We start from the raw sequence: 57,671 nt of genomic DNA, 5'->3' as shown, positions 1-57,671 counted from the left end.
TGTTCACTAATAATTTGATCTGCGGAACATATGAATCAAGCGCAATATCTGCTGCGTGTTTAATAAATACGGAGGCAGAAGCTGGAGTTGGACGCTCTCCTGGACGCAGATCTTGATCTTCCAAAACAACATGAACACGTGCCACCAGCACACCATCAATCTGAGATAAGGTTGAGGAGAGCTCTTGAGATTTCGCGTACACCAAACGTGCTCGCTCTGCTAATGGTGACGAGATCAAATCGTCTTTGGGAAACACCTCTTTCAGTGTGGAAAACTGCTCTCTTGGATAACCTTTTCGCTTTAGCGCGTCTACCGCGAAGGCGATTTGAGAACTGTCTACCATTAACTTGACGGTGTTGTCTTTGTCAGGTTCTTTTGTTGCAACGACACCTTCGGATAGTAAGATCGACAACATCTCATTACCCTCTTTCTGAGTAACGTTGGTGTATAACTCGGTCTGACAACCTACCAGAAACAACGTGAGCATGATGAAAACTGCTCTCATTTTATTCATCATCACTATTGTGCCTTCAATAAGGTTTCTACGTTTTGTGTGGTTTTACCCACGGTTTTCGCGATCAGCTCTTCTTGAAAAGTAATGCGTGTCAGCGCCCACTGCATTTGCAGTAATTGCGCCGGATCATCACCCACCATCTTCATGTTGTCTTGCAAGTTACTTTTCGCGTTATCGATATTGTTTTTCAACTCGCTGATGTTTTCTAGCAAACCTCCCTCCAGGCCATTACTTGCCTCGGGAACCGACATGGCTTGCTCAAAACGTTCGCTTAAACCGTCTTCGACTTGCGCATCCTGTAACTTATCAATGTTGGTTTGCATCACCTCGGTGTACTGCGTGTTTATCATATGTACTCCTAAGATAAATCTAACTTGTGACTGTGAGTCATAATGTTTTTCACCATCGCATTTTTTTGGATCATGAAGCTAAGTTCATCACGAACCATGTCCAGTGTTGATGCCATACCAGGTAACGACTTCAACTCTGCCCAGCAATGCCATAAGGCTTGTTCTTTCTGGGCACCCAGTGGAAAATGCTGCGCTAGCATTGCTTTTAGTGCTGTTTTATCAGCAGGTGGTTCGGCAATAAGCTGTCCCGAAAAATTCCCTAGTAACTCCTGCTTCAACACCTTTAACAAATCAGATTGTGGCTGTTCGTTGCCTTTTGCACTCTTCGCCTCATGAAAGGCGTACCACATTGCCTCTCGTTTAACTTGAGGGTCGGAGAACGCTTCATTTAACGATGATAAGACACTTTGTTTACTGACAACCTCTGCGTCTTTTAATGATTCGTACCACGCTTTAATCTCCGCCAGTTTGGCTTCTGTTTTCTCTAGCGTCTCTTTTGGAGAAACATGTGAAACTTTCTCTTGCTTGTCACTTCGCTCCATGAGTGCTTTCATCTTGTCTTCATCGCTCCGCTCATAATGGCGCGACTCCGACTGACGCAAAGATTGGTGTTGAAGACTTAGGTTGCTTGAATCAATGATCATCCAAGATTCCTAATGTCCTGAGAAAAGCTCGCAGCAAATGCTTGGCTTTCTTCGCTTCCTTGTGACGCAAGTTCTACCCAGCTTTCCGCTTTGCTCAGTAAACCGGCTTTGGCAGAAGCAAGAGCCGCTAAGCTGATCAGATCTGGATAGGCATTACAAAGTGGTTCGAGTAATTGATGAGCCTCTTCATACAAGCCTTTATTCATGAGGCTCATTGCACGAATCATCGCAACGGTCTCTTCAGAACCTGAGCTTGCTTCAAGGCCATCTGCAATCGTGTTGGCTTCTTGATGACGATGCATACCTGTTGCCATCAGCGCGATTTCAGCCAGCAGTTGGCGCGTTTCTCGTTCCATGCTTTACACCTTCTGGAGAATCGACTGCATCACATCTTTAATCGCACGAGTGGTGGTCGCATTGATATTGTAAACAACAGACCATTTGTTGATCGCGTGCTGAAGCTCGGCAAGCTTTGATGGATCATCGGCATTGGTTTCTAGATTCTTGATGGCTGCCGTCACTTCTGTGTTGGCATCTTTCGCTTGTTGTTCTAACTTAGCTTTAACATCATCAAGGTTTACACTGTTACTAGCATCGTAAAATGACATAAGACTTCCTCGTATTTTTTAGTTAGCTTCGTATGATTCAACGACCGCATAGGCGGCTGTGTAAGCTTCATACTGTTTGAGTAGCAATTGGTACTGCTGTGGTGAGCACCCTAAATCCAACTGACGTTTCACCACCGCTTGTGCTTCTAAGAGCTTGCTCTTAATCTTGTGCACTTCCGCACCGTTTGTGTCGTTATTTAAAATTTGTTCAAGATTTGTCATTGTTCGTCTCGCCTTCATATCCGAGTTCTATTGTTATCACCCGCCCGCCTTTAACCAACTCAATACCAGCAGGTGTAACACTGGATATTCGGTAGCCCTGAGGCGTTCTTGCACCGACCATATAGCGAACGTTATCGGTCAGAATCACATATGGAACCTGGCCAAAGTTAACGCTACGAAACGGGAAATCGATATTGGTGCCTTTACTCACCTTAGGTATGGATTTCAAAACTAAGTACGGTTTCTCACCATATTGTTCCCGGAAGTCTCGGGTCACACCGTAAAATCGAGTCGTTTCGATATCATCAAGCTCACCACGAACTTCGATGCGATCACCGCTGGTGACCAACTGGACTTTTTTCAGTAACTCCGCATCCGTCAATAACGCTTTTAGCGTATCCATGTAGGCACCCGCTCGCTGCAGTTCAACCTTCCACGCAATAAGACCCGGCACGTCTCGCTCCAAGATTTGTTCAACTTGGTTCCAGCGGCTTGCATCATCGATATAGCCCGTCAGCAGCAGTGTTCCGGTCTCATCGCCATTTTCGACTTTCACTTGGTGATAGCCGAGGTTGCGCAAAATAAATCGAACCCCGCGACGGATTTCTTCCATCGTTCTTAAGTCACTTTTGTAATTGATGCCCAATACATCAATTCGACCAAGCAGATCGAGTTTCTGTGTTCGGTCTTCAACATAGCCCTCTAAGACTGCTTGGCGTGCGGCGGCATTCCATTCCACACGAACGTCGCTAAGTTTGAGCTCGCCTAAGATGTTACGTACCAAAACAATGGGTTCTGCTTCTGTAACAATTTCATTGTTGTTTCCGTTAGCTTGGCTGTACCACATACCGGCAAAAATGACACTCGGGACAAAACTACAGAGCAAAGCGATGAGCGTTGTTTTTTTCCAGCTAGAGCGTTGCACAGCAACCACAGGTGTATTCTGTTGGCTAGATTCGTCGCTGACGTTACTCACAATTAACGCATCTTCCGCGTATCCCAGAGCGAACTTCACAACGCCGACCGAGACAACAGCATGGCGTGACAACTCGATACCATCACCTGCAACAGCGATGTCTTCACTGTTAATATTTGCCTCTTCGCAGCCTCGTAAAATGACCGAGTCTTGATGGCAAACGAGGGTGAAATGATTCGCTTCGACCCCAGCATCAGACAGTACAAGATCAGCAATAAAGTCGTCACTGCCAAGCACGAGAACACCTTCAGGTAAGGTGACTTCTACTCCGGTATGCACGCCTGATAAAATACGAATTTTCCATTGCTGCATCGCGGTTAAGACTCCTCTGAAGGGCGCACACACTCACTTTGTGAGTCATCACATTCCAATACTTTCACCCGCCAACCCTTTTGCCCTGTTGGTAATTGGCACTGCGTTAATTGAGACGACTTTTTCTGTGACAATAAGTCTTGTTGATAGCGCTCGGCCTGAACCCTCGATGTGCAGCTATATACTTCCACTACCGATTTAAATTCAGCGCTATTGTTGGAGATGTTGTTAAGCCTGCCTATACTTGGTCGCAAGTCATATTCGTTGCCAATCAACACACTATCGCCAATACCATCCACAACAATTCGAGGTTCTAAAATAAACATTCGTACTGTGCGGCGCTTAGTATTGGTATTACTTCTAAACAGCGCGCCTAAATATGGGATGTCTCCTAGCAATGGCACTTTACGTAACTGATGGCTCACTTCATCTCGGTACACACCACCGATAAGTAAGCTTTGCCCTTGTTTAACCGTCGCTAAGGTGCTGATTTCAGTTTTACGAACGGAAGGAAGATCATCGACACCACCATCAGCGATCTTTGCACCGTCTTCGAGATGAAGGCTCAGGTTAATTTCAGGTCGTGCAGCAAATCTATCACCAACGATACGTGGGACAATTCTCAGTAACGTGCCATACGTGACCTCTTCCAGCGCTGCGGTTTCTTTACCAACCAGCTTGACGTAAAACGTGCTGCTGTTGTTCAGTACCGCTTCGACATTTTCCTGAGTTAACAATGTTGGCCTTGAAACCACTTGAGCACTGCCTTTGGATTCCAATAAACGAATTTGAGCCAGCAAGTAATTTAGGTTGGTTGAATCAAGCAAGGACTTAAAGTTCTGTCCACTGCCGAGCGTCACATCCCCCGAATTCACATCACCTGTTGTTTTGATATCGACAATGCGGTTGTTTCCGACAGACACTCCCGCTCGCCAATCCACTCCTAACTGACTTAAATCGTTGGCACTGATATCGACAATCGATAGCGCGACTTCAATTCTTGATTGCGGCTGGTCTAATTGCGCGACCAGTTTACGATAGAGCGGTAATCGTGCTTGAGTATCACGAACGATAATCGCATTAAGGCCCGGCTCTGCTTCAACTGTTGCGCCACCATGAACTGAGGCGGTTTTATTACTTTTTACAGGCTTATCTGGACTGGTAACTTCTTTGCTAGACGCACTCGCCACTTGCGTTTGAACACCAGACACGACCCGTTTTAACACCGATGCGATGCCCGGGACCGTAATTGTCTGATCTCGATATGCAATTTCTCTATCCGTTGCAGAAGCGTACTTCAAAGGAATTATCTCAACGAATAATTCGTCGGTTGAATTCGATTTCTGCAGCAAGCGCGTTTCCAATGCCTCCGCCGTTTGTACCACTAAGTCGACATAACGTGGAGGACCAGCAAGATAGACTAACCCTTTGCTCTCAGCCGCTCTCCAACCATAACGAGAATCCCAAACGCCGGTGGAAATTAACGTACTGCGTAGCTCTCTAGCCGTAAGTAATTCCAATTGAAGTAAACGTGAGCGAGTTTCTGTCGCCTTATAGACATGTAAGACGGCTCCATCGAAATACCACATCAAGTTGTACACTTGCGATAAGTAATCGAGGAATTCCGCCGGATCTTCAGGGGTAAAACGCCCATTCACTCGATCGTTGACTTTGTCACTAACAGAAACCGAGACACGATAATTTGCACCGAAGTTATTCAACAACTCTTTTAATGAGTCATTATCTGCATAGTAGCGGAACGGTTGTTCGGGCCAGTGTAAGTCTGTTGCTTGCGCGTATCCCAAAGGAACAACACTCACTGCGCATAACAATGCCTTTGTTGCAGCACGCCTAATGTTGGGAAAGATTTTTAGCATCATGGTAACCACACTGTATGGTTGATTGTGTGGTTCACGCGTTCTTGTTCCAATAATGCAATGTAACGCTCACATAGATTGACGTGCTTAGAAAGCAAAGCAGAGAACCGTTCCACCGAACAGTCCTCAACCCGTACTTTACTTTGCAAAATCAATTGCTGATCATCATTGGTTGTCAGTACGCCGCCATCCTCACGAATGGTTTTTAATGAGAGCTGCATGCAACGTTGTAACGCTTGTTCTTGTTGATAATCTAGATGCTCTTTAAACTGGAAGGGTAACGTCGCTTCCCATAAAATCCATGACGCACGTTGCTTGATGGTCAGTGATAACTGGTCAACCTCGATGTTGTAAGAACCATTTTCTGAGGCAATAAAATCCCCTACCTTTAGCGCTTCCGCTAAAGATTTCATCATCTTATCTAACATTTAACGCCCTATTTAGATCTGGCTGAGGTGATTGCAAGCCTGGCCGCACAGACCACTTTGAGTATCAAAATAGTAGTGATCGATATCACCAACAGTTTGCATGTTCTTGAACCATTGCCATACTTTCGCAACCGCATTTTGGTCGTTGTAAACCACATCGCATGCATCCCAAACTTCGTTCAGCTCAGGGGCTTCAAGTCGCACTTCCGAACACCAATTTTTCCACTCAGAAATAAATTGTTCGGTTGTAGAGGTGTACTCCGCGAACCCTTTCAGCTCGTCTAAAGACGGTTGCCACTTCTCAATTAACAAACGATGACATTCAATCACTTGCAACTGTTGTTCGCTTAACGTCCCAAGTTGCTTTTTAAGTTGATGCTGCTGGCTCTTAATAAGATCGAGTTGCTGTTGAACAAAGACGGCACTGGTGTCTTCCCCTGATAGCTTCGACCAATATTCCTTCTGAATATCGAGTTGATTGATAAGTTGTTCAACTTTAATCGAAGCATGAAGAGCACTTTGATCGACTTGTCGGTTAATCCACTCGTTGAGTGATAAATGGAAACAAAGCATCAACGTTTTTGGGACAGCCAAATTAAAGCGAAAGCCCAGACGAGAGTTGATGTAGTCCAGCCTTTGTTCGAACGTTGTGATTGTGCTGCTATCACTGAGCTGCGATCCAATTTCCAAAAATAAACGCATGGCAAACCGGTCTATCGAAGCACCAAGTTTTTGATACGTTTTAACTAACTGGCTAGCGCATAGGCTATCGACGACATTTCTATCCAACAAGCGTTGAAGTAAAGATAACTGCTCATAATTTATGACGCCTTCACTCAACAATTGTCGGTGATTGACGTGCACAACATTGAGATCCTGCGTAGGTTTCGAGGCGCTTTCATAACGAGCTCCTCTTTGTAAAACAGTCACTTTCCGCTGTGTCACTATGCTGTCTGGAAAAAGCGAACGGCGTCGCCAATGCTGCTTTTTCATTTATGTTCGTCTCCGCACCCCTTTCGAACAATCCAGAAAGAAAGAGATGTAATAATTTTTAATCGTTCGTTGTTACACGATACATAATAGAATTTACACTGGTGAGTGACTTTCAAAATTAGTCAGAAAATTTTAGTCCCAAGTCATTTCATTTCGCGATAGCCACTTGATCGTCTCCCGAACGTACGCGGCTTGGGGTCGTTCCAAAACGACGACGGTAACTCTGCGTAAAGTAAGACTGGCTGGAAAACCCTGCCTCCATCGCCACATCTACGATGCTCATCTTGCTCGTCAACAGCAGTTTATGAGCATGCAGTAGTCGACGCTCACTGATCCAGGCTCTTGGAGAAATGCCATAGTGCTCATTAAAAAGCTCTTTAAAAGTGGTTAAGCTGGCACCAAACTCCTGCGCGTAGTCTGTCAACTTCCATTCTTTTAAGTAATGCTGTTCCATAAATCGACGTAACCGTTCCGACGTACGGTTTGTTTGTTGTGACAGCAACGCATACAGTGATTCTCCTCCTTTGCTGTGTAGCAAGAGAATGAGTAGTTCTTCGTATTTTAGGCACATAATGGCATCAGGGTACGCTTGTTGCTCAAGCGTCTGCATGCTAGAAAGCACTTGTTCAACGAGTATGTTCAAACCAAAAGTAAACAAACCAGAACAAACTTTGTCTACCTTAGGCAGCATCATCAAGAGATCACTGTGTTTTTGCAGCAACTGACTAACGAGTTCATTGTCGTAGGCAATAATCGACGCTTTGTATGCCCCATCTAGCGGAGAGTACTCTAACAAGTAATCTCCTTGGGATAGAAATACCCCATTTTCTGCAGCAACATCGATTGTGCAATCACCTGTTTGAACTCGAAGCTGACCATTGTGAACGACAACAATGTGAGACTGGTCTGAGTGAAATACTTCGTCAGATTTTTCATAGCAGGAAAAACTACGAATTTTTCGTGAACTCGAGTCGACCCTTTCTGAGTTTAGTTGGCCTGACACATCCATTTTCTACCCTTCATTATTTTGAGTTTCTCAGTGCAAATGTTGAGAAACTTTCAAAGCACTACTTTGATTGTTGTTATTTCTAAGTACTGCTGTATGAATTAAAGAAGCAAAGAAAAGAGCATAGAAGTTCTATCACTTACCATACCCCCCGAATAATTAGCGAATAACCCAAGCATTACCTTTACCTAAAGGTAAAAGTTTGACTTAGTAAATTTCTGCTGTCCGTCTTTATTATTTTTATCAGATAGCGTTTATCATTAGCCAAAACTTAAATATCATTTCGTTATTTAAGTTTGGTTGTTTTGTTATACATTAGAATACAATTAAATAGATTTCGGCATCGTTTCTAGAACAAAATTAAATTTCCAAAATCATAAAAATGTATGTTTTATAGCCTAAAACGCCAAGCCAACGTGTTCAAGGAGCGAGATATAATCATAAAAAATACTGTTTTTGCAACAAGTATGAGTCTAAAAAACAACTGACCCGATGACTTCAAAGTCATGTAATTAATGTTTATAAAAGACAACAAATCTTTCACAACAGGAAAGATATAGTCTTTATTTTTATAAATTAGAAAATTCTAATAAAAATGTAGTACTTAAAATTTTATCTGTTTATTTTTGGAACAAGAATCAAGTTTTCTTGTTTATTTCCCTCAAAAAATAAATAGTTCTTTTCTTTTTCCGCAACGAGATCACCGTTTGAATAAAGCTTTCCAATAATCTTCATTTTTCCTTCACCAGCTTGAATTGGTGCAATTAAAAACGAATACTGCACAGGCAACTGAACACCTTGGTAGCTCTGAGATGCCGATTTAAAGCATTGATTATCAATAATTTTACATATTTCCACTTCAAGAGAAGTAATCGAAGGTGGAAAGTAGCCGTCGACAGAAACCCAACCATAGACTGATGCCTGACTCTGTGTATCAAAGCCATCCACCCCATTAACGGACACAGTCTGACTGCACCCACTCAGTATGAATAACCCAATAAAACCAGCCCATATAGAATTGTTCATTATGGCCCCATAAACTTATTTTATATAATCTAGCTCATTTGAAATTCACACAATTCTTTATGTAAAAATATAAAAGATCAACTTATATTTATACTACAAGCGGACAATAAATCGCATTTTTCAACAACACGTAGTTAACATGGACTGTAATTTCAAAAGCAGTTTCTGCTCACTTTCATTCCTTCCTTAATTGAAGTTTATTAGAGAAAAATGATATTCATATATCTCACTGCCATCGAGATATGCATCTGAACACATTTAATTTTGCCTTTCTATTTCTCTCAACACATTTAAAAGCCAAAATATAATAACAACCGACTAATATTGATAAACATGAAGAGATACATCTAATATTTTCCTTGATAAAATTTCAAAAGGGACTATTCCTATGTCAGCACGCCAAACTATCGATGAGATTTTGCTAAAGTTTGCTCATCAAATAGGCTTGCCTGCACTGCATCTAACGGAAAATGAAGTAAGCTTAGCCTTTGATGATAATCTAAGGGTGCATATCATCTTTCATCCTGAATCGACAACTCTGCAGCTCGAAGCTGAGATTGTTGGCCTTCAAATTGTAAATTCCGATCTCTATCGCTCTTTCTTGGCCTTTAATTATCACTGGCCTGAGCACCAGTTATTTTTTAGTTTGGATAACCACCGACATGTCCTATGTTTAAACCGACTCATTAACATTAGGCGACTGGATTACGAATATTTTGAAACAGCTTTAGCAGAATTGCTGACGCACAGCGAGTCGTGGGAAGCGTTATTGTCTTCTCATGTAACCATTGATGAGGCACCACCGATGCCACAAACTTTAGACTTGAGAGTTTAGGTGTCTTTATGTCCAATGACATCCAATCCACATACACCAATTCATCGGTTCATGACGTTCAACAAGCGCAGCAAAGTGATGCAGTGCCGCAAGGAACGTTTCATGGCCGTAAAGTCACCCTACTCTCCTCATCAGAAAGCAGTATGACGCGAACAAGCTCTAAAAGAGAGCTTGGTGAATGTTTAAATCAATTTGCCAGTCTCGAATCTTGCAATCGCGTTTTGGACTTTGATCCGCAACTCAATATTGACAAGCAAAACGCCGCCGTAGAAAAGCTTATGGAACGAAAAGTGGCGATAATTCAACGTTCCTGATATCACAATATAAGTAGGTTAAACATCTAAGTTAACCTTCAGCCGACAAGCTCACGCTAATAAAAAACCCCGAAGATTCGGGGTTTTGATTCATACTGCTTTTTCTTTATTAATTACTTAGTTTCACTAGAAGAAGCCTAACGGGTCGATGCTGTAGCTAATCAGCAAGTTCTTAGTATTCTGGTAGTGATCCAGCATCATCTTGTGCGTTTCGCGCCCGATACCCGATTTTTTGTAACCACCGAACGCTGCGTGTGCAGGGTAAGCGTGGTAACAGTTAATCCAGATCCGGCCAGCTTCAATATTACGGCCCATACGATATGCAACGTTCGCATCACGTGTCCAAACACCTGCGCCTAAGCCATATTCAGTGTCGTTTGCGATTTCCAACGCTTCAGCCTCATCTTTGAATTTGGTGATAGCGATCACTGGGCCAAAGATTTCTTCTTGGAAGATTCGCATCTTGTTGTGGCCTTCCAACATGGTTGGCTGAATGTAGTACCCCTGGTTGATAGACTCTGGCTGTTCTGACACTCCACCACCAAAGACCACTTTTGCGCCTTCTTCACGGCCGATTTCCAGGTAACTTAAAATCTTATCAAACTGTTCTTGAGAAGCCTGAGCACCAACTTGAGTATCGGTATCGAGCGGATTACCTTGTTTAATCAGCTGTGCACGTTCCGTCAGTTTCTCTACAAACTTGTCATAAATCGCTTCATGAACCAGTACGCGAGATGGACAAGTACAAACTTCACCTTGGTTGAAGAAACCAAGTAACGTACCTTCGATACACTTATCAAGATACTCATCTTCGTAATCGAAGATATCTGAGAAGTAGATGTTTGGAGATTTACCACCTAACTCAACTGTCGATGGGATCAAGTTGTCTGCTGCACATTTCAGAATGTGGTTGCCAACTTGCGTAGACCCGGTAAAAGCGAGTTTCGCAATGCGGTTGCTGGTTGCTAATGCTTGACCCGCTTCAGAACCATATCCGTTTACAACGTTGATGACACCAGGAGGAAGAAGGTCACCGATTTTTTCCATCAGAACCAGAATGGATGTTGGGGTTTGCTCTGCTGGCTTCAATACCACACAGCAACCCGCCGCTAGTGCCGGTGCTAGTTTCCAAGCCGCCATCAACATTGGGAAGTTCCACGGAATAATTTGACCAACCACACCAATCGGTTCTGGGAAGTGGTAGCTTGCGGTGTGCTCATCCAGTTCTGCCGCACTGCCTTCTTGTGCGCGAATACAGCCAGCGAAGTAACGGAAGTGATCCACTACTAAAGGTAAATCTGCCGCCAAGGTTTCGCGAACTGGTTTGCCGTTTTCCCAAGTTTCTGCAACTGCAAGCTCTTCTAGATGCTGCTCAATACGGTCAGCAATTTTCAGCAAGATGTTCGAACGTTCTGTCACGCTGGTTTTGGCCCATTTTGCTCTGATGTTGTGCGCGGCATCCAGTGCTAAATTAATATCTTCCTCGCCAGAGCGAGCAACTTTACAATACGCTTGTCCGTTGATTGGTGAGATATTGTCAAAGTACTCACCACCCGTTGGTTTTACCCATTCCCCACCGATAAAGTTATCGTAATGCGATTTAAAGTTAACAATGGCATTTTCACTACCTGGCTGTGCATAGATCATAACTCTTCCTTTTGTTTCTCGTTCAATGTGTTATTGCAGTGTCGTATCGCACTGTTCACAAAGAGCATTACGCAAGTCACACGCCAACTACGCCACACTTGTTGTTAATTAAATGTAAAACTATGATTACCAAGCGATAACAAACCAAGTGAGCGATGTTTGAGCGGATGTATGGTGTGAACACCAATGTTCAAGTGTTCCAAAATGGCACACCCTCACTGTGACAAAATGGTACAGTCATGGAACTTCAACACATTAGCGATAACAATTGGCTTTCAACTTCATGGGTCAGAAGTGAACAAGCGGGTTTAAAACAGCGTCGACGCCCTGAAGATATTCGAGTAACGCCAGCAACGCTCCAAGATAGGCGTCACCAACTCAACTTTTTGCTAGAGGCAGTCACTCAATTTGCGCTCCCTTTGTTTAATCAGCTATTTGCTCATAGCGACAGTCGCTTAATTTTGACGGACTCAGATGGTGTCATCATCGGCAGTTGGGGACAGCCTAGATTTCGTGAAAAGTTGACGGAAATCTCGCTAAGCTCTGGAGCATGCTGGCAAGAAAAGGTCAAAGGCACCAACGCGATTGGTACAGCTTTGGTTGAAGCAAAGCCCGTTTCTGTTATTGGTGATCAGCACTTTATCCAACACCATCGTTTTATTAGCTGTTCGGCTAATCCTGTTTTCGATCATCTTGGTAACCTCATTGGCGTATTAGATATTACAAGCGAGCAAAAGAGACATGACTTCTCAACGCAAGTACTAGTACAAAACATGGTCCAGCAAGTGGAGAATCAACTACTTAACTTGATTCCACAAGGGCATATTCGTGTGGATTTAGCGTGCGAAAAAGGTTTACTGAATAGTGGTTGGCAAGGAATTATCATTGCAAATGAAGACGGACAAGTTTTGGCTCACAATCAAGTAGCCTCTCAACTTTTTGCGCAAAAAAGTATCATTGGGCAATCCTTAGACGACATTCTATCCACTCGGGGAAATGAGCACCCTTTCGTTTTCAAAACAAAACCGCTTACCGATAAAGATAGCAAGGTCAAGTCTCGTGCTGTAGCGGCGTCCAATGATCTTCATTATGGCGACTCCGCTGTTGAGCACTGTTGGCAGCAAGCCAAGCGCGTCATCGATAAAGACATCAGTTTGTTGATTCTCGGAGAGACTGGTGTTGGCAAAAACGAGTTTGTAAAAGCACTCCATAAAAACAGCCAGAGAAAAACGGGACCGTTGGTTTCCGTTAACTGCGGAGCGTTACCAAAAGACTTGGTTGAATCTGAATTGTTTGGCTATGTCGCCGGTGCCTTTACTGGCGCAAACAGCAAAGGCTATCAGGGAAAAATTCGCCAAGCACACAAAGGGATTTTGTTTCTAGATGAAATCGCAGATTTACCTTTGGAAGCTCAAAGCCGATTGCTCCATGTATTGCAAGATAAAACCGTGCTTCCCGTGGGTTCCAACCAAAGTATTCAAGTCGATACGCAAATCATTGCAGCCACGCATAAAGATCTGGAACATTTGGTCAGCGAAGGATTGTTCCGCCAAGATTTGTATTATCGCCTTAATGGCTTGATCATTGAGCTACCTCGCTTTGAGGAACGTGATGACAAACGACAACTGATTGAGAACATTCATCGGCGTCACGCCGAATCTGAACAACAGCTTTGCCCTCACCTCCTTTCTCTGATGCTGTCTTACTCATGGCCAGGAAATTTGCGTGAACTCGATAGTTTAATCAAAGTATCCGCCTTAATGGCGCAAGGTGAAGAAATATTGGAACTCACACACGTCCCAGCCCACCTAAGTAAGAAACTCAGCCAAGCTCAAGAAGGGGCAGCATCCGCTGAACCAACTTCAGAACTGCGTGCAACCGTCGAAGATAAGTTGCTCAAAACATATCAAGCCAACCAGGGGAACATTAGCAAAACGTCTCGTATGCTTGGTGTGAGCCGAAATACCATTTACAGAAAGTTGAAAAGCCTTGGCATATTAAGTTAATTCTACGACCTCAGATACAAAAAGAGCACCGTTGCGGTGCTCTTTCTCTTTGAAACCTAGCTTACAGGCCGCCTTGTTGTTGTGCCTGTTTTACTAATGCCTGACGTTGAGTTTCCTTCTCAGAGATCACTTGATTGTCCTTGTGCATTTCCTGTTCCAATTCTGCTGGAATGAAAACAAAGTACTTGTTAAGAGTCATCTTAGAACCTCAATTTGCTGTGTTAATTACCTTCTTGGTCGACGTAAACAAAACCAGAAAAACATGTTTTACTGGATCCTTGTTGCTAGTTTCAAAAAATAAAGGATGTTCATATAATAAACATCCTCCATGTGGGCGATAATTATAGGCGTAGTTTAAAGGCTTACCTAGCACTCTTTTTCACCTTTTGTGCAATCTGAGTTTCGATCGAAAAACGGGTTTAATTGCCCGTAGTTACTAAGGTATTGTTAAAAAGAGAAAAAAGCTTTTACTGTAACTGACGACAGGGATGAGCTTACGAGTGTAGGTTCACTTGCAATTGTGTATCGTAGAGTTCGAATACGATAATAATAACGCTACATGCCCTTAATCTGCGTAGTTAAAAACTTTGAAGTGATAGACAACCGAAGTCATATCTGTGCAACTCAGTTTAACGATTTGTCTACCAGTTCAATATTTCACCTTTTTTGAGAAATCTTTAGCCACTTTTTTGTGTGAAACGCCCCAAAAGAGCAGACAATTAAAAGTGTGGCATATGACCACAATTGTCTATCCCCACTTAGCTTCGGGAGGCGTTTATGAAAAGTAACAAACTTGGCCATGTGATGTCTTTCAGCAGGATGTTTTCCTTCATCGCATTCTTGACGGCCACATTCGCATGGATTCTCAGCATGTACGCCCTATTTACTGTTTCTTTAGTGGCTCTTGTGGTCAGTGCAATTCTCTACCTAAAAGACAGGTTTTATCAAAACAAGAAAACGACCACTGAAAAGAGCGCCTAGGCGCTCTCGAAGTTCCGTAAAAGCAAACACAAAAAAGGATGCCACTTGGGCATCCCTTTATATCTTTATATTTAGTCGGTTTACTTAAAACGATTACACGTCGTAAGTTGTAGACGCTGTGTCTCCGCCTGTACCAGTCCAGTTAGTGTGGAAGAATTCACCACGTGGACGGTCAATACGCTCATAAGTGTGAGCACCGAAGTAGTCACGTTGAGCTTGAAGCAGGTTCGCTGGTAGACGAGCTGTTGTGTAACCGTCTAGGAAAGATAGCGCAGAAATCGTACATGGCATTGGGATACCAGACTCTAGAGACTTCGCTGCTACTTTACGCCATGCTGCTAGGCTGCCTTGTAGGATGTTTTTGAAGTACTCATCAGAACCTAGGAATGCGATGTCTGGGTTCGCTTCGTACGCATCACGGATGTTGCCTAGGAACGCAGAGCGGATGATACAACCACCACGCCACATTAGGGCTACGTTACCGTAGTTTAGGTCCCAACCGTTCTCGTTCGATGCTTCGCGCATTAGCATGAAGCCTTGAGCGTAAGAGATGATCTTAGAAGCTAGTAGCGCTTGACGTAGTGCATCAACCCACTCTTGCTTGTCGCCTTCAACTGGAGTGATTGTCTTACCGAATAGAGATTCAGCTTCAACACGTTGGTCTTTCAGTGCAGATAGACAACGAGAGAATACAGACTCAGAGATAAGTGTTAGTGGAATACCTAGGTCTAGTGCGTTAATACCAGTCCATTTACCAGTACCTTTTTGGCCTGCTGTGTCTAGGATCTTCTCAACGAGAGGCTCACCGTCTTCATCTTTGTAGCCAAGGATGTCAGCCGTGATTTCAACAAGGTAGCTGTCTAGTTCAGTCTTGTTCCAATCAGCGAATACTGCTTGCATCTCGTCAGCAGACATACCAAGACCGTCTTTCATGAACTGGTAAGCTTCTGTGATAAGCTGCATGTCACCGTATTCGATACCGTTGTGTACCATCTTAACGAAGTGACCAGCACCGTCGTTACCAACCCAGTCACAACATGGCTCACCAGCGTCAGTTTTCGCAGCGATACCTTGGAAGATAGGCTTAACCGCTTCCCATGCTTCAGCAGCACCGCCAGGCATGATAGATGGACCGAAGCGCGCACCTTCTTCACCACCAGATACACCAGTACCGATGAAGTGGATACCTTTTTCACGTAGTGCAGCAACACGACGGTTTGTATCTGGGTAGTTAGTGTTACCACCGTCAATAATGATGTCGCCTTTGTCTAGCAGAGGTACTAGCGCTTCGATGAACTTGTCTACAACGTCACCAGCGCGAACCATCAACATTACTTTACGCGGCGTTTCTAGCTTCTCTACTAGTTCTTCTAGAGAGTATGCACCGATGATGTTCGTGCCTTTTGCTGGACCTTCCAGGAACTCGTCTACTTTAGCAGCAGTACGGTTGTGAGCAACCACTTTAAAGCCGTGATCGTTCATATTTAGGATAAGGTTTTGACCCATTACTGCTAGGCCAATTACACCGATATCACCTTTCATTGTTTCTCTCCAATTTTATTTCATCGACGAGCAGCGTCTTAAGCAATTTTTGCTGCCGCGTCTAAATCTAAATACCATTCCGTTAGGCCCGATTTCGCTTGAATCTTAGCCGCTGGGTATGGCAGTGCGTGTGCTGGTGAACTGTTAATTTCTTCAACAATGTCCGCTTTTCCTGCACCAAGCACTAAGTAACTAATGCGTTTCGCTGCTTCTAATACGCGTGCGGTTTTCGACACACGAAGTTGGCCCGATTCAGGATGCGACGCCACAAGAGATAGGTTCGCATCATCATAATTCGTTTGGCCAGGGAACAGAGAAGCTGTATGACCATCTGCACCAACGCCTAATAAGATCCAGTCAAACACAGGTGTGCCGTTTTCATTCGGGATTACCTCTGCCATCTCTTTTGCAAAGCGCTCGGCTTCTGCTTTAGGCTCATCTTCGCCACGGATGCGGTGAATGTTTTCTGCAGGAATATTTACTTGGCTAAACAACAACGTGTTCGCTTCACCGTAGTTGCTTTCTGCATCGTCAGGGGCAACACAACGTTCGTCACCCCACCAAAAGTGGAGGTTTTCCCATTGAATGGAGGTTGCGTAAGCCTCTGAAGCCAGTAGTTTAAACAGCATTTTAGGAGTGCTGCCGCCAGAAAGAGAGATGTGAACAGGTCTGCCCATTTCGCTAAACGCTTTCATATCGTTAGCTAGGCTTTCAACTACCTGTTCTGCTGTTTGGTAGATCTTATGGTTGATCATAGTTCACAGTAATCCGTATCTGTTAAGTTTTTACATGGGAAACGCCAAGCGCGGCCATCACGCTGTAACAAGTCATCTGACTCTTTAGGTCCCCAAGTGCCGCATGCGTACCCGAAGAGGGATTGTGGATCTTGCTTAAAATCTAAGATTGGCTGTACGTATTGCCAGCACGCTTCCACCGCATCACTACGTGCAAATAGCGTAGCATCACCATTCAAAGCATCAAGTAGAAGGCGCTCGTATGCCGTTAGCATTTGCGTTTCTTGCAGGTCAGCGTAATGGAAGTTCATTTTCACTTCCTTCGCTTCAAAGCCTGCGCCTGGCTCTTTCAAGCCAAAGCTCATTTGAATGCCTTCGTCTGGTTGAATACGAATGATCAGCTTGTTTTCTGGTGCGTTTTGACCAAACACAGGATGCGGTGTTTGTTTAAAGTGGATAACCACCTCAGTAACGCGTGTTGGAAGACGCTTACCAGTACGCACGTAAAATGGCACGCCATTCCAACGCCAGTTGTTGATGTACGCTTTCAAACCGATGTAAGTCTCTGTACGAGAATCGTCTGCAACTCCCGGTTCTTCACGGTAGCCGCGTAGGCTTTGCCCACGAACTTCAGACGCCGTGTATTGGCCTAATACTAGATCGTTGCGCAGAGCGTTTTCGTCTAATGGCTTTAGGCATTGAAGCACTTTTACCACTTCATCACGCATCGAGTCTGCATTGATTTGCGCTGGTGGTTCCATACCTACCATTGCTAATACTTGTAGCAAGTGGTTTTGGAACATGTCGCGCACAGCACCAGAGTTGTCGTAGTAACCACCACGCTCCTCTACGCCAAGGAATTCTGCGCCTGTGATTTCAACGTAATCAATGAAGTTACGGTTCCAAAGCGGCTCAAACATCGCATTAGAGAAACGAAGCACAAGTAGGTTTTGTACCGTTTCTTTACCTAAGTAATGGTCAATTCGGTAGATTTGATGCTCTTGGAAGTGCTCGTGAATTTCTTTGTCCAGAATACGCGCCGATTCAAGGTCATAACCGAATGGTTTCTCAATGATCAGGCGTTTCCAGCCATCCTCTTCACTGTTAAGACCATGTGCTGCAAGACTTGCAGGGATCACACTGTACAAACTTGGTGGGGTTGCTAAGTAAAAAAGCGTATTGCGTTGCTCGAATTGATATTCGTCAGCAAGTTGGTCTAAGCGAGAAGATAGCTTACCGTAATCTTGTGTGTCAGAAGTATTAATTGCTTGGTAGTGCAGATGGTTAATAAATGCATCAAGCGTTTCTGGCTCAGTCTTTTCCATTTCCTGAAGCGATTTTTTCAGCTTCGCGCGGTAAGACTCATCACTGTATTCAGTGCGACTTACACCCAGAATGGCAAAATTCTCTGGAAGCTGCTTGTTCGCGTAGAGGTGGTATAAAGCAGGAATGAGCTTACGGTACGTAAGGTCACCTGAAGCACCAAAAATAACGATGCTGCTGTTTTCTGGTATTACCATCATCTTTCCCTTAAAAACGAGGTACTTATTGTGTGCCCGGATACGGCTAGAGAATGAGCCAACCCTATCAATGGCACCTCAAAATAGAAAATTGGTCTTACCTATTACGTTGATAGGTAAAGTCTATGGGCCCAAAGAACCTCAAGAAGTTGCATTTCCGATTCTTGGAAACACGACGTATTGAGGTCATTTAAGTCACTTATGTCTCAAAAGTACACACTGTACTCGCTGGAGGAGAGTCCGACACGGGGCAATATTGTCTACGACTATTTGATTTACATCAACACTTGCCAGTGCAAACGTTTAAATAAGTTGCACAAAACGTCATAAGCGATTGTATTTTATTGATAAAAAAAGTTTCATCTGAACGCTCCAAAATTTAAGCAAAAACTCTAATATGGGCAATAATTACTCATCCTTGCAAGCCATTACAGTTTTATCGTGATCTGTGTTACTTACTTTTTATTTCATCATCCTATTGATAATGATACTCAATTAAAGATAATGAAATCACTATTAATGTGAAAGTAGAACGCCATGAAATCAAGCGCCATTAACCCACATCCCATAAACCGAATACAATCGGTGCTTGACTACATTCACACCAACTTAGACAGCACTCTGAGCGTAGATGAAATATCGAAAGCAAGTTGTTGGTCGCGCTGGCAACTGCAACGCGTATTTCAACAACACACTGGCGTATCCGTCGCTCACTATATCAGAGAGCTTAAACTTAGCCTTGCGGCTGAGCGCTTAATCCATACTTCTGACCGCTCGTTAGATATAGCGATAGAAATGGGATTTACATCTGAACACGCATTTAGCCGAGCGTTCAGGAATATGTTTTCAAAAAGCCCCCGTGAATATCGAAAAACGCAACAACTCTCCGGGTTGAGACAACCTTTGACGCTGCGTAAGACACCAAAAGAAGAGAAAAAACATCAGCGCTTTATTGAAGTTCGAATAGAAACAAAACCGGCTTTTGAACTTGCTGGTTATCATGAACCTATTCACGGATTGTTTTCCGCTACGCCCGATTTCCAATCCAAAGTACCGTCACTTTGGTCACGTCTTTATTCATCTGAAAACCTTAACAATTCGGAAAGTAGTTACTTTGGCGTGATTGATGTGACTCAAGCGTATTCAAACAACCAACAACTTGAGTATTGGGCAGGTTATGAGTGCAGTCCAACAGCAAACGCACCAAGATCAACGAACTCTTCCAACTCGGGGTTAGACCTCTTGGCTGTTCCTGAGCAAACCTACGCCGTCATTACACACATAGGCAAAGCATCAGAGCTCGCCTCAACGCTGGAATGGTTTATTTTACATTGGCTACCCTACTCTAATTATCATGCTATCGATGGTTATGAGTTAGAGCTTTATCCAGAAGGTTATGATGTTGATAGCGAACAAGCACAAATGCAGTATTGGATTCCTGTCGAGCCAAACGACTCGCTATCTTTAAAACCTAAGAACAGAAGAATAAGTTCCAAAGATTAGTGTTTTGCACCAAATTGTTAACTTTTCCTATTTCTTTGAATATAGAATACAAATAACAATCATTATCAATAAATAGAAAAAGTAGTGGAATTTATAAATATGGAAAGTCCGATTCGATTTCATCGTTCAGCGGTTGCTATCGTCGTATCCGCATTGCTCGCTGGCCACGCCAATGCGACTGAGAGCGTATTCCAACACGAAACGATTACGGTGCTAGGAGAAACATACCGAAACACCGCAACTAAAACCGTTTTAGAACCGGAGGAAACACCGCAAGCGATCACGGTAATCACTAAAGATGACATGGACCTACGCGGCGTAAACTCGGTGAGCGAAGCATTGCGTTATGCGCCTGGCGTAAATACAGAATTGCGTGGTGGTGCCGTTTCCCGACTTGACCTATTCAATATTCGTGGTTTTATTAACTACACCAACTTTTATGATGGTCTTCCTTTGCTGTACAACGGTTGGAACCTTCAACCGCAGGTCGATTCCGTTGCTCTTGAGCAAATCGAGGTTTTTAAAGGGCCAACGTCTGTTCTTTACGGCAATATTCCACCAGGAGGTATGGTCAACATTATCGCCAAGGCGCCTCAGTCAACACCCTCGCACTCTGTCTCGATTAGTACAGGGACTAACAGCCTAAAAGAACTGACGTTCGACACCACAGGACAAATTGGTGATTCTAATGTGGATTACCGTATCGTCGGCCTGGCAAAACAGCGAGATGGTCAAGCCGATACGTCTGAAGATGAACGTTATGTACTCGCCCCATCTTTCAATTGGCAAGCGACAGAAAGCACATTAGTGAACGTGAATGTTTACTATCAAAATGATCCATCAGCAGGTATCTACACGACTGTGCCTGCGTCTGGCTCAGTGATTAAAAACCCACTTGGCTCGATGTCACCAAGCACTTATTTGGGGGATGAGGACTGGAACACTTACGAACGCGAAGTTCTGATGATGGGTTACAAAGTCCAACACGACTTTAACAACAATTGGCAATTTCTACAGAATGCCCGCTACATGACCGCCGATGCCTATCAGGAAAACACATATAACGGTGCACTTGAAGCGGATAACCGTACCGTTGGTCGAAATGCCTATTTAACCGATGAAAAGTCCAAATCCTTTGTGATTGACAACCAACTATCTGGCTACGTTAAAACAGGAAATTTTGAACATAACTTATTGTTCGGGCTTGATTATCAGTATCTAGATTCAGATGTAAAATACAAAGACACGCTTGGGTATTCGCTAACTCAGGACATTTTTAATCCTGACCACAACAGCATTGATCGTAATGCACTGAATTTCCAATACAAACAAAACTTGGATATCAAAACGAAGCAGATTGGCGTTTATTTCCAAGATCAAGTTCGTTACGACCAACTTGTAATGATTGCAGGTCTTCGTTGGGATAAGTACGATTCAAATACAGACGCCGTTAGCGATTATCTAGGAACAGTATCCAAGAGCAAGGAAGAGTTAGACGATACCAACGTATCTTTCCGAGTCGGTGGTTTGTATGAGCTAGACTTTGGTCTCTCGCCATACCTTACTTACTCGGAAAGTTTTGAGCCAATTGCGGGTGCCGACTCTTCTGGTAAAGCATTTGAGCCATCAACCGGCCATCAATGGGAGTTAGGCTTTAAATACGCACCATTATCTGGTGATATCTCAGGTAACTTAGCACTCTTCCATATTACGAAGAAAAACGCGATCTTGACCGATCCGAATAATCCATATGCACCGAACTATCAAGCGGGCGAAGTGGTATCACAAGGTATTGAACTTGAGGCAAAATGGCAAGCCACAGCACAAGCTGATTTCACTCTAGGCTATACATATACCGATATGGAGATTACCGAGGACAGTTATTACAACCAAGAAGGTAAAACGCCGGTTTGGGTACCTGAGCAAACGGCCTCTCTATGGGCCAATTACTTCTTTGAAGGAAATCTTTCAGGCCTTCGTACCAGTGCTGGCGTTCGCTATGTCGGGGAAGCACAAATTGATGCACAGAATAGTCAAAAAGCACCGGACTACACCTTGTTTGATTTGGCAGCAAGTTACGATTTCTCAACGGTATCTGAATCAATGAAAGGGGCTAGCGTCACGCTTTCTGCAAGCAATCTATTCGATAAAGAATACTATTCTTGTTACGACAAAAATAACTGTTGGTTTGGCGCTGAGCGCTCTATCGAAGCGAAGTTAGAATACAACTTCTAACCTCTTAGAACAGAACAGCAGTAATTTGTAAAGCGATGGTTTCTACAACAAGCCATCGCTTTTTATTTTGCATAGAGCATCAATATAAACGCTACCGTGTCACTTTTTTATAGCACCTTTCCGGCCTACCTACCGACCCATAGTTTAAATCAGCCTCTAGTTCACCAGTGCTGATCAGATACTCCAAATAGCGCCTCGCCGTTGTTCGGCTCGCGCCGATCTTTTCGCCTGCCTCATCAGCGGTCAGCACACTGCCATTTGGGAACAACTCTCTGATCTTGTCTAGCGTTACACCATCAATCCCTTTCGGTAATCGGTTCGGCAAGTTGTCTTGATTGGCGTGAGACTGCAGCATTTTATCAACGAGGTTCTGATCCAAACTCTCTACGATGTCTAGTTGTTGGCGTTGGCACACATACTTTTTCAGTGCGGCATCTAAGCGTGGAAACATAACTGGTTTTAACAGGTAATCGACAACGCCACCCCTCATCGCCTGTTGTAATGTATCGACATCTCTTGCGGCTGTAATCAAAATGACATCACACGTTTGGTTACTTGCACGCAGTGTATTTAGTATCTCAAGCCCTGTGCCATCGGGAAGATAGACATCCATCAATAGTAAATCTGGCTTAAGAATGTCGAGTTGCATTTCTGCTTCCATTCTCGTGGTCGCAATTCCAACCACTTCCAAACCTGTCAGTTGGCTTAAGTATTTGTGGTGCAGCTCAGCAATAGCCAGATCATCTTCAATGATCATTACGCGAGTCGCCATACTCATAATTGTTCTTCCTTGGGTAAGTACACCGTTATTCTTGTCCCATAATTTGTATTGGGTATCATCTCAACATGGCCGTGATATCGAGTAGCAAGCTGATTGACAAGGTGTAACCCAACACCTCGATTTTGACGAGATTTCGTCGAAACGCCTTTTGTAAATAATGTTTGTGGATCCATTGTTTTTGGGAGGCCACAGCCATGATCTATCACCTCAAGTATCACTTCATTTCCGTAATCGCTAACGGACACATCAATGTTTCTGCGTTCTGACGCAACATTTGATTCATCGCGAATTGAAGTTAACGTGGCATCGAAAGCGTTATCAATCAAATTACCCAAAATTGTGACTAGGTCTTCCGAATTTAGCCACTCAGGCAGGGGCTCCAGACGACTGCCTTCCTCAACCACCAGTTGTAAGCCTAACTCGCGAGCACGTTCAGTTTTTCCAAGCAACATACCTGCAATTAGCGGATCTTTAACGGTATCTCTTAAAAACTCAATCATTGCCTGATAGTGTGCGGTTTCTTGTCCAATTAACTTTTGCACCGCATCAAGTTCACCCATTTGTACTAGCCCACTAATGGTGTTGAGCTTATTGCGATGCTCATGGGTCTGTGAACGTAACAAATCTGCATATTCCTTGGTTTGTGATAGCTGCTCGGTTAGATCATTGATTTCATCCCTTAAACGGAAACTCGATACCGCCCCCACGATTTTTCCATCAACATAAATTGGAGAGCGATTTGCAATCAGGCGCTTATGATTAAGGAATATTTCAATATCATGATCTTCCTGCCCGCTTTCTAACACTGTATATAGATCGCTATCACGCAGCGTATCAGTCAAAGGTTTATTGAGCGCTGATTCTCTATCAATACCGAGAATCTGGCAGGCACTACGATTTATCGAGCGAAGTATCCCTTGGGCATCAATGCTTAACACGCCCTCTTTGATGGTGCTCATCGTCACTTCTAATTCGCCGTACAACCGCCCTATTTCTTCAGGCTCAAAGCCTAAAATGGCGCGCTGAAACTTTCTCGACGCATAATTGGATACAATGGCATTAGCGACGACAACTACGATGACCATTAAAATCAAAAAGGCCAAAAATGGTTCGATGCGGTCTTGCAGTCGGTCGAGCAAATAGCCAACCGAAACCACACCAATGATGTTCCCTTGCTCGTCAAAAATCGCAGCTTTACCACGAACTGAATAACCTAACGAGCCCTGTGCCGTCGAAACATAAGACAACCCCTGTTCTAGCGCTCGACGATTGTCGCCACCTCTCATTGGCTTGCCCAACCGCTCATCAACAGGGTGGATTAAGCGTACTCCCTTATGGTCGCCAATAACGATGAATGCAGCACCTATGGCTTCGGTTAATTCTCTAAAGCGAAGTTGGTATGGCTGGGGGTTTTGGGTTTCGATCATTTCACGAACAACCGCTGAGTCCGCTAAAAAACGGGCAACACCCAGTGCTTTTTCTCCCATTTCTTGCTCTTGATTGATTTTGAGATAAGTGAACCCCGCGGCGACAAGCAATAACAGCTCTATCAACCCCGATAGCGTCATGATAATGAGCATCCGCTTACGAAAGCTGATGGTTTTCCAACTCATTGATACATCCTTGTGATTCACTCTTGAACGTAACGTTAACACTCAGTTAACAGCATGACGTTGTCGCGGTGATAAATCTGTGAGGAAGGCAAACAAACCGCAGAGTTTACGGTTAATTAATCGACGAGCTGAAACATAAAATTACAACCATTCACCAAATTTAGCATTCCTCTCTGATACTCAATTCCATACATAAATTGCCCTTAAAATCATGATCGCGATCACATCGATTTTAGCGGTTTTTGAGGCGTTTTTAGACTTTACAACGTATAATTTTTAATCAACGAAACCAATGAGAGTTTCGGTTTGAAAGCAGTGAAGCTGGAAGTCTATTAAAAGCTCAACATTGATGTCAGTGGTTTGGACAAAAATAAAACAAAATACAAATACTGACTACATGACAAACACTTAGACACCATCTGAAAACTGGAAAACTATAAACAGAGGTGCATTTATAGTTAGAAGGAACACCAAACATGGAACGCGATACCTTTGGAATATGCCTGAATAAGGCGATGCTGTCAGAGAATATGTATTCAACATTTACACACGTCAGGGCTTATGAAAAAAACGGAGGCGGTACTTCTGATCTCAAAGTCCTGTTATCGTTCCCTCAAATGAGTGGAAAAGATCTATTGAATACGATGCGAGGTTCTCGTCAGCTCGAGTGGAGAGCGGAGTTTCACTGTCCATATACGAAATAAATTTGTAACATCTCCCGCGCCCAGCATAAATATAACTGGGCGCATACTACTGCCCAATTTTCCCTCCTACTTAACACTCAGTTACGAATCCTTTATATTAGAGCTAATACTCTACGACAAAGCAGCCATTATGAAAAAAACAGGAAAGTTTTGGATACTGGGCTTACTTAGCAGCTCGATTTCCCTTGCCTGTCATGCGGCACCGATCACTTTTGATACCGCATGGCAGCTATTGCTAGAAAACAACTATTCTCTCAAAGCTCAACGCTCAAACGTCGAGAACTACCAATACCAAGAGAGTGCCACCAGCAATCTCAACTTACCTCAGGTTACTATTGGCGCGAATTACACGCGTTTAGATACCGATATCACGCTGTCGGGAAAACAGGTCCTAGACAGCACAGGAGCACACATTAACGTACCTCCTGCTTTTCAGCCTATTTTTGGTGCCTTAGCTAATACCACTTCGACCATAACCGAGCGCGATATTTTCTCTTCGTCTATTCGTGCCATTTGGCCAATTTTTACTGGTGGTCGAATTTCTGCGGCTCAATCAGCAGCAGAAGGCAAAACGGATGAGGCGAAAAGTCAGCTTCTAATGGAACAACAAGCGCGTTTTGAAGATTTATCGAAGTACTACTTTTCTGTCGTACTGGCAAAGGAAGTACTCGCAACGCGGCAAGCGGTTGAAGCAGGGCTAAAAAAGCATCGAGATTTTGCCATTAAGCTTGAAGAGCAAGGACAAATCGCGCACGTTGAGCGCCTGCAAGCCGAGGCTTCTTTAGATAAAGCATCCGTAGAAACACGTAAAGCTGCCAGCGATTTGAGTATCGCTCAGGCTGCATTAGGTAAATTACTCGCACAAGATGACGCCGTAGAGCCCGCTGAATCTTTGTTTATCAACGACAGTCTTCCCCCTCTTAGCGCTTTTGTCGATCAAACGTTGCTTACCTATCCGGGGTTAGAACTTCTGAGCGCTAAATACAAACAAGCCTCTAGCTTAATCAAAGCAGAAAAAGGGAAATACTACCCTGAAGTTTATCTTTACGGCGACTACAGCTTGTATGAAGACGATTCTCTCGCAAGCCAAATGAAGCCAGACTGGTTAGTTGGTGTTGGTGTCAGCATTCCACTGATTGAATCATCAGGGCGAAGCGAAAAAGTCAAAGCCGCTCAAAGCGTCGTCTCGCAGGTCGACTCATTAAAGTCCCAAGCCAAACAAGACTTATCGCTGTTAGTCCAAAAGACATACTTGGAGGCTCAGCAAGCCATTGATGAAGTACAAGGGCTCGCATCTAGCATTGAACTCGCTAACGAAAACCTGCGCTTGCGTGAAAAAGCATTTACTCAGGGTCTGTCGTCTTCTCTGGATGTTGTGGATGCACAACTTTATGTCGCGAGTATAGAAACACAGCGTTCAGCGGCGCGTTTCCGCTATTTAATATCTTTAACCAAGCTACTCGCATTGAGCAGTGAAATGAAAAGCTTCGAACAATATCAAAATACCGCTTATATCCCTGCTTCAACATCCAAAGAGGTGAAATAAATCATGGCAGCTAAATCACTAAAACCCGTTTTACTCTCACTTTGTGCTTTGGGTGTTGCTTCTTGGGTTGGGTATCAATTTTACCAAGCCTATCAACCGGAACCGATCCGCTTACAGGGATTAATTGAAGCCCAGCAATACAGCATTTCCTCAAAAGTCCCAGGGCGTATTGATGAGGTCATGGTACGTAAAGGCGACGATGTAGAGAAAGGTCAGCTTATTTTTACCCTTCATAGTCCTGAAATTGAAGCGAAGTTAGAACAAGCAAAAGCAGGTGAAAAAGCGGCGGACGCCTTAGCTCAAGAAGCTGAGAAAGGCGCACGTGAGCAACAAATCCAAGCAGCAAAAGATCAGTGGATGAAAGCCAAAGCCGCTGCGAATTTAATGGAAAAAACCTACAATCGTGTAAATAACCTTTATAACGATGGCGTGGTTGCAGAACAAAAACGCGATGAAGCTTTAACTCAATGGCAAGCAGCGAAATACACAGAAAGTGCCGCGTTTCAAATGTACGAAATGGCAAAAGAAGGCGCTAGAAGTGAAACCAAAGTGGCTGCGGCGGAAAAAGCGCGCATGGCATCAGGTGCCGTAGCCGAAGTAGAAGCGTACGCGAAAGATACTCAGATCTACAGCTGGTTCGACGGCGAAGTCTCTCAAGTTCTACTTCAAAGTGGTGAATTAGCACCTCAGGGCTTCCCGGTTGTTACTGTGATAGATACAGAAGATGCCTGGGCGACACTTAATGTGCGTGAAGATTACCTTCAACACTTTAAAAAAGGAGCAACCTTTGATGCCTATTTGCCTGCCTTAAACAAAAATGTTGAGTTCAAAGTAACGCATGTTGCCGTTATGGGTGACTTTGCAACGTGGAGAGCAACCGATGCTTCTCAAGGTTTTGATCTTCGTACCTTTGAAGTAGAAGCTCGTCCAGCTCAACCCGAACCTGAACTGCGTATGGGAATGAGTGTTGTCGTTGAACTTTAATCACAACCACTAGGTTAATGCTATGACGATTAAGATTTCACAGCGGCATATCTTACGACGAGACAAGTGGTTGCTTTCGTGCCTTACTTGGATACCGATTTTGCTCGCGATGATGATTTGGGGAGTGTTCTCTGCGGGCATTGCCCGGGATCTGCCAATCGGTGTGGTTGATCTACAACATTCCCAACTTTCTCGAAAGCTCATTCAATCTTTGGATGCGTCGTCGAGTCTGGCTGTTAACTATCACTACACCAGTACAAGCGAAGCAAAAAATGCGATGATTGAAGGCGATATCTACGCTTACGCGGTCATCCCATCTAAGTTCGACCAAGATATTCTCCAGCACCGCCAACCTCAACTTTCTGTCTTTTACAACAGTCAGTACATTTTGGTAGCGAAACTGATCAACTCTGCCGTTGCGCAAGCACAAGGCTATTTCGACGCTCAGGTTGAAGTAATGGGCAACTTGGCTAAGGGTAACACCACAACGTTAGCAGCGGCTGGACAGGCTGTACCCGTGTCGACACAAATAACCGCATTATTTAACCGTAACAATAACTACGCACAATTTTTGGTAACGGCTATCGTGCCAGCCATTTGGCAAATATGTATTGTAGTAAGCACTATTTTGATTCTTGCCGCGCACTTTCGCATTTATGGTGGAAAGAATAGCTTTGCATTTTTGGGCGAAAAGCCATACGCCAGGCTCACTACCTTATTAAGTCAGTACATTCCGGTCTTTATGGCGCAAGGTGCGTTGTTCTTGTACTGGTTTTATTCCGTGCTTGATTGGCCAATGGAAGGTAGTTTTGTGGTTATGCTATTAGCACAATTGGCGACGGTTATCGCCTGTATCATTATGGGAGCGTTGTTCTTCTTCTTGTCGATGGATCCTGCACGTGCGATGAGTTTTGCTGGCGCGTTTACGGCTCCAAGTTTCGCGTTCATGGGAATTACATTCCCAGTTTCTGACATGAACACGCTCGCTTATGCATGGCGTTCATTATTGCCGATTACCCATTACATTGAAGTACAAGTGAGCCAAGCAAACTATGGAGCATCGGCCGCACAATCTTTAAGCTCGCTATGGCCTATGATTGGTTACGTTGTGCCTCTGCTCATCACCGCAGCCTTGATGGGTAAACATCTAACAGCTTCATCAACACGCCAAGCGAAGGAGGCGGTATGACATTGTGGCAACTGATTAAAGCGGAATTTAAGGCCGTTCTAACCAATCCAGTCGTTACGTTGACCGTGTTTGGTGGTGTCGTATTTTACTCGTTTTTATACCCTTTGCCTTATGCACAACAAACGCCTCGTGAACAACCAATCGCGATTGTTAATCTAGATGGTAGTCAGACGAGTTTAAAGCTGGAACGTATGGTTGATGCCACCCCACAAGTCAACGTAGTCACTCGACTTCATACGATTGCCGATGCAAAGCAAGCATTTTTACAACGAGAGATCACCGGTTTTTTAGTCATACCGGAACACTTTTACAAAGACCTAATGCTAGGTAAAAGCCCGACTCTAGCCTACGCTGCGGACGCCTCGTATTTTCTCGTGTACGGAACCGTGGTAGAAGGATTGGCCCAAGCTGGAGGCACATTAGGGGCCCAAGTGAAAGTCAGTAAAATGGTGATAGATGGTGTGCCCATGAGTATGGCTAGCCATAATTACTCTGCTATCAAGCTTAATATGAAGCCGACGTTCAACCCAACCATGGGTTACATCGAATACGTAGTGCCGGCAGTATTTGTTCTGATTTTACAACAAACGTTGATCATGGCGGTTGGATTACAAACGGGAACACAGCGTCATGGTCGTGGCTATTGGTCACAAGTATCCACGGGATCGCTGCTGCTTGTGAGAACGTTAGTATTTGTGGCAATTTATTATTTACTCGGCGCCTATTATTTTGGTTTTAGCTTCGAACGCTTAAACGTAAACCATATCGCCAATGCGGGCGAATTGCTGGCTATGTTGTTCCCGTTCCTTTTAGGTTGTTGCGGACTAGGCTTCTGGCTAGGTTACTTATTACCTCGGCGTGAACTTGTCACCTTAGTCGTCTTAGTGAGCTCTATGCCGCTCATTTTCTTGGCTGGTTTTATTTGGCCAATTGAAGCCATACCTACTCCCTTATTATGGATTGCTGATTTAAGCCCAAGCACTTGGGCGATAAAAGCTTTCTTGGCGCTAAACCAAATGGGGGCAACCTGGCAACAAGTCGCTCCACATTGGACGGCGCTTTGGGCACTCACCGTGCTTTGGGGTAGCGTTGCGTACTGGATTGCTAAGCGAAGTAACAAGCCAGTTGTAACAGAGAGCTTGGGGTGACAGCTGACATTTTTTATTACTATAAAAAAAGCCGGGTAACTAAACCCGGCTGAAAATCTGCGTCCTTGCAGCGGACATATGGTAAAAACACTTTTTGCTCTGGGCTTACCCATTGAGCGAGGTTAGATTAAGCCAAAAAGTATGGACTCCATACTCTCATATAGAGGGTTATATCCTTCCAATAGACATTAGCTCTTCGCTAGAACGATAACGTTTTTCAGACACAAAAAAACAAGACTCACGTTGAGTCTTGTTGTTGAGAGGGATGAGCAGGATACATGTCGCCGCTAAGTCATATCACGGATTATTTTCTCTCGGTATTCTGTAACGACCTTCATGATTGAATTTTTTACATCACCGACTTGCTTAGAGGGTTGGCACCATAGGCCAAAACCAAACTTAAAACCTTCCAATAATTCAGAAGCTTCCACTGGCTCTATATGATTATTAGAAAACTCCGAATGGGCAAACGTTCTGGGGAGAATCGCCCATCCTAAACCTGCTTCAACCATTTTCACTACAAGGGCCAATTGGTCGACCTCTTCATGGTTCGAACTTACGATGACTTTTTCGCCCATTCCCTCTTCAATAAGAGACCGCAATACAAATTGTTTACTATTCCTCAAGGCTGTCAATACTCGATCTGGTGCAACAGAAGCGAGTTCACCACCTTTCTGGACGAAAGGAACAAATTCAAAATGACCTAAAAACGTCGCATCCAGACTATGTATTGCTCGACTATCATGCACATTGACAATACCGAATTGATACTCACCATTCTGTAAACCCTCTTTAATTTCGTTGCGATTACGAACAAGAAAGTTAACTCGCATCATCGGAAAATCTGCCGCTAATTGAATACGAAGCAATACAAGAAAACGGTGTGGTATAGCGCTTGAATAGGCGATACTAACATTCTCTAATCCACCGTAAGAAAGACTCAGTGCGACTTTATCGAAAGTACGAGCCTGTTCGATGGTTTGCTTAGCATAGTGGTACAGATGGTGGCCATCTTCTGTTGGTTCTACCGAACGACCGACTCGCTCAAACAAGTTAACGGCTAGTTGGTCTTCAAGATTGGTGATCACCTGCCCTATAGTGGTTCGGTGCTTATTGAGTTTGACCGCCGCCTTACTAAATGAAAGCTGTTCATAAACGGTCACGAACGCGAGAAGTTGTTCAAAACTAAAATTCATAGGTTGTGCTTACTTTTTAGAGTTATCTAATTAAATTATCACAAGATAGTAGAATTGCTACTCGGTAACGGTAACAAGCTGCGTTTGAATTCCTTCTCGACGACATAAAAAAACCTACTAAAGTCTGTAGGTTTCTTCCATCTTAGTTGTACTCAACAACGCGAGCCAAATAGTTAAATTCACCCGAGTCACCATGATAATCGCGGTAAACATCCACACTAAAATACTTAGGTTGATCGGCTTGAATATGGTCAACGATCTTCTGTTCTAATGACGTTAGCGTTTCACCCGTTTGCGAATACACAAACTGTTTGTTCACTTTTTCCAATTTGCGTTGCTTTGCTTCTTTGTGTGAGACATAGTTGTTGATCTCTTCCCACTTACCCACGTACTCGACTGCCACGTAACTCGAGTTCTCATCAATCATGATGAAGGCTGCACCTTCTTCTTTAATGGCAGACAGTTGCTGCATGTCGCTGTCGACTTTTTGCTGGTCAAGGTGAGCACCACTTTGTGCAAATGCAGTCGCAGAAGCAGTGAGCATCATTAACGTTAGAACGGCTTTTTTCATTGTGTTTTTTTCCTGTATTAAGGGAGTTCAGTCACCCAAAGTTGTCCTTGGGTGGCTTTTTTGAATCCATATTCGTAAATCGTTAGCAAGTAATGTTGGTCGAACATGTCTTTCGTCACTTTGGCGTACCCGAAGTCTTGGTCGATGTAAGTAAACTGCATCTCAATATCGTTGATTTCACTGATGTATTTCATTCGATACAGATCACCACGAGTTTGCGCTAACGTAAGGCTTGAGACGCTTTTCGATACCAAATCCAACCCTTTGTCTTTTAGTGGTCGATACGGTGCTTTCAAAGCACCATTGCGAATCACATCCAACTGAGGTGCTTTTTCTAACCCCAGAGCCTCTGAAATTTGTTGATAGTTGAAGTTAGACGGATTAAAGAACACCTGCGCTGCAAGACCACCATCTACGTGTAACTCTTCAAGTGTTTCCCCATCATGTTCAACATCGATAAATTGTGGAGGGAAAACGCCAGGGATCGATGCACTTGCGGCAAGCACTTTGTAGATCAATTCAGATTTGTCCACTAAGTCACTATTCGCAATCGCGCCGATGTTCCAAATTACTAATTCACCTGAATCAAAATGGGTACTGCCGATAAAGAGGCGTTTACCATTGCGATGTTGCTGTGCCATCGCCTCAATCATTGGCTCAGGGTAAGCGTCCGCAATGAAGTCATAGAGGTTCTCGCCATCGGTAAACGCGTCCTTAAACAATGTGTTTAAAAAGTTCTTTTTACCCAGGACGCTTTTGTCGTTGATGTTGAGCATGACTTCTTTCATCTTTGGCATTGCATCACCACCGATGAAAACAAATGGCGCAATTAACGCACCTGCGCTGATGCCCGTAATGATGGTGTAGTCTTTCAGCTCACCCTTTTCCTGTAAGCCCATCAAAACGCCAGCACCGTACGCGCCGTTTACGCCACCACCCGATAAGGCCAAAATATTGAGCTGTTCACCCTCTACTTTGATCGGTGTGGTTTGATTGTGCGACGAGTAGAGAAAATCCGGAGCTTCATTGGCCCACATTCGAAGTGGCTCATTTGGTGTCGAACTCGCGATCTCGACATCTTTATAGTTGCTTTGAGAAACACGAACATCCAGCGTATGGGGTGAACTACAAGCTACTATCAGCAGCGAAAGTACAACCGTCACACCAGAGGAAATTAAACGATTCATAATCAGTCTCATTTAATGTTCTCTGGCGTATGACCAGAGACTCAGTTTGAAGTTAATTGGGTCAAAATGAAGTCCGTTTCGTTGTTTGGAGTTACTATAGCTAGGCACGGCTAAACCCCATAATCGCGATTGTAGGATGCTATCCATCAAAGCAATTATGCCAAGTTTCTATATGCTAACTTTACGCTTCTCCGTTAATTAGGTACTGCGCTAAGCAATTTTCACGACGTTGAACTCATGCGTCGGTTCGACAAATTCGTATTGGGCATTGATCGTCTGTAGCTCCCATGTGCCATAGCCTTTGGTGATCTCCAATACACCGTAAACGGCGTTATGTGTATGACGAAAGGCTGCGACAGGAGACATCTTCTTCACCAAACAAGAAGTAAAAATCGCAGAAATCAAATCACCGACACCGACTGGCTGCATAGCAAATTCAACACTAGGGCGTTGGGCCAAATAGCTTGCTTTCGGCGTCGCTAAAATCATACTGAAGGCGTCATCTGTTAGTGCATGCAGGTGTTTCACCAATACCATTTTCGGTCCTAACTCTAAGGCTTTTTTACATGCAGTGACCGCATCATAAAGAGAGTTAATTTTCACACCTGTTAACTCGCTCAGTTCAAACTGGTTAGGAACAATCACATCAGCGATTGGCAACAAGCTATGGCTTATCGCTTCTTTGACACCGTCTGCCACAATGCAACCTTTGTCTGGATCACCCATAACTGGGTCACACACATAAAGTGCACTATGGTTACGCGATTTGACTAAACTTACCGCTTCGGCCACCGCTCGACATTGCTCTGCGCTGCCTTGATAACCGGACAGTATCGCGCCACATTCTCCTAACTTCTCAATGTTATCTAAGCCTCTCATTAGAGAATGAATTTCATCTGCCCCAAACTTCTGTCCAGTCCAACCTTGCTGGTACTGAGTGTGATTTGAAAACTGAACCGTGTGGATTGGCCATACTTCGAGGCCCATTCTCTGCATCGGGAAGACGGCAGAGCTGTTTCCTGCGTGGCCATAAACCACATGAGATTGAATAGAAATAATGCTTTTCATAAGTCACTCTTAATAGGGAAGTTTGTTAGCTTGGCGACTAAATAAACACAATATCGCGCACTGTGCTTATTTGGTCGGAATAGCCTCGACAACGCCGAGGCTTATTCTTAATCAGGCTGGATTAATTAGCCTTGGAACTCAGCGAAGTACTCATCCAACACTTTGCGCGTTGCACGACCGATAAGCTCGTATTCGTGGTGAGTAAGGTTTGCTAGCGAAACTCGAACTGATGCATGCACTACATCGAAGCCTTGGCCTGGAAGTAGGATAACGCCGGTTTCATGTGCAAGGCGGAACAGGAAGTCTTTGCCCTTCTCGCTCGCTTTGAACCATTCAACGAATGCTGGTCCGTACAATTTGCCGCCCAGAGTATCGAGCTCAAGCAGTGTGTAGTAGTCCACACGATCTTTGTTTTCTTCAATTTCTACACCCATGTTTTTGTACAGAGTTTTGTAACGCTCGCGAATGATGCGTTTACATGCTTCTTTGTAGTTTTGTTCCGAGTCCATCAAGCAGTTCAAAGAGAACAGCGCCATTTGAACTTGTTGAGGAAGAGACAAACCTGCTGTGTGGTTAAGCGCTACGCTGCGGCTGTCTGCTACGATACGGTCAATAAACTTAATCTCACGAGGTTCCGGAGTCAGTGTTTTGTAACGATCGTCCAACTCAAGTTGACGCGCTTCAGGAAGGCTGCGCATTGCATCGTCAAACACGTTGTTGTGTTGAATCGCAATCGAGCCTAAACGCCAGCCTGTTGCACCGAAGTACTTAGAGAACGAGTAAACACAAAGCGTGTTGTATGGAAGTTTCGCGAACAGTGAGACAAAGTCGTCCGCAAATGTGCCGTATACATCGTCAGTCACAATGAACAGGTCGCTACGTTCGTTGTTCACGAAGTTTGATAGGTTATCCAGAGTTTCATCCGAGAACTTCACAGACGCTGGGTTTGCTGGGTTAACAACACAAAGCAGTTTGATGCCTGTATCTGCAAGCTTTTCGATTTCAGACATCGGCAGTTGCCATGTTGTCTCATCCAGACGTAGTTCAACGATTTCCAGTTCGTATTCACTCAGTTCTGGAATCTCTAGGTACGGCGTAAAGATTGGAGTGATTAGCGCAACCTTGTCACCTTTCTTCAATAAACCGTTGTTGAACATAGTTTGGAACGTGTACGTCATAGACGCCGTACCGCCTTCCGTTGCAAACAGATCGAAGTCTGTTGTCATTGGCATCGGGCCGTACATCTCTTCTGCGATGTACTGCTTCACAACCTTTTCGATGTTCGTCAACATGCGTGGTGGCACTGGGTAGTTACATGCAAGGTATGCGTTAACCAGCTCATTCAAGAAAGCTTGTTTCTCTAGACCCAAACGGTCTTTTGCGTAGCTCAGCGACTTTTCCAAGAACTGTACGCCTTGGTCTTGTTTATTCTTGCTTGCAAACGTATCGAAGCGCTCAACAATGCCCACACCATCTGGAATGCCACCGAAACCGCCATCTAGGTATGAATAAGTGCGCTCGGCTTCCAATATTGCGAACTCACCCAAACGAATGAACGCTTTACGTGGTAGTGTCGCAAGAAAATTAGGATTACCACGACCTGCATCTAATAACGCGCGGTCAGGAACAGTTTGTGCCACTTCAATAAGTTTATCTTTTAATTCAAATGGGCTTAAATCTGCAAATTTTGAAAAATCAATTGTTGTATTTGGCGTAGTCATAATATTTACCTGAATTTATTATTTAGTGAAATTTGGATAATACTTTCCCTACCGCCTATTTAATTAGGCGATAAGCGTGTTCGAATTTATTTAAATTACATGCCTGCGTTTAAAGTAATAATGCCGACAATAATAGGACCCCATAGGGTGAGCAGTACATTGGCGACAGCATAAGTCACGGTGAATGAGAATACTGGCGTTGCGTTACCTGTTTTTTCCATTAAAGCCGCGAATGCTGGGTTCGCACTTCGTCCACCTGTCACACAGCCAAGTGCTTCAACCGGGTTCTTAATCTTCAATACAAAATATGAGAAGAAGAACGAAATAATCTGAGGGATAATCGTTACACCCATGCCAAGGAACAACAGAGACATACCGTGTTCTTTGATGGTGTCGACCGCTTGAGGCCCAGCCTCAAGGCCAACAATGCCTACAAATGCTGCCAAACCGAAATCTCGAATAAAGTTCGCGGCACCCACAGGAAACTGAGCAACATGCGGATTGCGGCTACGCAACCAACCGACGATCAAACCTGAGATCAAACAACCTGCACCAGAACCGATAGTGACGGGAATACCAGCAATCTTAAAACTGATTAGACCAATTAATAGGCCCACCACCATGCCCATACCAAGCACGATTAAGTCAGTCACGTTTGCTGAGCCCATTCGCTGACCAATGTTTTTCTCAACGCGATTGATATCTTTTGCGGTACCTGTAAGCTGGATGACGTCGTTTTTCTTCACCACAAGATCCGGCGTCATTTCAATTGAGTTGCCTTCACGAATATAGTCTGTCACATAAATACCGCGCATAGAGCCTTGGTTCGAAGCCTCTTTAATCTCTTGCAGCGACTTACCAATCAGTTTGCGGTTGTCTGCGATCAGTTGACGGTTTTCTTCTATAACTTCATAGCCTTCTGGAAGTGCAATCTCGTTGTCAGCCAAACCATCTTGCAGCTGATGTACCGCATTACGACGACCTGTTACAACAATGACATCCCCTTCTTTCAGTGCTGTGAATTTGTCCACGTCTAGCACTTTGCCATCGCGTTGAATCAATTCAATACAAGCAGCCAGAGCGTGTTGGTTTAACTGAGCTAAGGTTTTGCCTGCTAGCCCACCATCTTTGCTCACTTTAAATGCTCGTGTAACCAGCGCTGTGACAGCGTTGAACTCACCCGGCGCTAAATCACGCTTACCATTTGAATTTTTCTCTTCTAGCGCAATCGCTTCTGCTCGGATATCCCACTTCATCAGTGTAGGGAATACCCATGTCACCATCAGAATTGGACCAAGCGAACCAAAGATGTACGTAACTGCGTAGCCTACTGCGACGTTGGTCTGCATTAGGTGCTTCGCTTCTTCTGTCACACCACCAAGACGTGCGATCGCATCACCCGCTGTACCGATGATTGCCGATTGAGTCAAACCACCAGCTGCAAGGCCTGCTGCCGTACCTCTGTCTAGATCAAACATCCAAGCTGCTGCTAGTACACAAAGCAGGCCAGACACCGTCATCACTACAGCAGAAAGTAGAATGTTGATGGTTCTAAAGTTCAATGCTCTGAAGAACTGCGCACCACCTTGATACCCTACTGCGTAAATAAAGAGCGCAAAGAAAATGCTTTTTACGCCGGGATCAATATGAACACCAAATTGCCCAATAATTACACCCATTAATAATGTTCCGGCAACACCGCCAAGAACAAATCGACCAATGGTAATTTTACCAACCATATAACCGAGAGAGAGCGTAATAAAGAGAGCAACAAATGGTGCCATGTCAAAAAGATTAGAAATAATTTCCATGACAATTTTACTCTTACTAATAAATATAAAACTCAAATAATCTAACGAATAATCTGTCACTCATATTTGTTGGATTATTTAATTTAAAAAGCATCTCGTTTGCTTCGAAGCGAATATTAGGAACAAAACCTCACAACTCGTAATCCCATTTGAAGGATGAAACCATCACTTCGCATATTCAAAAGCAAAAATCGATCAATAATTGTCGAAAATTTAATAACTTAGCGTTCTGCAATGAACACCAGATAAATCGCAAAATAATTTTATTTTTGTTTTCGCGCTTAAAAAAGCGGTTTGGTTGCATCATTCCCTCTATATAGCGCATAACACCTTTCGTTTGATGGATTAGATCCTCCAAAAGCGATTATCACGGATGCCATCATTTGCCTTATCTTTCCATTCATCAAGTTAATAGAGAAAAACACCATGAACTCAATGCCACATGAACTTGTGTGGGGCGAAGTTTACTTCCCACCCTTGTTGCTGGTTATTGCATTGGCTTACATGCTCACCATTTTGGTCGGAACCGTTGCTACAAAACTGGGACTCCACAAATACGTTGCATTTCCTGCACTCGCAGAGCTAAGCCTAATTGTGATTTTTACTGGCGTTATTGGTCGATTCATTACCATATTTTGAGGCAAATTCCGTGATAAAACGTTATCTCATCACACTGCTACTACTGTGTTCCGCTGGCACCGTGATTTTCAGCTACTACCAATCATACTCTGACAACCCTTGGACTAGAGATGGCCAAGTTAGCGCGCACATCGTTTCTATAACCCCCCGCGTAACAGGACAAATCATCCAAGTCTACGTTGAAGACAATTCGCAAGTGAAACAAGGCGATTTGCTGTTTGAGATTGACCCAAGCATCTATAAAGCGGCGTACCACAAAGCGCTAGCAGCTCAAAAGCAAGCCATTGCATTACTAGCAAAGGCCAAAAATGAAGAGCAGCGAGCACTTAAGTTAGAAAAGCGCACACCTGGCGCTGTACCTGTACTGACATTGAATAACCTAGACAATGCGGTGGAGACAGCCGTTGCCAACGTAGAGCTCGCGAAAGCCAATGTTGAAGAAGCCAAGCTAAACCTTGATTACACAAAAGTTTATGCGCCAACGAATGGTTATATCACTAATTTGAACTTACGCGTCGGCTCTCAAGTCGTCGCTAACTCCCCAGTCGTGGCTTTGATTGATGAAGACAGCTTTTGGATCGAAGGATATTTCAAAGAAACGGATTTAGTTGGCGTTGATCCACAAGATAAAGCCTACGTGACCTTAATGATGCACAATGAAGCTGTGCTGGAAGGAAAAATCAAAAGCATTGGCTACGGCATTGCGAAGCAAGATGGTAGTACTGGTAACGATCTTTTGCCCAATGTGAACCCTAACTTTCAGTGGATACGCTTAGCTCAACGCATTCCAATTAAAGTTAAATTAGATCACTTACCGAAAGATTTTCAACTACGTGTTGGTATGACGGCCTCTATCAAAATCATCAAACAATAATGCGGTGGAATGTATGTTTAATGCCTCAACCAAAGAAGCAATCAAAGCTGCGCTGTCTATCGTTATCGCGATCTGCCTTGCCTTATGGTTTCAATGGGAGAAACCGTATTGGGCAGCGATCGCAGTCGCGGTAATGGCATTAAATGAAAGCTTCGCTCACTCAATAAACAAAGGTCATAATCGCTTATTAGGAACCCTCCTTGGCATCGGTTATGCCTTTTTCCTCATCACGACGTTTTCTCAAGATCGCTTTTTGTTTCTCACCTTCTTCACCTTGTTTTTAGGTGCGTGCATTTTTATGTCGAGCGACGAAAAGTATGGTTATGTGTTCTCTATCGGTTTTGCTGTGTGCTCCATCATCGCATGTATGGGAGGATTTGATAGTCAAGCAACGTTCCACTTCGCTGTTCTTCGCATGCAAGAGACTATTCTTGGTGTGATCACGTTTTCTGTTGTGTACCGATTAGTCTGGCCAGTCAGTACAGAACAAAACTTCATTCAACGTTTTGAGACCAGCAGAGAGGCGATGCTTAACGCTATGAAATCGCCCAATGATACAGATATTGAAGCTCTTGAGACCAACAGCGCCAACATAGAAAAGTTATTCCAACTGGTCGGCTTACCACTTACTGGCAGCTACCACTTGAAAGAACATCGTCAGCTATGGCGTGCGCGTTTAAATGAGATGGCACAAATCCAAGACCGATTGCTAGAACAAGCAGATAAATCGCAAAGTCGTGAGATCGATTGGCCAACGCTAACGCAGCAACTTCAAAGCTTTGATATTAAAAATCCAAGTACGTCTCTCATCGGTCACGTTGCTTGTGTCATGCAAAGAGAGAAAAACACAGTTTGGCATCACGAGCATCGAACGTTTATCCAGCATTTGAATGAAGACGGCAGAAAGGTATTGCAAGGTGTATCCATGTTCGTCACTTCTTTGTTGATCTGGATTTATCTGCCCGTACCCGGAGGTTTCATTTTTCCGATGCTAGCTGGCGTGTTCTCTTCAATCGTTCCTACTATGCCACCAAGCATTATTAAAGATGCATTTTTTGGTGTGATAGGCACTGGCACGGTGATTCTATTGCAATACATTTTCCTAATGCCAATGATGACCGAGCTTTGGCAGCTTGGGCTATTCTACTTCATCAACATCATCGTAATTTGGAAGGTATTTTCCACACCAAAGCTGATGGTACACAGAATTCTAGGTATTAACTTATTGGTTGTCTTGACATCAGGAGCACTCAATTTAACCCCAGCATATCGAATTGAAACGCCCTTGCTGATGCTGGTAAACATTATGATCATTTTGATGATTGCCAAGTTGTTTACTGATCTGTTCCGTGTTCGCGTCACGGCCTAAGCGTCACCTCCGTTCTTGAAACTAAAGCCCCGCATTGCTTTTGCTCTGCGGGGCTTTTTGCTTTGTTCACTGCCCTATTCCTGCCTCACCCATAAAGCGAGGATAGTATCCATCAAAAGCGATTAACGGAATCTCTCTTCACCTCATAAAATCCTCTCATTGATTCACGAAATGCAATCGAAAACTCTGCATTCACAACGTCAATCACAGCAAACACATCTATCTAACTGAACAAGAAGTTCAGTGACACATTAACTGTCTGAGTCTCGAAGGTTTGAGACTATTCAGAGTGGAAACTGTCATGAGTTTTTTTGAATTACGCGCCGGCAAGACGTCTTCTCTTACTGTGCTCGCGAGCGCACTAATGCTTACTACCCCCACTTTTGGCTTCGCCGCTGAAGAGACGACGACCTACAACGAAGTAATCGAGCAAGGCCGAGCGCTGTTCGACAAATACGGTATCAGTCATGATTTACCAAAACTGGCCATCAGCTCTCTAGTTCAAGGCGAGCATTTGGTCGAGCATGCCCACCGAAGTGTTAAAATCGGTGATAGCGTTCGCGATTCGTCCGTCTACTTGGTTAAGAACACCGATAACAAAGGCAACATTGATCTGCGTATCAAGTACAACCCTGAACAACTCGATGAAAATGAAAAAGTACTTGATGAGATCGAAGCTTTCACACGAACAGAATACCGCCTTCGAAACTACGCGGAGAGTTTTGATCCGTCATCAGTAAGAGCAAAAGAGGATCAGAACGGTAATGTGATCATCAGTTTTAATTACTCAAAATACGGTCTTCCTCAAGATATCGCCTACTTTCGCTTTTTAAGCGTTGATATTGAGTTGGTTAATGGTGAACCGAAACGTATGGTCATTACCAACGATAAACCGTTCACACATCACAACTACCAAGTGGATTCTTACGATCAAGAGATCCTCTTCCAGAAGTTAACATCAGGCAAAATTGCGATTGCCAGTAAAAACACCAAAATAGTTGGTTCAAAGAAAAATAAACCCCTCGAAATGATGAGCAGCGTAAAACCGGTAGCGATTTATGAAGATAAGCTTGGCGTGCAAGTACTAGACGAAAAACGCTTGAATGAGGTCTCTGATCCACGCATGCAAGAAGCCAGTGTTAAGCTAGACCGCGTTTTTCCTTTAATGGGTGATATGGTTCGTCGTCAAGGTATCGATTTGCCTCTGCCGTTTGGTGTGTCGCTAGCGTATCGAAATCAAGATATGAATATTCCATTTAATGATTTCACGATTGAAGGCATCGGCCTTAATGAACTGTTTGATCCAGAAGACAGTGTCGGCATCGTCAGTGCTGAGAGCATGACGCTTCGTGGCGATGTAAACATCCTGCCATTTTGGAATGTATTTGGTTACATCGGAAAAGTTAATGTCGATGCCAATGTTGATGCCGCCTACACGGGTGAAGGTGGCCAGTACATAAAAGATAAGCTGAACGATAAACTGCCAGGATTAGGTGATAAGTTTTGCGATGGTTTATCTGCACTTTGTAGTCGTGGACGCTTAGACGTGCCGCTGCATTTGGAATATGACCTTCGTGGTATAGGTACAACCCTTTCGGTTGGCTATAAAGAGTTCTTTGCTTCTGTCACTGGTACCTATTCGCAAACTCGCTTAAAGGGCTTAGATGATTGGGGCGATGGTATTGTTACTGTACAGCCGATGTTGGGTTATCAACTTGTCGATTATCGCACGCAGTTCTTTGTCGGAGCAGAATATCAAGGACTGGACGCTCGAATGGACGGGCATGTAAAAAGCGGTGATATCGAATTCGATTACGACATTGGTGTAGATCTTAATCAATGGGCGTTTTTGACTGGTTTCAATAAGCAAATCGGCAAAAACTACAACCTGACCTTTCTCTATAACAAAGGGGAAACTCGAGAGTCAGTAACCTTAAATCTTGGTTACCGTTTCTAGCTCTCATAAAGAGCCCGCCCTTATACGATGGTAGGACTGCATCCTACAAAGGCGATTACTGAAACTGTCGCCGATGTCCTACCATTTGAGCTATCAATACAACAAGCCATCCAACCATTCACGGATTAATGCCAAAGCGTCAGGACGTCGCTTGTTAGATGCCGTTTAACATTTTCGGTGTACGCACCAAATGACTTTTTGGACATAACAATGACTTTACTCAATCGCTCAACTTTAGCCATTACCATCACTCTTGCCTTAGCAGCTTGCAGTGATGACTCTGGTAAACCTAGCGTTCCTAACGGCCCGAAGCCACTACAACCCTTACCACCAGAGCAAATCGCTTTGGAAATTGGCGATGCAACCATTCAAGCGACCAAAGAGTCCCTTGTCATCACGCCTCTTGCTGCGGATGAAAAACTGGCAGCGGTAGAGGCGTTCAAAGGTATCCAATTTGCGCAAGCAGACCGCTTTCAGCACAGCATTGCGATCCCACTTGAAGGCGATATTGATGCGACTCAGTTCGGTGATGCGTGCCCGCAGTTAAAAACCACGGCACAAACGCAATCAGAAGATTGTTTGAACCTAAACATTTGGCGACCAGCAGGGACAGAAGCGTACGCAGATTTGCCAGTGTATGTCTTTATTCACGGTGGTGACTTTGAATACGGCGCGGGCTCAGAACCGCTGATTCATGGTGATATGGTGGTTGCACAAGGTGCTGACGATGGTAACCCGTTTATTGCAGTTACTTTTAACTATCGCTTGGGCTTGTTGGGCAGTGTTTGGGTCGATGGTTTGGACAACCCAGAGGGCGGTAACTTTGGCCTAGGCGATCAAAAACACGCGCTTGAATGGGTTCAACAAAACATAGAGGCATTCGGCGGCAATCCGCAAAACGTGACACTCATGGGTCAAGGTGCGGGTGCCATGTCGGTGGGAATTTTACAGCAATCAAAAGGCGATGCTGCAATCGCAGGTGAGCACTTTCAACGTGCCATCATGCAAAGCAACGCTTACGGCTTTGAATATAAAAGTTACGATGTTGCCAAGAGCCAAAGACCAGAGCAAAGCGTTGAAGATCTTGCGTTCCTACCACTTGAAGAGGTCATGAAGGTACAGAGCGAGATGCTTGACCCTATTCAACGTCTTAAGAACTGGGTACTGACCGCCGCGAATATTCCGGTTATAAGCCCAACACGCGACAACAGCCCATTAGCTACGTTGATGCCATTTTCGCCTTACATCGAGCATCGCCCACCAGCGTTTCTAGTGAAAGAAGTTCCAGGCTATCACTTTACTGAACAAGCGATTGAGAGTGAATGGATCGTACCGACGGTAATTGGCTCTAACAGTGCAGAAAGCAATACTCTGGGCATGCTGCCGAGCCTGACATTTTTGATCCCAACTATCATTGAAATCTTGAGCCAAGAAGCGCCAGAGATCATTGAAAGTGGTGACGAAAACTTAATCGTCGAATACATGGTGGAGTGGCTAGAATCGGAAACGAACGTAAACCGTTTACGCGCTGAATATCGTTCATTACTCAGCGATTCAGCTTCAATTGAACTCGATCTTTCTGACTTATTGGGACTGCTGCCTAGCACCGCTTATGAGGCGATGACTAAGTTGTTCTTCGGTTTGGGGAACTCCGATTCAACCACGGAGTTACTTGCTCTGGCTGACTTCTTCCCTAATGGTGAAAGCGAACTGAATGGCGCGGCCAAAAACATGCAGCAATTCAAAACCACGTTGCATGATTTGCTCTTCACGGGTCCAAACCGTCATAAAGTTTCAACTGAAGAAACAACAGGAGCAACGCCAAGCTTCTACTACTTTGACTACACACCTGGATTCAACGTATGGACTTATAACACAAAAGGTGAAAATGGCGATCTCGACGTTGGTGATTTACTCAAAAGCATCAGTTGTATTGTGGGCGCTTGTAATGCATCGGAATTACCATTTGTGTTTAATAAAGCGTTAAAGCTTGATGGTTCAAGTGCTCGCCCAGGTAGCAAAGACAAAGCAATGATGAACGAGCTCTCTCGTATGTGGTTTAGCGAACGTTTATTTGAGGACTTCCAATACAACAGCGCGACTGATCGAGTATTGCTGATCGATAACGATGGCGGTATTCAGTCCACACAAGACTGGGACAATGCTCATCACTCAGGCATCGATCCAAAACTGCGCCAAGGTCGCCTCAACGGTCTCGAGGAACTTGGGTTAATTCTTAGCCACATGTAACTTCATCCTCAGCCACTAAAAACTCGTTACCGAATACCTAAAAGCCAGTTCGCTGGCTTTTTTCATCCTTATTCCTTGAACATAATTAGGAAGGTTTACTCATGTTTCCTAACGCCCTTCGTGCTCTGCTACTCTTTATCTTCGGCGCGCTGTTGGTTGGCTGTGCCCAGCCCTACCCTCAAGTTGAACCTGATTTTGAAGCCAATTGGCAAACGACTCAGCATCAAGCCGATATTTACTTAATTCCTACCGCTCCAGAAGCCTTTGCTCGTCGCGTTGAACTGGTTAGAAATGCTCAGCAAAGTATCGATATGACATACTTTTCTTGGGAGAATGACACGCTTGGTTTGATGCTACTCAATGAACTCAAACAAGCAGCAGATCGAGGTGTGCAAGTTCGACTCACTCTCGATGATTTATTGGTGTTTAACGAGAAATGGCTTGCTGATCTCAGCGCTCACGACAACATTCAAATCCGTTTATTCAATCCGTTTGATTCACGTAAGTCAGGCTGGATTGGTCGCGCCGTCAACTTCTCTACTCATCAACAACGTTTGGACAATCGGCTACACGAGAAGTACTTCAACGTCGACCATCAATGGATGGTTCTAGGTGGACGCAACATTGGCAACGACTATTTTGGTTATAGCCGAAAAGCCAACTTCTTCGATATGGATGTGTTGTTTAAAGGCAGCATTATTCGAGCGTTCGACCAAAACTACCAACAGCTTTGGGACAGCGAGCACGTCACGCCAATAGAAAACATGGTTAAAGTGAGCCAAAACTATTCAGCGTTTGCTAAAGCACTTCATAAAGGTAAGAAAGACAGAACCATCATTCTGGCTGAAGTTGAAAAGCAGGTAAAACAACTGACCAGTCCCGACTTCATCACTGCGCAAGTCACCCCTGTTTTCGACTCATTAAACAAGTTAGAAAACAACAAGCCCTACTTTAGAAAACGCGCAGAACACCAAGTTTGGCAACAAATAACCTCTGCATCCAAAGCAGTGATATCAACGCCTTATGTGGTACCAAGTGATGGTGAATTTGCCTTTATTGATACCTTGATGGAGCAAACAGCGGACATCACGTTAATGACGAACTCGTCTGCTTCTAATGATTCTGGCTTTATTCCGGCTTATTACGAGGAACATCGCCAAACCCTGTTGGATAAGGGCGTTCATATACTTGAGTACAAAAACCAAGCGAAAAATGATGACCATTACTTCCATGCGGATACTTATTATCACAACAAGACGGTGATACTCGATGATCGGCTGACTTATATCGGCTCATCAAACTTCGATCCAAGATCGGATTTCCTCAATGTGGAATTTGGTGTGTTGGTCCAAAGCAGAGCCTTTGCAGAACATGTCATGCACTACTTAACTCGACAACAAGATGAACTGTTTTGGCGAGTATCTCGAGATGGACAAGGCCAAACTCAGTGGCAATCAATGAATGAGATCCATACTAAGAATCCAAACTATGGTGGATGGCATAAGGCGCCTAACTGGATATTCAAGAAACTGAATGGTGAGTTCGAACTCTAAACAATCAAGACTTAAAAAGGCTCTCTATCTGCAAGGATGAGAGCCTTTTTAATGCCCGCTAAAACTGCGTGCCTAGTGAGAAGTGAACGCGGAATTGTTCTCCTTGCGGAGCATCTAAACCATAAGCAAAGTCCACTTTGACGGGCACGTATTTTGAATTCCATATCAAACTCAAGCCTGTACCACTTTTCCAATCCACCTTATCGTTGAAGGCATCACCAACATCATAAAATGCCCCAAGCCACAATTGGCGGTAGACCTGATATTGATATTCCAGCCCAGCAGTAAACATGTAACGAGCACCGGTTAAATCGCCATTTTCGTCTCTCGGAGAGATGGATTCATAACCATAACCACGAAGATTGCCATCACCTCCCGCAAAGAAGCGTAACGAGGATGGAATATCGCTCAAAGTGTCAGCGACATTAATACCGACATTAGAACGAAAGTGAAACTTGTGTTTTTCACTAATATCCCATGACAGAACACTATTGCCCTCAATACGCAGCAAACGAGAATCGGAGAAAAAATTAGGGTCTGAGTATTCCAATGAGTAAACGTGACGGTGCTTTACTTCTAATTGATCGTTCTTGCGATCAAGCAGTGAAAATGTCACCCCCGGTAATAACAACTGTGATTCGTCATTCTCCGACGCTTGTCGATAACTTTCTTGCAAATAACGAACGTGCATGGTGCTTTGCCAATCACTGTCTAACTGCCAGTGTTTTTCAAACGATAAATCATTAGAAAAACTCGATGTGTCTCGATAGTCGACATGCTTAGATTCAAACTGAATCCCGTAGTAATCCGTTAGAACATTTTGGGTGGGGATTTTGTAACCAAGTAATAGCGATTGTTCCGGTTTGGAAGCGTACGCTTGTGCCTCAAAACTGTGTCCACGTGCGTTGTACCAAGGCTTGGTCCAGTTCAGCGAAGCGCGTAATCCCAAGTCTGTCGAATACCCTCCACCGACTTGCACAATATTGCGTGAATTCGGCTCTGCGAGCACTTCTATCGGCACCTTATGACCATCGGATATCTCCTCGAAATCCGCTTTCACAATCACACTGCGAAACCAATCAGTACTGGAAAGATCGGCCTGATATTGACTCAATTTCAAAGTATCAAAATCGTCGCCCCACTCAAATGTTCTCATCGCTTCTATTCGTGCCGTTTCGATACCCGACGTAAGAACAGAGAGTTCTCCAAATTGGTAACGAGAACCACTAGAGAAATGCAGATTCACATGGGCTTGATTCAAACTGGGAATGACTTCCAAAGACGATTCAATAAAACGCCCATCTAAATAACCTTTTTGCTGAGCCAATGAAATCAAGTTTCGCTTTAACGTATCGTACTCAGAATGAAGCAACGGCTGACCTTGTTTAAGTTGAGCTTGATTAATTAATTCGATGAAATCCTGATCATTACTGGCCTCTCCCGACACAGCAATATTAGATTTTTTGACCAACATAACCTCCCCCGCGTCAACCTCAAGCGTGATGAGATCATTCTCTGATCTCTGAACATTGAGCTCGGAATGATAGTAGCCATAAGGGTTTAACGCATTATTAACCATCTTCGTTAGTCGATTTGAGGTAATGTTTGAAACAGAGAGTTTCGTTAGTGGTGTAAGGTGACTTTCAAGATTTTTCTCTAATATTGGTGTTAGCCCTTTGATTTTAAATTGCGCTCCGAGTGCATGATGTAAAGGCATAGAAGCTAAAACTGATATACCTATTATTTGTTTAATGAGAGGAGACTCACCGCTACCTAGTTTAGCAATACACTCGACAAGGTTAATGATGGAATGGCATATCAGTTAATCGCGTTTGTAGGATTGCTCCCTACGAAATCCTCTCGAAAATTCACGTTTCACAAGTAGATACTTTGAACGATAAATTGGCTCAAGCTAGGAGGTAGCAAATCATGCGGTCTGAAATAGGTATACTGTTTGCCAAAAATACAAAACCCAACGCTGAATGGATCTCATCAAGCGTTGGGTTACATTGATAATGTGTTTTTTAATCTAAAAAGCGTCTGTTAGTAAAACTAGATCGAAGAACAGTTTCCTTTTTCTGCCATGTCGACTTTTAGTACTTCTGCTTTACCTTTGCTTTCGTCCACGAGTTCTACGCCCGCACCACCAACAAATACACCCATTTTAATGTATTGATTAACGAAATAATTACGACCCTCTTCCGTTAAGATAGTTAAGTGATTTTCAGAAAACTCAGACTCTGTACTTACTTGATGTTCTTTATTGCCTTCGACCTCATGGTAGAAAAACACACCAGGAGCGGTTTCACCAATACATTCTCCATCGACGTAAACATACTTTTTAAGTGCTGCTCCGACAAAAGCATCTTCTCGGTAAATGTAAATCCCTGCGTTCCCCTTTTGAGGTGCTTCAAATGATTTCATTTGATTTGATACTGTCGAATCAACAGTAGGAACAGAAGCACAACCTGACAAACCCAAAAGGAATGCGGAACACAGAATTACTTTATTTTTCATGTTATTAACCTAGCTACGATAAAATCGCGCCAACCATACTATAAATAAATACGTTCACTTATTGGTATTTTTGAAATTTGTGATTCAACCTATGCAATAGCACTCATTTAACGTATAGATTGAGCAAACATTAGCGATATAATAATCACGAGAATAAAATGCCCTGTATCTAACGATCACTAAATGCCACTTTACTCGCTAGACTGATAAGTAGAATACCTGAAACACCTTCAAGAGTTCTTGAATAACGCTGAGAGTGTGGACGACTAAATACCCAATTACCCACAGATGCGTACAAAACGTTACATGTCGTCGCAAGTACGCTGAACAGCAAGCCAAGTACTAATAATTGCATTGATGTTGAGCTTGCAGACGTATCAATAAATTGAGGCAGAAATGATAGGAAGAATAGCGCTACTTTTGGATTCAAGACGCTGACGATAACTCCCTGAACAAACACATTTTTATTATTATCAACATTTTTGTTTTCAACGATTTTACTTTCTCCACGCCACATGGACAGTAATGACTGAACACCTAAATAAACTAGGTAAGCGGCCCCTAACCATTTAACAACGCTAAAAGCCAAAGATGAACTCAGAATTATTGCTGACAAACCTAAACATGCCGCTAGTGTATGAAAAAAGTAACCAACACCAAGCCCCAGAGCCGCTTTCAGCCCAGCAGATAATTTACCTTTTATTGTATTGGAAACAATATAAATTACATCAGGTCCAGGAATCATGTTGATAGCGAGACAAGCGACAACAAATAATAATAGTGAGTTTGAATCCATTCTTTTCTCCAAATTAACGTCTTGCGGATAACATTTCATCGAACTACAAGTAATGCAACGTCCAGGTTTCAATTGGTTATATTTAGTATTAACAACACGTTACTAATACTACAGCACTGCACGAAGAGCACAATCATGAACAGTGATACGAATTAAATTATGGGCCTTTGTTAGCCCTTTGAATGATAATATCTAGCATCGTTTGGTTATAAGCTTTTTCCAGCCAGAAGCTCTTATGGAAGTTAACATATCGGCTATTTAGTATACTTAATAGACCGTCAAATCAGATAGATTATCTATTCTTATTTCTTCAAGCCTTTTGTGCTTCATTTTCCTGCCTCACTAAGCAGCAACTTAATACTTGCTACACCAAAAAATAACGCGAACACGCCTTCAAAAACTGCTTTGGATCTGAGATAGGTTTGTCTGACCTTTTTATGCGCGAAAAGAAAAGCATAGCCAAAGAAAACCAAAGCACTAACCAGCCCCACAACAAAAATGACCGACAACAATTCCAACGGACTGGCCTTAGGAGGAACCCCTATCGAATAAAGCGCACCGAAAAACAGAATAGCCTTTGGGTTAGTTAAGTGAATTAACACTCCGGTTAAGTAGTTACCCTTCTTTGTCGTTACGTATGTTTTGGGTAACTTTAGCTGCTCGATGTTGCAGGCAGAATGTACGGACTTTAAAGCCAAATATAAAAGATAAAATGCCCCACAATATCTAAGAATTTCAAAAAGCCAAACATTGCTATAGAGTATGGTTGCGAGACCAAAAGCGGCTGAGGTTGACCAAAATAAAGACCCCGTTAAAACACCTGCAGCCAAATACCCACCAAAGCGCCGACCGTGGTTCATTGACGTGCCTGCTATCGCAAGAGTTGCAGGTCCGGGGCTAGCGATGGCAGCGATAGCTGATACGACAATCAGTGAATAATTTATCTCTTCCATTTTTACTCTAAGCCTCCAAATGGAGTTTTATCAACACTTATCGCGGAATACTCTATTGAACGTACATCAGAAGCGTAATACTGATTAAAACACCAAGTGTCACGAATCGAGTTGAGATTCTTTGGTATTTTACTGCTCCAAAATAACATCAAATCCGCCATAAATGAGACGCTTTCCATCAAAGGGCATTGGGTTATTATCTGGACTCATTCGAGGATCACCCATGATCCGCAGCCACCCTGAGTCTCGAACTTCTTTTGAAGGCCAGACTACCCACGAAAACACAACGGTTTCGTTGCTTTCAGCGTTAACTGCCATGGGAAATGATGTGATCTCACCATCTGGTGCTTCACTCCCCCACGTCTCAACAACCTTTAAGGCCCCAAACTCCCTGAACATTTCTGCTGCTATTTTTGCGTGTGCGATATACTTTTCTTTATTCGCTGTCGGCACTGCAGCGACAAACCCATCAATGTATGACATAAGTAAACTCCTTTCATTGGAGTTATAACCATAGCTCAATAAAAAGAATGCACATGATGCCAAACCATAGAAGCAGGTACGTAATACAGCTTGAGAGCTACATACCTAGCTTGGACTTTATATGCATATTTGAAAGGTATGTGTTTGGATCAAGCTTGGTTAGCATATTTATAATCTCCAAAACACTCGAATACTCAATACGTTCCTCTTCAGCATGCCCGATCCCACCTATTGTAAAGTGAGTAAAGCGGTAATCACGATAAACGTTTTGCAGCTGGCTAGAAATATCTTTGAGTAATCTTTTACTGAGGGTGAATGCAGGGTATTCACTACTTTCTGAAAGCTCGGCTGTAGATCCAATAGATACAATATTGCATTTATCGTTAAGTGAACCTAAAGCGTTAAGTTCATTGACTAGATTAAGAAACCCAATCGGACCAACATTCATAAACTCAATCAGTTCGTTTGTTGTCAATTCTGAAGACTCTCCCCACATGGACGCCAAATAAACTATGATGTCAAACTCTACACCTTTGAAGCACGTGTAATCTGGTTTTTTATCGGGATCAACGTCAATACAAACAGAAACTACTCCATCCTCAACTAGCTTTGATCTAGAAATCGTATAAATTTCTGTACCCTGTAAGTTCGTAGCCAAGAACCTTCCTAGCCCCTTACTACCTCCAACAATTAAAATCTGCATAACCCCGTTCCTTCGTTAAGGTTGTCTTTCATATTATCCGCCAAACTGTGCATTAGGCATCACTTTAACGTTTCTGTTGCCCTACTTAGTTCTATCTTCAATTTCATCGAATGGTTCAACTGAAATACGCTCTGCAATTTCACTCATCTTCTTCATTTTTTCTGGGTTACTAGTTCCCCAAAACCGCTCCCAGTCTTCACGTGTTCGCCACTTGGCAATAGTTAAAACCTTTTCCGGTACATCGTAAGAACGAAGCATAAAACTACCAAGTGCCCCATCTACTGACTGATGAATTGAATCTGTCGTCGAACGCCATATATTTTGAAACTCATCCATTTTTTCACTTGGCACACGCCATTCATACACAACTCTAAACATAACACTTCCATTAAAATTTCTAGATTTAATACGGCAAAGTATCAAGAACACTAAGCCAGGTTAATAGATGAATAAAGCAACATAGCAGAGCGTAGAGCAACCTAAAAAACAAAGCGTAAACGCTCTAAATCACTCCGATTCGATTAGTCATGCACACATTCAAAGATTTCGTATTGACGTTTAACATTGGCTGTTACTTTTCCCCAATGTGAGGCTTGAACTCTTTCCTGATGTTGCTTAAAAGAGGCTTTGTCGACGAACTCCTCATAGACATCAAAACGAAAAGGATTAGTCGAGCTTTGAGTCACAAGAAAAGTAAGGCAGCCCGGCTCTTCTAACGTGAGCCTTTTGTGAGTTATTAACGCATGTTTTACTAATTCTAGATCCTTTTCCGGAACTAAAATAAAGCCTTTCAATGTAACTTTCGACATATCATCCTCCCGCCCCTATCGTGTAGCGTTTCGTTAAGAAGTAGCCAACACGCCCTCAATCTCAACCATCATATCGCAAATGTGAATCTCACCATGAATTAAAATGCCACGTGTTAGGAATCTATTTCTAATGCCCTATCGACCTACGAACATAAGGTTATCTCTACCCTTTCTTTGCCTTTACCGATGTTCTTGCGTTTTAATTGAATTTGGCCGACTTCTGATGTGCGCTTTAAGTGAGTGCCACCGCAAGGCACTTGCGCAAACCCATCCACTCTCCAATACCTTCTTTCACTCTCTTGATCGGAAAAGTCACTAATAATGACTGAATCAGAGTTAATCAAATCTTGCACATCAGTTTCAATTTCTTTCAATAGCGGGCCAATACTTTCAGACCACTCGAAATCTATGCGACTCTTATTTTCAGAAATATGCGCGCCTATCTTAACAATGCCTTCCCGACGCTGATAAAACATCTCGAGCACCACTTCAGCCGCAAAGTGTAGCTTCATTAAGGCGTATCTACGCTTCCAATCAATATTCGTAGTTACAATGTCACCAAGAGTAAAATTTGGAGAGGATTCCAATGTGTAAATAAGTCGAACACCTAACTTTTGAGCAATCAAAACCGGAATACCATTAATCGTTCCTTTATCACTCTCTTGGCCTCCAGACTCTGCAAAGAAGATAGTCTGGTCCAATTCAACCTTATTTCCGTCTACATTGCTCACTCTTGAGTTAAGTTCTGTTTGGTAGGGATTAACCCAAAATAATTTCTCGCTCATGCTGCTATCCTTGCAGTAAGTCCTATCTTTGATAGTACATTCAGTGACCACCAAGTCAATTCAAGAAACCTCACCGTCAAATGTAAGGCTGTGTATAGAGCACGAGCAGGCTAGACCTATTAGATGCGTTTAAGGCCGGATACTAAACGCTGTCTAAGGGTTTAGCTAACAACCCGTAAATTGCGGAATCTGAGACTACTCCATTCACTTCCCAACGCTGCCTTAGGAAACCTTCCTTTATAAAACCTAACCGTTCCAAGACTTTACCTGAAGAAGCATTGTCTGGATCTATCTCAGCCTCGATTCGACGTAGATTCAGTGTTTTGAATGCGTGTTCGATTAATGCAGTTCCCGCCTCTAATACAATGCCTTTACCCCAGAAATGACGACTCACGCCAAAGCCAATTTCTGCGCGCCTAGACTCTTTCACGTGATTAAACAGCATTATCTTACCCAGAAGTTGGCCATTGCTCTTTAGGAAGATGCCTAGTGTCACTTCTGTATTCCTATTCATGGCCTGTGTACTCTTGGCTATAAATGTCCGCGCTTCTTCAATTGAAACCCAAGGGCCAGAGTTCCAATATTTCATGACCTCATGGTCTGAGAAGATGTCAAACAATTCGCTTGCATCATCTTCAACTAGCTCTCTTAAAATTAATCGTTCCGTTTCAATCTTTGTTACTAACATTTTGGGGTCAGCCTTTTGGTTCGTTATTGGTGACGAAAATCCAATAAAAGTGTGAGACACGTAATACAAATGATTTCGTATGAGACTTTTAAACAAGCTCAACGTACGGCAAAAGCGCCACGTGTAACGATTCTATATTGAAGCAAATTTTAGACATTCAAGTGCGTCAACAAGTAACCGCTGAACGCATCAAAGCTTGGGGGTGAGTTGATCATAAGTCCTAAACTCAGGCTCAAAATAGTCCATATACTTTATTATCGCTTAGTGACGATTTCCTTCAGTACTCTGGCTGGGTTGCCACCAACAACGACATTGTCTCCAAAACTCTTTGTAACGACTGCGCCAGAGGCTACCACCACGTTGTTCCCAAGTGTTACGCCAGGGTTGATTACGGCATGGCCACCTATCCAACAATTGTCACCAATGTTTATGGGCTTTGCTAGCTCTAAACCACTGTTCCTCTCGATAGGATCTAAGGGATGAGTCGCAGTATAAATGCCAACTTGAGGCCCAAGTAAACAGTTATCACCAAACTTAACTTCCGCAACATCCAAAATCACACAACCAAAATTAGCGTAAAAATTATCTCCAACGTGAATGTTGGATCCGTAGTCGCAATTGAAAGAAGATTCAACATGAATATCGTCACCTGTTGTGCCGAACAGGCGCTTAGTGATTTGAACTCGCTTTTGTTTATGCTCAACAGAGGTGGCATTCAATTTTTCAGTTAGTAACCTAGCGCTCAACCTTAACTTTAATAACTCTTCATCACTTGGGTCATAAAGCTCACCTGCTAACATTTTCTCTTTTTCTGACATAAAACTTGGACTCCAATACCAATTTTCTTACAACGCTACATTAAGTATGTGAGTAACGCTACCACCTAAGCAAGGCTGTTCCGCCACGAAAACAAAGCCCGACTTGAACCCAAGTCCTCAGCGTTAACAATTTTTTCAACAAACTAGTGCACTACCACCACCGTTCTCACTAACTTATCACCGAGCCGTTGCCTCTTTTTACCAAGAATGAAAATTGAGTCAATAAAACCTAAGAATGGAGTAATAACATTTCGAAAGAGCGACTGAAAAATATTGCACTTTTTACCCGTTCTTGCACTTATAACTGCAATGCCCAAAAGTTTTTTACCCACACTTTGACCATTTGGTAAACAATCAGAAAAAAGGTAATACGATACAGTCGCAGTTACTGCTGTAGCGCGCACAAGCTCTTTTTCAATACCGATTTTTAAGCCGCCCCATAAAACGAGCGTAAAAATGCTAAAACTGACAAAAAGATCAATCATTTGTCCAACACACCTAACTCCCGGACTAGCCAAAACGTAATTTTCTAGAGTAAATTTTCCTGCATTTTTCATTTTAAAATTTGGACTAACAATTGTTTATTTGTGAACTAACGCTATTGAGACAGTAACATCCCCACTAAACCTAATCCATACTTCCGTAAAGCACGGTCGAACCTGATTTTGCTATCTTTTCAATATATTACCACGCTCGTTCTAAAGGCTAGATTGGTAATATTTCAACATCTCTTCTTGATTAAGCGCTTTACTTTCTAACTTTTGTTGATCTTTAAAGATTTGAGCTAATGAAGGGAGAATTGAGCGATTTACTTTATAGTCATCAGACCAAAGTTTCCCTCTCATCACCGCTTTCGCACAATGAAAATACATACTCTCTATGACTATTTTGATAACAACCTTAGGATCTTTACTTCCATCGGGGCAAGCAGATATCAAGTTGGCGTCGGTGTGAATACTTGCGATTCCTTTAATACGGAGCACTTCATCAATACCATTTACCATCAATAACAACCCTACCTTGGGGTTACTAATGATATTTTTTAGACTATCGATACGATTGTTCCCCGAGCTATCAGGGAGCAACAATGTTGATTCATCTAAAACTTTTACGAAGCCAGGCTCTCCTCCTTTAGGAGAGAGATCGATATACCCTTGTGAATCAGCGGTACTTAGAACTGCAAAATGGCAATTATTAATTAATGTAATCGCATGAACATCCAGCACAGGCAGAGCTTTATTTTTAGCTCTCGCACTTGGCTCTGCGTAAATTTCTTTTAACTGCTCTATTGTGTTAATTTCACTCATTCAATGTTATTCCTTCACTATCGTATAATACTTTGCTTGTAAGCAAGCAGTAACTCTGACTTCTTGTATAGGCACTCGACCTAACTCATCGTAAAAATACTACGAGTACAAGTTATCTCTTTAATGCCTTGTTATCTAAAGATTTAAAGTTTTTCACTAAACTCCCCACACTGCTTACACTTATAACCATGCTTGTAAAAAAACAGTGGAAAACCCAGTAAAATAAAAACTAAGAAAGCTGGGCGTTTACCTTTTGTAAATGCAAATAGATCTTTACTACCACATTTAGGGCAAACGTCTTTTTCTTCATCAACGTCAACTTCATTTCCCAATGATTCTGAGAAATCGCTACTAAGTATTTGTTTCGCATCTTCTGCATCACTTTCGGCCACCATCAGACGGACGCCGCCTATTGCATTTGAATAAAGCCACTGAGTATTTACCGTGTGCTCGTCAGCGATGTAACTTTCTATTCCGACACTATCTAGGCTTGCTCTCGCAATATGAGCTTCATGAGGAAAAGAAAACCTTGCTACTACAATCACATATTGCTCCTTGTGGGAAAGCGCTCCCGTAAGGTATAAGAAACGCTAATTGGAAATGCTATGTGTAGTATTTCTTTTTGAACAACTTATTAGCCCACTACAGACTAGTACATATACCCTAACCAATCTATATGGCCAACAGCCCAAGTTTTGCCGCTGATAGGTTTAACATATAAATCATCTAGTTGCTCTACAGCAACACCGTAATTTTTATGTTCATGAACGCGCAACCAAGAACTTAGAGAGTTAAGGCGCTGATAACCATTAGCCACATAAAAACGCTCCAAATCGGAGACTAAAATGATGAAGTCGACATCTTTAGTGGACGCATACTCGCTGAGTTGAGACAACATTGTTGTGCCAATACCTTGTCTTTGAACTTTGCTCTCGACACAAAAGTCACTCACACCTAATACTTTATAAATTTCATCACCAACGCGAACAACTCTGTAGTCTAATCCCATGTAACCAACTAACTGATCACCTTCGTAATTCAGAACTCTCATATGCGGGAGTTGCTTATAGTAAGAGCGAGTAACTTGGTGTTCAGGAAACGACTGGTTTCTAAGAGCTTCAATTGCATTATGCTGCGCTTTAGATAATTCGATTTCTGGGTAAATATCCATATTTGACCTTTGAGTATTAATGACCTTTTGGAGTTGAGCAACGCAATACCGAACCTTCCGCATACCGATTTAATCACTGAGCTCAACGCACAGTTAAAATGCCACGCGTTGCGAATCACTCTTAAACAGTTTGTATGGATAATAAGTACTCCAATCGGGTAAGGTGAGACCCAGACTTTAGCTGCAACTAAAGTTCTTCTATCTGGT

57 protein-coding genes (1 of these 57 running past the window's edge) are annotated in these 57,671 nt (G+C 43.3%); 17 read left to right on the top strand and 40 right to left on the bottom strand.

Annotated elements, in window-relative coordinates:
• The 12 genes from sctJ to R7F64_RS17805 form a co-directional block, all read right to left on the bottom strand.
• A protein-coding gene (gene sctJ, locus R7F64_RS17860; RefSeq protein WP_086012989.1) for a type III secretion system inner membrane ring lipoprotein SctJ crosses the window boundary here: on the bottom strand, positions 1 to 520 show its 5' portion. 227 nt of this gene lie to the left of the window's left edge; only the first 520 of its 747 coding nucleotides appear in the window; its start codon is at positions 518 to 520; its stop codon lies beyond the left edge, outside the window.
• Complete coding sequence (sctI, locus tag R7F64_RS17855) at positions 520 to 864, bottom strand: type III secretion system inner rod subunit SctI (protein WP_318071943.1); 345 nt, start codon at positions 862 to 864, stop codon at positions 520 to 522. The genes sctJ and sctI overlap by 1 nt, the downstream gene beginning before the upstream one ends.
• Positions 865 to 872: 8 nt before the next feature.
• Positions 873 to 1,508, bottom strand: a complete 636-nt coding sequence (locus tag R7F64_RS17850) for a YopR family T3SS polymerization control protein (RefSeq protein WP_158156538.1) — start codon at positions 1,506 to 1,508, stop codon at positions 873 to 875.
• Entirely contained in the window at positions 1,505 to 1,864 is a 360-nt protein-coding gene (locus R7F64_RS17845) for a YscG family type III secretion system chaperone (RefSeq protein ID WP_005377200.1), read from the bottom strand. Before R7F64_RS17845 ends, R7F64_RS17850 begins: the two co-directional genes overlap by 4 nt.
• Positions 1,865 to 1,867: 3 nt before the next feature.
• Positions 1,868 to 2,116: a type III secretion system needle filament subunit SctF gene (gene sctF / locus R7F64_RS17840; protein ID WP_005377199.1), complete on the bottom strand. Its 249-nt coding sequence runs from the start codon at positions 2,114 to 2,116 to the stop codon at positions 1,868 to 1,870.
• An 18-nt stretch (positions 2,117 to 2,134) separates the two neighbouring features.
• A complete protein-coding gene (locus tag R7F64_RS17835; RefSeq protein WP_017821343.1) occupies positions 2,135 to 2,338 on the bottom strand; it encodes an EscE/YscE/SsaE family type III secretion system needle protein co-chaperone in 204 nt (67 codons plus the stop codon).
• Entirely contained in the window at positions 2,325 to 3,626 is a 1,302-nt protein-coding gene (gene sctD, locus R7F64_RS17830) for a type III secretion system inner membrane ring subunit SctD (RefSeq protein WP_132937104.1), read from the bottom strand. Before sctD ends, R7F64_RS17835 begins: the two co-directional genes overlap by 14 nt.
• Positions 3,627 to 3,631: 5 nt before the next feature.
• Positions 3,632 to 5,506, bottom strand: coding sequence for a type III secretion system outer membrane ring subunit SctC (sctC, locus tag R7F64_RS17825; protein WP_064353990.1), 1,875 nt, complete (start codon positions 5,504 to 5,506; stop codon positions 3,632 to 3,634).
• A complete protein-coding gene (locus tag R7F64_RS17820; RefSeq protein ID WP_085569994.1) occupies positions 5,503 to 5,931 on the bottom strand; it encodes a YscB family type III secretion system chaperone in 429 nt (142 codons plus the stop codon). Before R7F64_RS17820 ends, sctC begins: the two co-directional genes overlap by 4 nt.
• Positions 5,932 to 5,943: 12 nt before the next feature.
• The gene (locus tag R7F64_RS17815) at positions 5,944 to 6,924 is read right to left on the bottom strand and encodes a T3SS regulon anti-activator ExsD domain-containing protein (protein WP_318071942.1); all 981 of its coding nucleotides are present in this window, start codon (positions 6,922 to 6,924) and stop codon (positions 5,944 to 5,946) included.
• Positions 6,925 to 7,072: 148 nt separating this feature from the next.
• Positions 7,073 to 7,933, bottom strand: a complete 861-nt coding sequence (locus R7F64_RS17810) for an AraC family transcriptional regulator (protein WP_005377191.1) — start codon at positions 7,931 to 7,933, stop codon at positions 7,073 to 7,075.
• 609 nt (positions 7,934 to 8,542) lie between these two features.
• Positions 8,543 to 8,956: a YscW family type III secretion system pilotin gene (locus R7F64_RS17805; RefSeq protein ID WP_047102708.1), complete on the bottom strand. Its 414-nt coding sequence runs from the start codon at positions 8,954 to 8,956 to the stop codon at positions 8,543 to 8,545.
• 388 nt (positions 8,957 to 9,344) lie between these two features.
• Here R7F64_RS17805 and exsC point away from each other — a divergent pair, with 388 nt between their 5' ends.
• Together exsC and exsE2 are read left to right on the top strand one after the other, a co-directional pair.
• A complete protein-coding gene (gene exsC / locus R7F64_RS17800; protein WP_005377174.1) occupies positions 9,345 to 9,791 on the top strand; it encodes a type III secretion system regulatory chaperone ExsC in 447 nt (148 codons plus the stop codon).
• An 8-nt stretch (positions 9,792 to 9,799) separates the two neighbouring features.
• A complete protein-coding gene (gene exsE2, locus R7F64_RS17795) occupies positions 9,800 to 10,105 on the top strand; it encodes a T3SS regulon translocated regulator ExsE2 (RefSeq protein ID WP_005377171.1) in 306 nt (101 codons plus the stop codon).
• Positions 10,106 to 10,231: 126 nt separating this feature from the next.
• Here the strand turns inward: exsE2 and R7F64_RS17790 are convergent, their stop codons facing one another.
• Positions 10,232 to 11,752, bottom strand: a complete 1,521-nt coding sequence (locus R7F64_RS17790; protein WP_005377169.1) for an aldehyde dehydrogenase family protein — start codon at positions 11,750 to 11,752, stop codon at positions 10,232 to 10,234.
• A gap of 239 nt (positions 11,753 to 11,991) precedes the next feature.
• On the opposite strand from R7F64_RS17790, the gene R7F64_RS17785 reads away from it, so the two are divergent.
• Positions 11,992 to 13,758, top strand: a complete 1,767-nt coding sequence (locus R7F64_RS17785) for a sigma-54-dependent Fis family transcriptional regulator (RefSeq protein ID WP_318071941.1) — start codon at positions 11,992 to 11,994, stop codon at positions 13,756 to 13,758.
• Positions 13,759 to 13,819: 61 nt separating this feature from the next.
• On the opposite strand, the gene R7F64_RS17780 is transcribed toward R7F64_RS17785, so the two are convergent.
• Entirely contained in the window at positions 13,820 to 13,957 is a 138-nt protein-coding gene (locus tag R7F64_RS17780; RefSeq protein ID WP_005377165.1) for a hypothetical protein, read from the bottom strand.
• Positions 13,958 to 14,535: 578 nt separating this feature from the next.
• On the opposite strand from R7F64_RS17780, the gene R7F64_RS17775 reads away from it, so the two are divergent.
• Positions 14,536 to 14,739, top strand: coding sequence for a hypothetical protein (locus tag R7F64_RS17775; protein ID WP_005377162.1), 204 nt, complete (start codon positions 14,536 to 14,538; stop codon positions 14,737 to 14,739).
• A 93-nt stretch (positions 14,740 to 14,832) separates the two neighbouring features.
• Here R7F64_RS17775 and gnd read toward each other — a convergent pair whose 3' ends face one another.
• The 3 genes from gnd to zwf are packed head-to-tail and all read right to left on the bottom strand — an operon-like array spanning position 14,833 to position 18,535.
• The gene (gene gnd, locus R7F64_RS17770) at positions 14,833 to 16,281 is read right to left on the bottom strand and encodes a decarboxylating NADP(+)-dependent phosphogluconate dehydrogenase (RefSeq protein ID WP_005377160.1); all 1,449 of its coding nucleotides are present in this window, start codon (positions 16,279 to 16,281) and stop codon (positions 14,833 to 14,835) included.
• A gap of 38 nt (positions 16,282 to 16,319) precedes the next feature.
• On the bottom strand, positions 16,320 to 17,036 hold the full coding sequence (gene pgl, locus R7F64_RS17765) for a 6-phosphogluconolactonase (protein WP_005387158.1): 717 nt from the start codon (positions 17,034 to 17,036) through the stop codon (positions 16,320 to 16,322).
• Positions 17,033 to 18,535 carry a glucose-6-phosphate dehydrogenase gene (zwf, locus tag R7F64_RS17760; RefSeq protein WP_017634563.1) on the bottom strand — a complete coding sequence of 501 codons (1,503 nt, stop codon included), beginning with the start codon at positions 18,533 to 18,535 and terminating at the stop codon, positions 17,033 to 17,035. Before zwf ends, pgl begins: the two co-directional genes overlap by 4 nt.
• A 537-nt stretch (positions 18,536 to 19,072) precedes the next feature.
• On the opposite strand from zwf, the gene R7F64_RS17755 reads away from it, so the two are divergent.
• Complete coding sequence (locus R7F64_RS17755) at positions 19,073 to 20,038, top strand: helix-turn-helix domain-containing protein (protein WP_318071940.1); 966 nt, start codon at positions 19,073 to 19,075, stop codon at positions 20,036 to 20,038.
• Positions 20,039 to 20,137: 99 nt separating this feature from the next.
• On the top strand, positions 20,138 to 22,273 hold the full coding sequence (locus R7F64_RS17750; RefSeq protein ID WP_318071939.1) for a TonB-dependent siderophore receptor: 2,136 nt from the start codon (positions 20,138 to 20,140) through the stop codon (positions 22,271 to 22,273).
• Positions 22,274 to 22,364: 91 nt separating this feature from the next.
• Here the strand turns inward: R7F64_RS17750 and R7F64_RS17745 are convergent, their stop codons facing one another.
• A complete protein-coding gene (locus tag R7F64_RS17745) occupies positions 22,365 to 23,051 on the bottom strand; it encodes a response regulator (protein WP_054579563.1) in 687 nt (228 codons plus the stop codon).
• Positions 23,048 to 24,667, bottom strand: coding sequence for a sensor histidine kinase (locus R7F64_RS17740; protein ID WP_053306993.1), 1,620 nt, complete (start codon positions 24,665 to 24,667; stop codon positions 23,048 to 23,050). The genes R7F64_RS17745 and R7F64_RS17740 overlap by 4 nt, the downstream gene beginning before the upstream one ends.
• Positions 24,668 to 25,143: 476 nt before the next feature.
• Between R7F64_RS17740 and R7F64_RS17735 the strand changes: the two genes are divergently transcribed.
• The 5 genes from R7F64_RS17735 (at position 25,144) to R7F64_RS17715 (ending at position 30,238) form a co-directional block, all read left to right on the top strand.
• Positions 25,144 to 25,371 carry a hypothetical protein gene (locus R7F64_RS17735; RefSeq protein WP_005377125.1) on the top strand — a complete coding sequence of 76 codons (228 nt, stop codon included), beginning with the start codon at positions 25,144 to 25,146 and terminating at the stop codon, positions 25,369 to 25,371.
• A gap of 130 nt (positions 25,372 to 25,501) precedes the next feature.
• Positions 25,502 to 26,917, top strand: coding sequence for a TolC family protein (locus R7F64_RS17730; RefSeq protein WP_318071938.1), 1,416 nt, complete (start codon positions 25,502 to 25,504; stop codon positions 26,915 to 26,917).
• 3 nt (positions 26,918 to 26,920) lie between these two features.
• The gene (locus R7F64_RS17725; RefSeq protein ID WP_005377122.1) at positions 26,921 to 27,901 is read left to right on the top strand and encodes an HlyD family secretion protein; all 981 of its coding nucleotides are present in this window, start codon (positions 26,921 to 26,923) and stop codon (positions 27,899 to 27,901) included.
• 22 nt (positions 27,902 to 27,923) lie between these two features.
• On the top strand, positions 27,924 to 29,090 hold the full coding sequence (locus R7F64_RS17720) for an ABC transporter permease (protein ID WP_318071937.1): 1,167 nt from the start codon (positions 27,924 to 27,926) through the stop codon (positions 29,088 to 29,090).
• A complete protein-coding gene (locus tag R7F64_RS17715; RefSeq protein WP_053350323.1) occupies positions 29,087 to 30,238 on the top strand; it encodes an ABC transporter permease in 1,152 nt (383 codons plus the stop codon). The genes R7F64_RS17720 and R7F64_RS17715 overlap by 4 nt, the downstream gene beginning before the upstream one ends.
• 287 nt (positions 30,239 to 30,525) lie before the next feature.
• Here R7F64_RS17715 and R7F64_RS17710 read toward each other — a convergent pair whose 3' ends face one another.
• From R7F64_RS17710 to aspT, 6 genes are all read right to left on the bottom strand, one after another.
• Complete coding sequence (locus R7F64_RS17710) at positions 30,526 to 31,434, bottom strand: LysR family transcriptional regulator (RefSeq protein ID WP_033906183.1); 909 nt, start codon at positions 31,432 to 31,434, stop codon at positions 30,526 to 30,528.
• A 142-nt stretch (positions 31,435 to 31,576) separates the two neighbouring features.
• On the bottom strand, positions 31,577 to 32,005 hold the full coding sequence (locus R7F64_RS17705) for a hypothetical protein (RefSeq protein WP_033906184.1): 429 nt from the start codon (positions 32,003 to 32,005) through the stop codon (positions 31,577 to 31,579).
• A gap of 17 nt (positions 32,006 to 32,022) precedes the next feature.
• Positions 32,023 to 33,192: a patatin-like phospholipase family protein gene (locus tag R7F64_RS17700; protein ID WP_033906185.1), complete on the bottom strand. Its 1,170-nt coding sequence runs from the start codon at positions 33,190 to 33,192 to the stop codon at positions 32,023 to 32,025.
• 210 nt (positions 33,193 to 33,402) lie between these two features.
• Positions 33,403 to 34,260 carry a pyridoxal kinase PdxY gene (gene pdxY, locus R7F64_RS17695; protein ID WP_033906186.1) on the bottom strand — a complete coding sequence of 286 codons (858 nt, stop codon included), beginning with the start codon at positions 34,258 to 34,260 and terminating at the stop codon, positions 33,403 to 33,405.
• Between the two features lie 125 nt (positions 34,261 to 34,385).
• On the bottom strand, positions 34,386 to 35,981 hold the full coding sequence (locus R7F64_RS17690; RefSeq protein ID WP_149192523.1) for a bifunctional aspartate transaminase/aspartate 4-decarboxylase: 1,596 nt from the start codon (positions 35,979 to 35,981) through the stop codon (positions 34,386 to 34,388).
• 95 nt (positions 35,982 to 36,076) lie between these two features.
• Positions 36,077 to 37,792, bottom strand: coding sequence for an aspartate-alanine antiporter (gene aspT, locus R7F64_RS17685; protein WP_318071936.1), 1,716 nt, complete (start codon positions 37,790 to 37,792; stop codon positions 36,077 to 36,079).
• 426 nt (positions 37,793 to 38,218) lie between these two features.
• Here aspT and R7F64_RS17680 point away from each other — a divergent pair, with 426 nt between their 5' ends.
• The 6 genes from R7F64_RS17680 to R7F64_RS17655 all read left to right on the top strand — a co-directional run bounded on the left by R7F64_RS17680 (position 38,219) and on the right by R7F64_RS17655 (position 46,434).
• Complete coding sequence (locus tag R7F64_RS17680; protein ID WP_005377106.1) at positions 38,219 to 38,431, top strand: DUF1656 domain-containing protein; 213 nt, start codon at positions 38,219 to 38,221, stop codon at positions 38,429 to 38,431.
• A gap of 10 nt (positions 38,432 to 38,441) precedes the next feature.
• Complete coding sequence (locus R7F64_RS17675) at positions 38,442 to 39,305, top strand: HlyD family secretion protein (protein ID WP_005377105.1); 864 nt, start codon at positions 38,442 to 38,444, stop codon at positions 39,303 to 39,305.
• Positions 39,306 to 39,318: 13 nt separating this feature from the next.
• The gene (locus R7F64_RS17670; protein WP_053350318.1) at positions 39,319 to 40,674 is read left to right on the top strand and encodes an FUSC family protein; all 1,356 of its coding nucleotides are present in this window, start codon (positions 39,319 to 39,321) and stop codon (positions 40,672 to 40,674) included.
• Positions 40,675 to 40,975: 301 nt separating this feature from the next.
• Positions 40,976 to 42,631, top strand: coding sequence for a hypothetical protein (locus tag R7F64_RS17665; RefSeq protein ID WP_017821369.1), 1,656 nt, complete (start codon positions 40,976 to 40,978; stop codon positions 42,629 to 42,631).
• A gap of 210 nt (positions 42,632 to 42,841) precedes the next feature.
• Positions 42,842 to 44,881: a carboxylesterase family protein gene (locus tag R7F64_RS17660; protein ID WP_318071935.1), complete on the top strand. Its 2,040-nt coding sequence runs from the start codon at positions 42,842 to 42,844 to the stop codon at positions 44,879 to 44,881.
• Positions 44,882 to 44,982: 101 nt separating this feature from the next.
• Positions 44,983 to 46,434: a phospholipase D family protein gene (locus R7F64_RS17655; RefSeq protein WP_318071934.1), complete on the top strand. Its 1,452-nt coding sequence runs from the start codon at positions 44,983 to 44,985 to the stop codon at positions 46,432 to 46,434.
• Positions 46,435 to 46,492: 58 nt separating this feature from the next.
• Here R7F64_RS17655 and R7F64_RS17650 read toward each other — a convergent pair whose 3' ends face one another.
• The 15 genes from R7F64_RS17650 to R7F64_RS17580 all read right to left on the bottom strand — a co-directional run bounded on the left by R7F64_RS17650 (position 46,493) and on the right by R7F64_RS17580 (position 57,464).
• Positions 46,493 to 48,151 (bottom strand): autotransporter assembly complex family protein, encoded by a 1,659-nt coding sequence (locus R7F64_RS17650; RefSeq protein WP_318071933.1) that lies wholly within the window; start codon positions 48,149 to 48,151, stop codon positions 46,493 to 46,495.
• 335 nt (positions 48,152 to 48,486) lie between these two features.
• Positions 48,487 to 48,951 (bottom strand): DUF2846 domain-containing protein, encoded by a 465-nt coding sequence (locus tag R7F64_RS17645; protein ID WP_005377099.1) that lies wholly within the window; start codon positions 48,949 to 48,951, stop codon positions 48,487 to 48,489.
• A 169-nt stretch (positions 48,952 to 49,120) separates the two neighbouring features.
• On the bottom strand, positions 49,121 to 49,747 hold the full coding sequence (locus R7F64_RS17640; protein ID WP_017634580.1) for a LysE family translocator: 627 nt from the start codon (positions 49,745 to 49,747) through the stop codon (positions 49,121 to 49,123).
• 326 nt (positions 49,748 to 50,073) lie between these two features.
• Complete coding sequence (locus R7F64_RS17635) at positions 50,074 to 50,700, bottom strand: LysE family translocator (RefSeq protein ID WP_042523838.1); 627 nt, start codon at positions 50,698 to 50,700, stop codon at positions 50,074 to 50,076.
• A gap of 129 nt (positions 50,701 to 50,829) precedes the next feature.
• On the bottom strand, positions 50,830 to 51,183 hold the full coding sequence (locus tag R7F64_RS17630; protein WP_318071932.1) for a DUF1428 domain-containing protein: 354 nt from the start codon (positions 51,181 to 51,183) through the stop codon (positions 50,830 to 50,832).
• Positions 51,184 to 51,280: 97 nt separating this feature from the next.
• Positions 51,281 to 51,886: a hypothetical protein gene (locus tag R7F64_RS17625; RefSeq protein ID WP_053350312.1), complete on the bottom strand. Its 606-nt coding sequence runs from the start codon at positions 51,884 to 51,886 to the stop codon at positions 51,281 to 51,283.
• Positions 51,887 to 51,967: 81 nt separating this feature from the next.
• A complete protein-coding gene (locus R7F64_RS17620) occupies positions 51,968 to 52,264 on the bottom strand; it encodes an antibiotic biosynthesis monooxygenase family protein (RefSeq protein ID WP_025768092.1) in 297 nt (98 codons plus the stop codon).
• Positions 52,265 to 52,407: 143 nt separating this feature from the next.
• Positions 52,408 to 52,695 carry a putative quinol monooxygenase gene (locus R7F64_RS17615; protein ID WP_005377083.1) on the bottom strand — a complete coding sequence of 96 codons (288 nt, stop codon included), beginning with the start codon at positions 52,693 to 52,695 and terminating at the stop codon, positions 52,408 to 52,410.
• Between the two features lie 143 nt (positions 52,696 to 52,838).
• Positions 52,839 to 53,480 (bottom strand): alanine--tRNA ligase-related protein, encoded by a 642-nt coding sequence (locus R7F64_RS17610; protein ID WP_053350311.1) that lies wholly within the window; start codon positions 53,478 to 53,480, stop codon positions 52,839 to 52,841.
• A gap of 142 nt (positions 53,481 to 53,622) precedes the next feature.
• Positions 53,623 to 54,168: a GNAT family N-acetyltransferase gene (locus tag R7F64_RS17605; protein ID WP_053350310.1), complete on the bottom strand. Its 546-nt coding sequence runs from the start codon at positions 54,166 to 54,168 to the stop codon at positions 53,623 to 53,625.
• A gap of 254 nt (positions 54,169 to 54,422) precedes the next feature.
• On the bottom strand, positions 54,423 to 54,986 hold the full coding sequence (locus R7F64_RS17600; RefSeq protein WP_005389307.1) for a sugar O-acetyltransferase: 564 nt from the start codon (positions 54,984 to 54,986) through the stop codon (positions 54,423 to 54,425).
• 143 nt (positions 54,987 to 55,129) lie between these two features.
• A complete protein-coding gene (locus R7F64_RS17595) occupies positions 55,130 to 55,543 on the bottom strand; it encodes an RDD family protein (protein ID WP_053350309.1) in 414 nt (137 codons plus the stop codon).
• Positions 55,544 to 55,684: 141 nt separating this feature from the next.
• Positions 55,685 to 56,293: a pyridoxamine 5'-phosphate oxidase family protein gene (locus tag R7F64_RS17590; RefSeq protein WP_065274601.1), complete on the bottom strand. Its 609-nt coding sequence runs from the start codon at positions 56,291 to 56,293 to the stop codon at positions 55,685 to 55,687.
• Between the two features lie 143 nt (positions 56,294 to 56,436).
• Positions 56,437 to 56,838, bottom strand: a complete 402-nt coding sequence (locus tag R7F64_RS17585) for a DUF2007 domain-containing protein (RefSeq protein ID WP_005377076.1) — start codon at positions 56,836 to 56,838, stop codon at positions 56,437 to 56,439.
• 104 nt (positions 56,839 to 56,942) lie between these two features.
• The gene (locus R7F64_RS17580; protein ID WP_005377075.1) at positions 56,943 to 57,464 is read right to left on the bottom strand and encodes a GNAT family N-acetyltransferase; all 522 of its coding nucleotides are present in this window, start codon (positions 57,462 to 57,464) and stop codon (positions 56,943 to 56,945) included.
• Positions 57,465 to 57,671: the final 207 nt, after the last annotated feature.

This window comes from Vibrio sp. Vb1980 (genome assembly GCF_033338615.1).
In the GTDB taxonomy this organism is placed as follows: Bacteria; Pseudomonadota; Gammaproteobacteria; order Enterobacterales; family Vibrionaceae; genus Vibrio; species Vibrio alginolyticus.
Note: the sequence above shows the minus strand (reverse complement) of the source record. Positions and strands in the feature narration are given on the sequence as shown.

Coding starts and splice junctions, on each gene's coding strand:
- R7F64_RS17580 (WP_005377075.1), bottom strand. CDS start 57,464: ATGGATATTTACCCAGAAATCGAATTATCTAAAGCGCAGCATAATGCA.
- R7F64_RS17720 (WP_318071937.1), top strand. CDS start 27,924: ATGACGATTAAGATTTCACAGCGGCATATCTTACGACGAGACAAGTGG.
- R7F64_RS17790 (WP_005377169.1), bottom strand. CDS start 11,752: ATGATCTATGCACAGCCAGGTAGTGAAAATGCCATTGTTAACTTTAAA.
- R7F64_RS17605 (WP_053350310.1), bottom strand. CDS start 54,168: ATGTTAGTAACAAAGATTGAAACGGAACGATTAATTTTAAGAGAGCTA.
- R7F64_RS17755 (WP_318071940.1), top strand. CDS start 19,073: ATGAAATCAAGCGCCATTAACCCACATCCCATAAACCGAATACAATCG.
- R7F64_RS17615 (WP_005377083.1), bottom strand. CDS start 52,695: ATGTCGAAAGTTACATTGAAAGGCTTTATTTTAGTTCCGGAAAAGGAT.
- R7F64_RS17700 (WP_033906185.1), bottom strand. CDS start 33,192: ATGAATCGTTTAATTTCCTCTGGTGTGACGGTTGTACTTTCGCTGCTG.
- R7F64_RS17705 (WP_033906184.1), bottom strand. CDS start 32,005: ATGAAAAAAGCCGTTCTAACGTTAATGATGCTCACTGCTTCTGCGACT.
- R7F64_RS17655 (WP_318071934.1), top strand. CDS start 44,983: ATGTTTCCTAACGCCCTTCGTGCTCTGCTACTCTTTATCTTCGGCGCG.
- R7F64_RS17745 (WP_054579563.1), bottom strand. CDS start 23,051: ATGAGTATGGCGACTCGCGTAATGATCATTGAAGATGATCTGGCTATT.
- R7F64_RS17600 (WP_005389307.1), bottom strand. CDS start 54,986: ATGTCAGAAAAAGAGAAAATGTTAGCAGGTGAGCTTTATGACCCAAGT.
- R7F64_RS17670 (WP_053350318.1), top strand. CDS start 39,319: ATGTTTAATGCCTCAACCAAAGAAGCAATCAAAGCTGCGCTGTCTATC.
- R7F64_RS17640 (WP_017634580.1), bottom strand. CDS start 49,747: ATGGATTCAAACTCACTATTATTATTTGTTGTCGCTTGTCTCGCTATC.
- sctF (WP_005377199.1), bottom strand. CDS start 2,116: ATGTCATTTTACGATGCTAGTAACAGTGTAAACCTTGATGATGTTAAA.
- R7F64_RS17750 (WP_318071939.1), top strand. CDS start 20,138: ATGGAAAGTCCGATTCGATTTCATCGTTCAGCGGTTGCTATCGTCGTA.
- R7F64_RS17665 (WP_017821369.1), top strand. CDS start 40,976: ATGAGTTTTTTTGAATTACGCGCCGGCAAGACGTCTTCTCTTACTGTG.
- R7F64_RS17635 (WP_042523838.1), bottom strand. CDS start 50,700: ATGGAAGAGATAAATTATTCACTGATTGTCGTATCAGCTATCGCTGCC.
- R7F64_RS17820 (WP_085569994.1), bottom strand. CDS start 5,931: ATGTTAGATAAGATGATGAAATCTTTAGCGGAAGCGCTAAAGGTAGGG.
- R7F64_RS17775 (WP_005377162.1), top strand. CDS start 14,536: ATGAAAAGTAACAAACTTGGCCATGTGATGTCTTTCAGCAGGATGTTT.
- exsC (WP_005377174.1), top strand. CDS start 9,345: ATGTCAGCACGCCAAACTATCGATGAGATTTTGCTAAAGTTTGCTCAT.
- R7F64_RS17845 (WP_005377200.1), bottom strand. CDS start 1,864: ATGGAACGAGAAACGCGCCAACTGCTGGCTGAAATCGCGCTGATGGCA.
- sctI (WP_318071943.1), bottom strand. CDS start 864: ATGATAAACACGCAGTACACCGAGGTGATGCAAACCAACATTGATAAG.
- R7F64_RS17680 (WP_005377106.1), top strand. CDS start 38,219: ATGAACTCAATGCCACATGAACTTGTGTGGGGCGAAGTTTACTTCCCA.
- R7F64_RS17690 (WP_149192523.1), bottom strand. CDS start 35,981: ATGACTACGCCAAATACAACAATTGATTTTTCAAAATTTGCAGATTTA.
- R7F64_RS17630 (WP_318071932.1), bottom strand. CDS start 51,183: ATGTCATACATTGATGGGTTTGTCGCTGCAGTGCCGACAGCGAATAAA.
- exsE2 (WP_005377171.1), top strand. CDS start 9,800: ATGTCCAATGACATCCAATCCACATACACCAATTCATCGGTTCATGAC.
- R7F64_RS17810 (WP_005377191.1), bottom strand. CDS start 7,933: ATGGATGTGTCAGGCCAACTAAACTCAGAAAGGGTCGACTCGAGTTCA.
- sctD (WP_132937104.1), bottom strand. CDS start 3,626: ATGCAGCAATGGAAAATTCGTATTTTATCAGGCGTGCATACCGGAGTA.
- R7F64_RS17730 (WP_318071938.1), top strand. CDS start 25,502: ATGAAAAAAACAGGAAAGTTTTGGATACTGGGCTTACTTAGCAGCTCG.
- pgl (WP_005387158.1), bottom strand. CDS start 17,036: ATGATCAACCATAAGATCTACCAAACAGCAGAACAGGTAGTTGAAAGC.
- R7F64_RS17650 (WP_318071933.1), bottom strand. CDS start 48,151: ATGCCTTTACATCATGCACTCGGAGCGCAATTTAAAATCAAAGGGCTA.
- sctC (WP_064353990.1), bottom strand. CDS start 5,506: ATGATGCTAAAAATCTTTCCCAACATTAGGCGTGCTGCAACAAAGGCA.
- R7F64_RS17645 (WP_005377099.1), bottom strand. CDS start 48,951: ATGAAAAATAAAGTAATTCTGTGTTCCGCATTCCTTTTGGGTTTGTCA.
- R7F64_RS17620 (WP_025768092.1), bottom strand. CDS start 52,264: ATGTTTAGAGTTGTGTATGAATGGCGTGTGCCAAGTGAAAAAATGGAT.
- gnd (WP_005377160.1), bottom strand. CDS start 16,281: ATGAAAGGTGATATCGGTGTAATTGGCCTAGCAGTAATGGGTCAAAAC.
- R7F64_RS17780 (WP_005377165.1), bottom strand. CDS start 13,957: ATGACTCTTAACAAGTACTTTGTTTTCATTCCAGCAGAATTGGAACAG.
- R7F64_RS17835 (WP_017821343.1), bottom strand. CDS start 2,338: ATGACAAATCTTGAACAAATTTTAAATAACGACACAAACGGTGCGGAA.
- R7F64_RS17785 (WP_318071941.1), top strand. CDS start 11,992: ATGGAACTTCAACACATTAGCGATAACAATTGGCTTTCAACTTCATGG.
- R7F64_RS17715 (WP_053350323.1), top strand. CDS start 29,087: ATGACATTGTGGCAACTGATTAAAGCGGAATTTAAGGCCGTTCTAACC.
- R7F64_RS17625 (WP_053350312.1), bottom strand. CDS start 51,886: ATGCAGATTTTAATTGTTGGAGGTAGTAAGGGGCTAGGAAGGTTCTTG.
- R7F64_RS17725 (WP_005377122.1), top strand. CDS start 26,921: ATGGCAGCTAAATCACTAAAACCCGTTTTACTCTCACTTTGTGCTTTG.
- pdxY (WP_033906186.1), bottom strand. CDS start 34,260: ATGAAAAGCATTATTTCTATTCAATCTCATGTGGTTTATGGCCACGCA.
- R7F64_RS17660 (WP_318071935.1), top strand. CDS start 42,842: ATGACTTTACTCAATCGCTCAACTTTAGCCATTACCATCACTCTTGCC.
- R7F64_RS17710 (WP_033906183.1), bottom strand. CDS start 31,434: ATGAATTTTAGTTTTGAACAACTTCTCGCGTTCGTGACCGTTTATGAA.
- R7F64_RS17805 (WP_047102708.1), bottom strand. CDS start 8,956: ATGAACAATTCTATATGGGCTGGTTTTATTGGGTTATTCATACTGAGT.
- aspT (WP_318071936.1), bottom strand. CDS start 37,792: ATGGAAATTATTTCTAATCTTTTTGACATGGCACCATTTGTTGCTCTC.
- R7F64_RS17610 (WP_053350311.1), bottom strand. CDS start 53,480: ATGAGCGAGAAATTATTTTGGGTTAATCCCTACCAAACAGAACTTAAC.
- R7F64_RS17735 (WP_005377125.1), top strand. CDS start 25,144: ATGGAACGCGATACCTTTGGAATATGCCTGAATAAGGCGATGCTGTCA.
- R7F64_RS17595 (WP_053350309.1), bottom strand. CDS start 55,543: ATGAAAAATGCAGGAAAATTTACTCTAGAAAATTACGTTTTGGCTAGT.
- R7F64_RS17815 (WP_318071942.1), bottom strand. CDS start 6,924: ATGAAAAAGCAGCATTGGCGACGCCGTTCGCTTTTTCCAGACAGCATA.
- zwf (WP_017634563.1), bottom strand. CDS start 18,535: ATGGTAATACCAGAAAACAGCAGCATCGTTATTTTTGGTGCTTCAGGT.
- R7F64_RS17740 (WP_053306993.1), bottom strand. CDS start 24,667: ATGAGTTGGAAAACCATCAGCTTTCGTAAGCGGATGCTCATTATCATG.
- R7F64_RS17850 (WP_158156538.1), bottom strand. CDS start 1,508: ATGATCATTGATTCAAGCAACCTAAGTCTTCAACACCAATCTTTGCGT.
- R7F64_RS17590 (WP_065274601.1), bottom strand. CDS start 56,293: ATGAGTGAAATTAACACAATAGAGCAGTTAAAAGAAATTTACGCAGAG.